This is a genomic window from Metabacillus indicus (assembly GCF_046603695.1).
GTDB classification, from domain to species: domain Bacteria; phylum Bacillota; class Bacilli; order Bacillales; family Bacillaceae; genus Bacillus_P; species Bacillus_P indicus.
In genome coordinates, this window is sequence record NZ_CP176757.1 from 803,448 (window position 1) to 859,644 (window position 56,197).

Here is a 56,197-nt window from a genome sequence, read left to right on the forward strand (position 1 = left end):
TTTATAAACGGGAAGATTATTTTGAGCCGGGTGAGGAAAAAGGGGAAGAAGTGCACATTCTTCAAGTGCAGCGGGATTATTATTTTATCCCCGGCGAGCTCCATTTTGACGGAGAACGCAGAGCTGAAGGAAATACAGTCACCATTTCAAAGGGAGAGCAGTCCGAGTCCTATCAGGGAACGAAGCTGTCTTCTAAAGAGCTGTTTGCTTTTTATGAACCGGAAATCGGGGGGCTGCTGACGTTAATTTTTGTCTATTTCGGCCTGCTTGTTTTTGCCTCATTCTTTCATTACGGACAGCGTTATTTTCTGCAGGTTACATCCAATAGGATTATCCAGAAAATGCGCCAGGATGTTTTTGCCCATATTCAGAGACTGCCGGTCGTCTATTTTGACAACCTTCCTGCAGGAAAAGTCGTCGCAAGGATCACAAATGATACTGAGGCGATCAGAGAGCTGTTCGTGGCGGTTCTGTCGACGTTCTTTACAAGTGCGATTTATATTACAGGAATCTTTGTTGCGTTGTTCCTCCTTGATGTGAAACTTGCTTTGATCTGTATGGTCATCCTTCCGATTCTTGCTGTCTGGAGCGTGGTATACAGAAAATATGCATCAGACTACAACCATAAAATCCGGTCGCTTGTCAGTGATATTAATGGAATGATTAACGAATCCATCCAGGGGATGACGATCATCCAGGCGTTCCGGAGACAGGAAGAAACAAAAGCTGAATTTGAAGAGATGAATGATTCGCACTTTCATTATCAGAATAAGCTTTTGAGCCTGAACTCCCTGCTCTCCCATAACATGGTGGGATTTATGCGGAACTGTGCGTTTGTTGCGCTGATTTGGTATTTTGGGGGCGCCTCAATCGGTGTCGGCTCCATGGTATCAATCGGAGTTCTTTACGCATTTGTTGATTATCTGAACCGGCTTTTTCAGCCGATTACAGGCATTGTCAATCAGTTTGCCCAGCTTGAAACAGCACGTGTCTCAGCAGAAAGAGTTTTTACGCTGCTTGATGAAAAAGGGATTGATGTCAGCGAAAAGAAAGAGCCGCGTTACAAGGGTGATGTTACATTTGAGCATGTTTCGTTCGGCTATAAGGAAGGCGAATATGTCCTGAAGAATATTGACTTCCAGGCAAAACAGGGCGATACGGTTGCGCTTGTCGGCCATACTGGTTCTGGAAAAAGTTCGATCATGAATCTTCTCTTCCGCTTTTACGACTGCAAGGAAGGGAAAATCATGATAGACGGAAAAGACATCATGTCGATGCCGCGCCAGACTGTGCGGGAGCATATGGGGATTGTGCTTCAGGATCCGTTCCTGTTTACCGGAACCATTGCCGCAAACGTCAGTCTGAACAACCCTGCGATTTCCCGTGAGCAAGTTGAAAAGGCACTCACTGATGTAGGTGCTGACAAACTCCTGAAACATTTGCCGCTTGGCTTCGATGAACCGGTTATTGAAAAGGGAAGCACGCTTTCATCAGGACAGAGACAGCTCATTTCATTTGCCAGAGCACTTGCATTTGATCCTGCGATCCTGATTCTCGACGAAGCAACGGCGAGCATAGATACCGAAACAGAAGCGGTCATCCAGGAAGCGCTTGAGGTGCTGAAAAAAGGAAGAACAACCTTTATCATCGCCCACAGACTTTCAACGATTAAGAATGCAGACCAGATTCTTGTGCTCGACCGCGGCGAAATTGCCGAGCGGGGCAGCCATGACGAGCTGATGAAACAAAAAGGCAAGTATTATCAAATGTATGAACTGCAGCAGGGAAAACAAAATTCTCTTGCAGGTTAAAAAAGAGCGTCCTTTGCGGGCGCTCTTTTTTGTGTCGATTAAGTTTCAGTAAGCAATTCCAACGCGTTTTTTCACATAAAGATCTTCCGCAAGCACTTTATAGGCAAAATACCCCGTATCTTCCGCAGAAATTTGTTTTCCGTCTTCAGGAAGAAAATCTTCCGCCACTCTGAATTCTTTTGTCAATTGGCCATCCGGCAAATAGGTCGGACACACGACAGTCCATTCCAGTCCTGATTCTTTCAGGGACAAATAGGCATTTAAATGTTCGTTAGCTGCGCGGGTCAGCGTTCTGCGGGACTCGCCGGATTGAAATCTATACAGATCAGGTGACGTTCTTGCCTGCAAAATCCCTGCTGTTCCGATTGTAATAATTCTTTTGATGCCTTCTTTTTTCATAGCTGAAATGATCAGAGGCACAGCAACTGTCAGTGTATCATTGCCGTCAGTGCCAAGGCAGCTTACGACTGCCCCGCAGCCGGTCAGCGTTTTTTCGATGCTTGCAAGCTCTCTTGCATTTCCCTCAATAATTTGAGCATGAGCCTCAACTTGCTGAGGATCACGGGCCAGTATCCTCACATGGCGGTTTTCCTCTAAAGCTGTTTTTAAGAAAGCTCTGCCGACTCTTCCGGTTCCTCCGAATAATGCAATGTTCATCGTATCAGTCTCCAGTTCTTTTCTTTTAGTGTACTTTAAAATCCCCTCAGAATAAAACATACACAGCCAAGAACTGGTTACACTAAAAAGGCGAAAACAAATAGATTGACAGCCATATGCAATCCGAGTAATATTCTAACGTAATGATTATAAAATCCGATAAGGTTACTGGGGGTTTAAAAATGAAGAGATTTTTTAGTTTACTTGCACTTTTATCAGTTTCAGCACTGATTTTAACTGCCTGCGGAACAGGCGGCGATAAAAAGAACGGGGGAGAGCAGGCTGGTGACGCCGGACTTTACGATAAAGTAAAAGAAGAAGGCGTGCTTGTGATTGGTACAGAGGGTACATACCCGCCGTTTACGTTTCATGACGAGAGCAACAAACTGACAGGATTTGATGTGGAAATTGCACAAGAGGTTGCTAAACGCCTTGGCGTGAAAGCTGAGTTTAAAGAAACACAGTGGGATGCAATGTTTGCAGGCCTTGATGCCAAGCGTTTTGACATGATCGCAAACCAGGTCGGCATTAAGCCTGAACGCGAAGAGAAGTATGCATTCTCTGATCCGTACATTTCATCTGCAGCTGTACTTGTCACACACAAAGACAACAAAGACATTAAGTCATTTAAAGATCTTGAAGGCAAAAAAGCGGCACAGTCACTTACAAGCAACTACGGCGAAATTGCGAAAGAAAACGGAGCTGAGCTTGTAGGTGTTGAAGGGTTCACACAGGCAATCGATTTAATCAATTCTAAACGTGTTGATGCAACCATCAATGATAAGCTTTCTGTTCTTGATTTCCAGAACCAGCGCAAAAACGCACCGATTCAAATCGTGGATGAAAGCAAGGATGCTGCACAAAGCGGTCTGATGTTCCGCAAAGACAGCGGAAAATTAGTGGAAGAAGTCAATAAAGCACTTGCTGAAATGAAAGAAGATGGCACGTACAAGAAGATTTCAGAGAAATGGTTTGGCGAAGATGTATCTGAATAACATTTTTGCAGATCCTGAACGTTTAGAACGTTTGGCCAATATTGCACAAAGTTCCCTTCTCCCTTTGGTGAAGGGAGCTTTGTATTATACCCTGCCGCTTACGCTTATTACGTTTACAATCGGTCTGATTTTAGCCGTCCTGACAGCTCTTGCAAGAATTTCAACGGTTAAGCCGCTTCAGTGGATCGCACGGTTTTATGTTTCCATTATCAGAGGCACGCCGCTGCTCGTCCAGCTGTTCATTATCTTTTACGGCCTGCCGAGTATCGGGGTGACGATCAGCCCGTTTATCTCGGCCATTATCGGCTTCTCTCTGAATGTAGGGGCCTATGCTTCTGAAATTATGAGGGCGGCGATTCTGTCAACACCGAAAGGCCAGTGGGAGGCGGGATACTCGATTGGAATGAGCTATTCCCAGACACTGAAGCGCATCATTCTGCCGCAGGCGTCGAGGGTTTCAATACCGCCGCTTTCCAATACGTTCATCAGTCTGGTGAAAGACACGTCGCTTGCCTCATTAATCCTTGTAACAGAGATGTTCAGAAAGGCTCAGGAAATTGCTTCAACGAATTATGAATTTCTGCTGATGTATTCGATGGCAGGACTCTTGTACTGGATCATCTGTTTTATCCTTTCTGTCGTTCAGCAGCAGATTGAAGGAAAGCTGGACCGCTATGTTGCAAAATAAGAAAGGAGAATACGCATGATTTCAATGAAAGAGCTGCATAAAAGTTTTGGTGAACTGGACGTTCTAAAAGGGATCGATCTTGATATTCCAAAAGGGAAAGTAGTCGTTGTCATCGGTCCTTCAGGTTCAGGCAAAACGACGCTGCTGCGGTGTTTGAACGTGCTTGAGGTGCCGAATAAAGGCAGGATTACACTTGATCAGCAAACACTTGATTTTACGAAGCCTGTCCCTAAGAAAACCATTACACAATTCAGAAGCAATACAGGGATGGTTTTTCAAAACTATAATCTTTTTCCTCATAAAACAGCCCTGGAAAATGTCATTGAAGGGCCAGTAATTGTTAAGAAAACAGACAAAGAAACAGCGAGAAAAAAAGCGAAGGTCCTGCTCGAAAAAGTCGGCCTGGGAGACAAAATGGATTTTTATCCGTTCCAGCTCTCAGGCGGCCAGCAGCAGCGTGTAGGCATTGCAAGAGCTCTTGCGATGGAGCCTAAGGTTATGCTGTTTGATGAACCAACCTCAGCACTTGATCCTGAGTTAGTGGGCGAAGTACTGAAAGTAATGAAGGATCTCGCAAATGATGGAATGACGATGGTTGTCGTAACGCATGAAATGAGATTTGCAAAAGAAGCAGCTGATGAAGTGATCTTCATGGACGGGGGAGTCATAGTCGAACAGGGCACACCGGAAGCCTTGTTCAACTCGCCAAAAGAAGAACGGACCAAAAAATTCCTCAGAAAGCTTGAAGAGTAGGCGGAAAGCCTGCTCTTTTTATTTTGCCGCCAAACGCTCAAGCAGCTCTTTTTTTTCCTGTTCAAAATAATACACTCGGGGCATGTTAAGATGGACAACCATCTCATGCGCAAGACTTACACAAACGAAAGTGACCGCTTTCCAATCAATCGCTTCAAGCATGGAGCATTCTCCTCATGGACGTTTTCTCTATATATATGGAAACAGGAACTTGTTTGATACTAGCGTGAGGAAACTACTTTGGATCATAGGCAGAATGATGATGAACAGTTCTGCTTTTAACAAGTACAATCAGAAATTTAGTGGACCAGTTAGAAAAGAGTATATCGGAAATGGATGAACTGTATCTAACTTAAAACACCAGTGGACTGAAGCGGAAGGCACTTGACTCCTTGTCCAGCTGCAGCGCCCAACTCCTCTGTCAGAACAAAATCCCCCAAAAAGTCAAAACCGGACTTTTCGGGTGATTTCTTATCTGACTGCCGGAGCAAAACGGGCGCTTCCGCTTTTCTAAGGGGATGAAGAGGGCACTGAAGATCCCGCAAGCGCAGCGAGGAAGCTTCAGGCACTCCCCGCGGAAAGCAAGTGACTGGAGCGCAAGGGAACGGGTATGATTTGGAATCTACATGATCATAAAACAGCCTGCCAATAAGAAGAGAGGAGAAGTTCACGTCTTCTTTAGCTTAAAAAGTATCTAGGAATGGATAAACTTCAAAGTAAATAAAGAAGACCCCGGCAGAATGCCGGGGGTCCTTTAAGCCATGTTATGCAGTTGTGTTATTAGAATTTTCCGCCCATGTTAGATTGAGCGTAAGAAACTAAACGCTTAGTGATTTCGCCGCCAACTGAACCGTTAGCACGAGCTGTTGTTTCTGGTCCAAGGTTTACTCCGAACTCAGAAGCGATTTCGTACTTCATTTGATCGATTGCTTGTTGTGCACCAGGTACAACTAGTTGGTTTGAAGAATTGCTGCGTGATTGTGCCATGTAATAACACTCCTTGATGTAGTTTAGTTTTTTTGGGTTCTCTGGAGTTGCACCAGTGCATGAGGTTCATGGCCGTCTCGGCTAACCCACTATGTTAGCTGGCAGCGGGTTGTTCGTTGCTGTTACTAGGTATTATGGATAGAATGGGCGGTATTATGCACGAACCTGAAATGGTAAATATTATGGAAAATTGCATGTTACATAAAGTAGAAGAAAGTAAGGGAAGATAGAAAAAAACTCGTCCGCAGGTGATTAGAATGAATATGTGTCCGCTATGCAATGGATTCAGCGATGAAGCAAGCGCTGCAAGCTGTCCAAACTGCCAGACGCTGATGATCGATCATGGGAAAATGACAGATTACCTTGATGAATACAGTGCGTATATGGAGATTGATACAATGAAGCTGTTTGACGGAGTGCTGGAATCACTTGAAGCACACCGCTGTGTGCATTTGTTTTCCTGCATGAACTGTCTGCATGAAGAGGCTAGGGAGATTCAGGAATAATTCAGCATAAAAAAACTGCCTGAGCTGTCTCAGGCAGTTTTTGCGTTTCCGCTTTTCTTATTTCGCAAAACAATTAAGTTTTGCGCTTCGATGTCTAGCTCCACCGTCCAACTCCTCTGCCAGAACAAAATCCCCCAATAAGTCAAAACCGGACTTTTTGGGGGATTTCTTTTCTGTCTATCGGAGCTTACCGGACGCTTCCGCTTTTCTTATTTTTCGCTCGCAGGACGAATGCGCTGCTCTGAATCTTTATCAAAGAAGTGAGCTTTGTTCATATCAAGCGCAAGCTCAATGATCTGGTCAGGTGCTACATCTGTGCGTGAATCAACGCGTGCGATGAAGTCCTGTCCGTCAATTTTGGAATAAAGCATTGTTTCTGCACCCATAAGCTCAGAAACTTCAATTTTAGCCTGAATTTTTGATCCTGCAGATGAATCGATGAATACCGGCTCATCGTGGATATCCTCAGGACGCACACCCATGATCAGTTCTTTTCCTACATAGCCCTGTTCGCGAAGGTATTTCATTTTTCCTTCTGGAACAACGATTGATTGAGTGCCGATTGCAAACTTTCCGTCAGTCAGTTTGCCTGTAAAGAAGTTCATGGAAGGTGATCCGATGAATCCTCCAACGAAGAGGTTCTCAGGCTTTTCATATACTTCTTTAGGAGCTCCGACCTGCTGGATGATGCCGTCTTTCATAACAACGAGGCGTGTTGCCATTGTCATTGCTTCAGTCTGATCATGCGTTACATAGATAGTAGTCGTTTGCAGACGGTGGTGAAGCTTTGAAATTTCGGCACGCATTTGAACGCGCAGTTTAGCATCAAGGTTTGAAAGCGGCTCATCCATTAAGAATACTTTAGCGTCGCGGACGATTGCGCGTCCAAGTGCAACACGCTGGCGCTGACCGCCTGAAAGTGCTTTTGGTTTGCGGTCTAAGTACTGATCAAGGCCAAGAATGCGGGAAGCATCTTTCACGCGGCGGTCGATCTCGTCTTTAGGGAATTTGCGAAGTTTCAGTCCGAATGCCATGTTGTCGTATACAGACATATGCGGGTATAGCGCGTAGTTCTGGAATACCATCGCGATATCGCGGTCTTTAGGAGCAACATCGTTCATGCGTTTGCCGTCGATTGAGAAATCTCCGTTTGAGATTTCTTCAAGACCTGCAATCATGCGAAGAGTTGTTGATTTACCGCAGCCTGACGGGCCTACGAATACGATAAATTCTTTATCCTGAATATGAAGGTTGAAATCTTCAACCGCTGTTACTTTGTTGTCATATACTTTGTAAATATGGTCTAATTTAAGCTCAGCCATGTGAATCCTCCTCTGAAGTGAAAGCGTTTTATTTATAGATTCAGTGTAAGCCATTTCAGAGGATAAGCCTATGGACAGGTTGCACAAAAAAATGTAAGGGTTTTCGTGCAACGTGTACAGAGAGTCAATCAGCCATCTGCTCGATGTACTTCATCATGAGGGAAACCGCCGCTGCTTCATGAAAATGCTTAACATCAAGCCCTGTTTTTTCAATGAACTTATCAATCCGGTACTGCACGCTGTTTCTGTGCATGTACAGTTTTTTTGCAGTAAGCGAGACATTCAGGTTGCATTCAAAGTACACCTTGAGTGTCTGGACAAGCTCTGTGTCAGTCAGCGATTCAGTCAGGAATTCAGAGAAGAGCTGATCTGTTACGCTTCCATTTAAAAAGAAAACGGGAAGAGCTTCCGAGAAGGTGATGCATTGCTTGATTCTGAAGGACTGGCAAATCACTTCAAAGCCTGCCTGTTCAGATTGTATTCTCTCTTTTACCCCGGCATCCAGTTTGTTCAGCTGTCCGATGCAGACGTAAAGCTCGATGAAAAAGTCACTCGTAAACGAATCAATCCACTGGTCGATGCTTTCTTTATCAATGACGGGCTCTGGATGATCTTCAAAGATGATGCCTTTTTGCTGGCTGATCCAAAGAATTGTAGAAGATGGAATCGATCCCTGCATCGCTTCTTCAAAGCTCTGCCTGTCAGAAACAGGCTGCCTGCTGAAAAAATAATAGCATCTGACTGCATCTGCAGAGGGGGGAAAAGGAGGTCCGCCGTCCCCGTATAAATAGTGAAGCCATTTGAGAGAGCGCTCACTGTGCTCGCCAAGACCAGGATCATAGGGGGTGTAAAGTGTCGTAAGCAGATTTTTTTCTTCCTCCGTTACAGCTTCGCTTAAAATGCCGAAAATCTGGCCTTCATCTGTTTTATACCACTTGTAGCCTTTCTTTTCATGCGAATAGGCAAGAGAAAAGGCATCTTTATAATGGGCTGCTAATTTTTCGATCATAGGCTGTCTTGTCTCCTTTCTCTGCCGGTTGTGTGCTCTCCTTATTATATAAAAAAGAGAGAGCAGGCGATAGCCTAGCTCTCTGTTTTTGCCGGCGGCTCCTCCTGCTCGAGGTCACGGGCTTCTTCAATATTTGCGGAGTGATATCTGCTGTGGACAGAACCGCCTGACAAACCTTCATTAATCATCCGGTCGATATCCAGATAGGCTTTGTCCCGGCCCTCATACTCCGTATCTTTCTGTTCCTCTTTCATGGCTTCGCCTCCTTTTCCCCTATTTTGCGGAGGTGAAGCGTAAATTAACCGTCATAGACATGAAAGAGCATAAGTTCATGAATCTGAGACCTTATCGCCTCTTCATCTTCTGCTGCAGGTGAAGCCTTTTCCCATTCAATTTCCCCGTTTTTATGATAGACCGCATCATAACGGATGCCTTTAAAATAAAAAGAAACCCTCCATCCAGGCAGATTTGCCTGTTTGAAAAGAGGCTTCCATTGGAAGTGTGTAATCATCAGCCATCGCCCCCTTGTACATTTATCTTAATGGAATTCGGGGAGATTGGAAAGCGGTTCCTTTGCTGAGTTCAAAAAAGAGCGAAAGAAGCTGGTCCAGCCGTTTTTTCTGAATAGCAGCTTCATCAAAGGACATCGGTTTGCTGTTCAGTTCGTAGATGACCGGACCTTTCTCTGTCAGACCGATATCAGCAGAAAATTCCCCGATCAGTCCGAAGCTTCTGGAAAGCTCGTTTCCCGCTGTGCTCAAGATGGATAGCAAGAGTTCCAGATCAGCCTTTTCCCTGACAGATTCAAATGGTAGAAGAGTTCCTCCGTATTTCACATGCGTCGTCGGGTGGCTTGGCCCTCCGGATGCACGTACACCAATGCCGGTTATTTCATATTCACCGCGGCTTAAATGAACAAGTGCCCTTAAATCGTATTTTCTGCCCAGGATAGTATCTGAATGAGCTTCTTCCTGGATCAGATACCCTGTTAAAAAGGGATGGCAGGCAGACTTTAAATCTTTATAGCAGCTGTCAGACCCGTCTGCCGACGTGAGCTTATACCCGGATGAATCTTTGCGGATCCGAAATATTCCCTGGCCATGGCTGCTGTCCACCGGCTTTAAATAGGCAGAAGTATAATTGTTCATAAAGGTAAGAATGTCATCAAAAGCTGTTATCTTATAAGTAAGGGGAAGGGATGAAGTAAGTTTCTGCTTCAAAAGACAATAGACATCCCATTTATTGAAGAAAAACGGGTTAAAGACCGGAATCCTTTCAGCTTTCATCCGTGCCATAAACAGACGATATCCAGCCGTCTCCTCTGCTGCACGGTCCGGCAGCCGGTTATAGATGACTCGCGGCAAAGGCAGCTCAACTTTTGCCCACTGCTGGTGCCTGCGGCTGTAGACAAAGCCGCTGACACCCGATTCATGAAAGGAGCTCAATGTCATCACACAGCATAATTCCCCGGCTTTTTGCACTTCATACTGCAGACTTTTAAAGTAGGCACCGTCTCCGTGAAAGACCGCACCGTCTATTCCATCTCCTGCAAGAATACCGACAAGCGGCCGCCGTGCTGTCATGTAAATAAAGTCTCCGGCTCGACAATCGCCTTCCTCGTCAAATACTTCGCGTATTGAAGCGACAGCTCAGTTGAAATCCTGTCTGCTTCTCTGAGGTCAGGATGCGAAAAGATCGATCTTCCGGGCTTCGAATTTGCTTCAAACATCCAGACCGCACCGTCAGTATCAATGCCAAGGTCAAATCCGATTTCCCCTATGTGGCCGGAGGTGCCTTTATCAATCTCCACACTTAAATTGAGTGCCGCGTTCTTAAGTGACCGGAAGGCATAGTTCCGTTCAGCTTCAGTCTGGAAAAGCTCTTGGAGCGTCCTGACTGCCCCTCCGTTTTCAAGATGAGTTGTGGCACTTCCTTTGCCTGCTACTTTCGCGGCGATGGCTGTTACTTGAAAACGGCCGCTGCCGTCTTTGTTGGTGTGGACACGAAAATCCATTTTCTGCTTGCCTGCCTTCAGCAGTTTGATGCGCTGCTGGATGACATACTCGTCAGGATTCCGGTCATCGAAGGAATGGGTAAAAAAGGCATCAAGAGACTGGTACTTCCGCAAAATGTTCCTGTCAGTGCCTGAGCGGTACCTGCTGTAGTACTCCTTTTTTTCGGGGTCATAAATAATCTGAAAGATGCCGCGCCCGAGACTGCCGTTTTTCGGTTTCAAAAAAACACTGCCGCAGCGGGCAAGCATAGTGTGAATGTCCGACATGTCCGCACCCGGTAAAGTTTCAGGCAAATAGGCTGATGCCTCTGGACTTGAAAGAAGGAGCTTGTGAATGGTCCATTTGTCAAAAAAACCGGGATTAAACCAGGGAATCCCATATTCTAAACTCAGGCGTCTTTTGATCTCCTGTATTGCCCGGTGGTCTTCAATCTGCCTGTTCGGGAGCCGGTCATACACCACATTCGGCAGAGGTAGCGTTGTCCTCCTCCATCCATCGTCATCAAAGACACAGGCGCTGACTGTGCCTGAAAGCCAGTCAATGGAGTGGCTGCCAAATACATACGCTGCCACGCCTGCAGCCCTTTGTGCAGTCAGAAATTTCGCAAACAGAAGAGAGCGGCTGCCGACCGGCCTTAGGATGGACTCCGTAAAACCAGCTGTGAAAATACCGATAAGAGGACCGAAATAAACAGATTCACCGTGCACAAAAACCTGTGTTTTCTGAAGGGGAAGATGAAGGTGATCAAACAAATCCTTTGATAGTCTGATTTCATGTTTATCATGAAAATCAACCTTGCAGCCGCTTACGGAAGAACCAAATACGGCCTGCTTGATTTCGTCTGCTGCTTCATGACTGAAAGAAGATGGAAGAGTCAGTATCAAGGAGTCAGTAAAGCTCAGGCTGATCGGGTAACTCATAAAACACCTCCGGATTCATCTTTTTCTCTCCCGGTTTGGCAAAGGAAAAGGGAGTAATCAATAATGGCGCGGGCCGACGGTCTCGGACCGGCTGCCGTCCTGTCATCCTGATGTTTAGAAGGTTTCGTGTTCACTTCAATAATCCAGGGACGTCCTTCCAAATCCACGGCAAGATCAACGCCGAATTCACCGAACAGCCCGCCCGCATACATGCTGAGTGCTTTGGAAATCTCAATGGACAGTTCATTTAACAGCTTGCGGATGTGAAAAGCGTCATCTGCAGCAAATGACTCTTCAAGGATTCGTTTAATCGGGTGCTGCGACCCTCCCCTTGCAAGGTTAGCGACAAACTGATTTTCAGCAGAAACACGGGCGACCGCCGAAGTCACCGCCCACTCCGCCATGTTCAGTTTATGGCAAAGAATCCTGAAATCAAGCGGTCTGTCTTGAAAGGTCAGAAGGCTGATGCCTTCCTGAATGATAAAAGCTTCTTCTTTTATTCTCGGATAAAGGCTTTTGAACAGCTCATCAGCAGATACATAATGCCTGAGCAGGTGGCCTGAAAAGGTTGAATAATCAAGCTCATAGCCGTCATCGGTCTGTGAAATCCGGAAGATCCTTCTGCCCAGGCTTCCGCTTGCAGGCTTTAAAAAAACGACGGGGAAGAGCTTCACCATCATCTCAAAAACCCTCTTTGAAGCAAGCAGTTCTGTTCTTGGGAGATGGGGGGCGAGTTCTCCGGCCTGACTTAGAATCTGATGGACTTCCCATTTGTTTAAAAACCGGTCATTGAAATAAGGAACTCTTTCCCGGATGAAATCGGAAGACATCTCCATAAAAGCTTCTGACTGCTCAAGCGCGCGGGAGTGAAGGCGGTTGTGAACGGCATCGGGGAAAGGGACAGAGCATTCCTGCCATGTATCCTGACAAAGCATATATCCGCGCATTTCGGAATTTTTATATCCTGAAAGATCAAACACATAAAAAAGAACACCTTTCTCAAGGCTGCAGGAAGCAAGCTCCCTGCAAAAGCCATCCATTTTTCCAAGTGATTGAGGGATTCCTGCTCTTTCACATTCTGTCAGCACCGCAATCACCGGTCCAAGGTTGACGGTTTTCACTCTGGGGTCATACGTCATGCTGCTTGCAAATGGGTGCAGAGGCAGGGAAAGTTCATTCAAAAGCTCCGGATGGATGGAGACGAGGGAATGTTCTTTCCTTATACTTACGAACTGTGCAAAAAGACTATTCCTCCCGCACGTCAACCTGACTCTTGCCCCGGAAGGAATGTTCAGCGCTTCGCGTAAAGACCGGCTGATATAGATGCATCTGCCCGGCAGTTCCTTGCGGGCGGGCTTAATCTGAATTTTTTCGGTTACCATGCAGAACCCTCATTTGCTCACTTTTCTAACAAGCTCTATAATATTCCTATAGGCAGAAGCTGATAGAAGCATCTTATGAAAAATTACTCAAACGGTGAGATTTTGGAAGGTAGATGAAGATGACAGTATTTCTAACAATTGCATTAATGATCGTGATCGGAGCGGCAATCGGCGGGGTGACGAATCATCTCGCCATCAAAATGCTTTTTAAGCCGCATGAAGCAAAGTACATCTTTGGGAAAAAGGTTCCATTTACTCCGGGTCTGATTCCTAAACGGCGTGATGAGCTGGCAGATCAAATGGGGAAAATGGTTGTGGGGCACCTTCTCACTCCGGACGGCATCAAGCGGAAGATTGCCAATGAAGAGTTTCACCAGACAGTGACGTCATGGACAGCCAAAGAAGCGGAAAAGCTCATTTCCAGCAGCAAAACCGTGACTGAGCTTGCAGCTGATTTTGGCATAGGGGAGTTGGATGACAAGGCGGAAAGATGGCTTAAGGATATGCTGAGCCAAAAAATAGCAGAAAAAACAGCTCATTATAAAGGTCTTTCCATCAAAGAAGCTCTCCCGGAAACCCTTCTTGAGAAAATTCAGCAGTCTATTCCGCAGGCAGCAGATTTTATTCTGAAAAAAGGCAGTGACTATTTCCAGAGCGAAGAAGGAAAACAGCGCCTGAGACGGATGATTGATGATTTTCTGGCAGAAAGGGGCATGCTCGGCGGCATGGTCCAGATGTTCCTTGGAAACACAAGTGTATTTGACAAAGTGCAGCCGGAAGTCCTGAAATTTCTCCGCAACGGGGAAACAAAGCGGCTGATTACATCTGTCCTTGAAAAAGAATGGGCAAACATACAGAATTTGAATGTTGGCGAAGCTGCAGAAAAATTCAGGCTCGAAGATCTTGCTGAAGCAGCACAGCAGGCCATCCTCAAAGAAATCGGCATTAAAGAGAGGCTGAATGCACCGGTTTCACAATATTTGATGCCTTACTCTGATTGGATACACGAGGACCTGATTCCGAAAATGACGGCAAAAGCCGTTGAGTATCTGCATAACAACCTGGATCACATGCTCGGACAAATGCACCTTCAGGAGATTGTCAGGGAGCAGGTTCAATCCTTTTCAGTTTCAAGGCTTGAAGAAATGGTGCTTGGCATTTCAAGACGCGAATTTACGATGATCACCTATCTTGGCGCACTGCTCGGCGGTCTGATCGGAGCACTTCAGGGAATAATCGTCATGCTGATAAACTAGCGCAATGGGCACGAAATGAAATTCCGGGAATAGTCTGTTATAGTGGTAGGAGCCTGCGTAAAAGGCGAAAAGATGTTAGGAGGACTTTTTATGTCTGCAAATGTATATGATTTAGGCTACAGCCTTGAGAAAGCACTTCGCGAAAGCGATGACTTTAAAACATTAAAAAACCTTTATGATGAAGTGAACTCAGACAGCTCGGCACGCACGCTGTTTGAAAGCTTCAGAGACGTTCAGCTGAACCTTCAGCAAAAGCAAATGTCCGGCCAGGAAATCACACAGGATGAAATCGAACAGGCGCAAAAATCAGTCGCCCTCGTTCAGCAGCACGACAAGATCTCGAAGCTCATGGAAGCAGAGCAGCGCATGAGCATGACGATTGCAGAACTAAACAAAATCATCATGAAGCCGCTTGAAGAGCTTTATGGGAGTCTTGAGCAGTAACAAAAAGAAGATGTGACATACTTATTTAAGTCATTGAAAAAGTCCGAACTGGAGTATAAATAGTTCGGACTTTTTTATGTTAAAGAACTGATATAGCTGGGGGAAAATTATGGCGTCATTCCTCGCAGTGCTGCCACTTTTGCCGGAGAAGGGTTCTCGATTGTGGCGTCATTCCGCGTAGTGCTGCCACTTTTGCCAGAGAAGGGTTCATGTTTGAGGCGTCATTCCTCGCAGTGCTGCCACTTTTGCCGGAGAAGGGATCTCGATTGTGGCGTCATTCCGCGTAGTGCTGCCACTTTTGCCGGAGAAGGGTTCTTGTTTGTGGCGTCATTCCGCGTAGTGCTGCCACTTTTGCCGGAGAAGGGATCTTCTTTGTGGCGTCATTCTGTGGCCCAGCCCCATACACGCTTTAAAATTCGACTTTTCGAAATAAAAGAACTATTTAACCGCTTACATTTTTTCTCGAAAAGCTCTTGTCAAAACGGAAAAAACTTGTAATAATAAATGTAAGCGTTTTTATTATACCTATTCTTTGGTCTGCGGTTATGGGGATGACCAGCAGTGCCGTTTTGCGTTCAGATCCTGCGGGTAACAGGACCTGAAACAATGGGAGAAAATCAAATATCGGGGTTTTACTTATAGAACAGCTCTGAGGCACATGTCTCAGAGCTGTTTGCGTTTGGGCGACTACGTGGCTCTTTCCTTTTCTGTTATGGCCTATCTGCTTTTCTATCGTTCTATTTCAGCTCAAAAGGACATATTCCTATATTAGAAATCAGACATCAGCTGAAGGGGGATTCACTGTGATCTACCGACTACTGGCATTAAATATTGACGGAACCCTGCTCCGTTCAAACGGCCGTCTTGAACCTTCAACAAGGGAAGCGGTCCAATATGTGCAAAACAAGGGAGTGTATGTGACTCTCGTGACAAGCCGCCATTTTCAGATGGCAAAAAAACTTGCAAAGGCACTGAAGATAAATAACCTGCTGGTCACTCACAGCGGTGCGTTTGTTTCTGATAAAGTGGACAGATCGCTGTATGAAAACAGGATTTCAGAGGAAAAGACATTTAACCTCGTCCAGGTGCTGGAAACGTTCGACTGCAATGTGCGCATCGTGCACGAACGTTTTTCGCTCGGCAACCGGAAAAAGGTATCTTCTTCTATTTTAGGAAAAACGCTGCTTAGTCCGAAAGATCCGCTTTTTTATCCTGTTCAATTCGTCGAATCGCTTGGGGAAAATTTAAGGGATGAACCGCTCGCCGCACCTAAGCTTGACGTTTATTTTTCTGAGGCAGAGTCATGCCTTGAGGCAGAGAAGGTTCTCGCCAATGCGTTTGAAGGTATTACAGTAAGAGTGAAGAACCCTTCCATGCTTGAGATAACAGCAAAAGGAGTCTCAAAGGAAAAAGGTTTAAGGCTGCTCGGCCAGCATCTCGGCATTGCACAGGAGGAAATGGTTGCAATTGGTGATGCAGAGGACGATATGAACATGATTGAGCTTGCAGGTTTGGGTGTGGCAATGGGAAATGCCCCTCATGCCGTTAAAAAAGCAGCGGACTGGATCACAAGGAGCAACGATGACCAGGGAGTTGCCTATATGGTCAAAGAGCATTTCAGAAAACAGCACCGCATTGAATTTTTGGATAAACTGAAGGTGGACCGCTAAGAAACCGCAGCCGGGAGCTGCGGTTTTTCATATTGCCTCCAAAAGCATTTGTAAATTCTATGTTAATCTGTATCCCTTTTAAAAGGATTTTTATAGATTAATAAGAAATACGTAAGAATGCTGAAAAAGGAGGCTCATCATGATAAACAAAGCAGCAGTCCGCAAACCGTTTCTGATGAAAATGTGGGAGCATTACCCGAAGCTCTGGAAAGGGCTGATTGATGCAGGAATCCTGCTGAAATACAAAACGCTTGATATCAGGAAGCTTCCTGATAAAGTGGTCATGCCTTCGTCGACCGTCCTGTACGTGGATGCAAAGGAAAACCGCGGGAGGGCCCTGCTGATCAGCGGCGGCGTTACGCAAAAAAGACTTCTGTCTTTCTGGGAAGATGCCGTAACAAACCTGCAGCCGGATACCGTCATAGACATTGGCGTCAATTACGGAGAATGCATCTTTTCCGTTCCTTATCCAAAGCATGCCAAGATTTACGGGATAGAAGCAAACCGGAATTTGCTTACATATATCCACAAGTCGCGGGATGCTCACCCCAATTCATCGCAGATCAGGATCATTCATGCATTTGCTTCTGATAAAGACGGAGAAGAAAAGGAATTTTTCGTTGACAACCATTGGTCAGGCACTTCTTCCGCGTCCTATAAACCATCGCATAGTATGATTGACCAGGTGTCAGTAAAGGCCATGACAGTCGATTCGCTGTTTAAAAATGACTTAAAAGACAAGACGGTTCTCTTTAAAATTGACGTAGAAGGGTACGAAGCGTTTGTTCTGAAAGGCATGAAGCACCTTTTTGAAGAAAGCCGGTGTGTTCTCGGGTTTATCGAGTTCAACAGTGAATACTTCGGGAAATCAGGCGTGGACGTGAAGGAGTTTTTCGCCTATTTGAACCGGTATTTTACAATCTACGTCTATCAGGATAATGATACTTTAGTAAAAATGAAGAATCTCACAATCGATGACTTGTACAGCATGTTTGATTCCCGGTATGTTCATACAGATCTATTGCTTGCAACCAATGAAGAGCTGGCAGATTCCCTTGTTTAAAAGAGGGGGCTGCATACAGCTCTTTTCATTTTTTGAGAAGGGATTTCGGGTTATGTTTAGAAATAATAAAGAACCATTATTTTTATTTTTATAAGCAGGCGTCTCTAGGTCAATTACATCGTTTTGAATGACTAACTAAAGAAAGAAGGGAAAGAGATGAAAGGGGATTTCTTTTCAAACTATGAAAAATTCATTATCGTGCCGCTGGAAGAACAAAATGCAAAGCAGGAATTCACTCCTTCCGACTATCCGTCTCATTATATTCTAACCCTGTCGCTCTATGATGCGCTTATTGAAAACTGGAATGAAGCTGCCAAATTTGAAATAGAAATTAAAGCCGGTCTTGAGAAGGTATTGGAAGAGTTCAACCGGAAGCATGGAGATCATTATCATCTGCAGGTGCTTGAGCTCGATACTGATAAACCATACTTTGTTCTCGCTTTTTCAAGCAAAATGAAAATCGAGAGCGAAGAAGCAGACAGCAGAATTGCCTATGTGCTTGAAATTCTATTATCCAATCATCTTTATGTGGGCCAAAGCTGGTACAGGCTGATCGGCGACAAAGGAAGAATCAAGCGCCAGCTGTTCAGCTACTCGTTTAAAGAATACTATGTCATGGAATCAGCAGGCGTATAGGACCATTCTTTTGGTGAATCCTCATGGACATGATATTATGTAGTGAGCTGAAAAGGTATAGGAGGATTCACAAAATGGATATTAAATTAATCGCACTGGACATGGACGGCACCCTTCTGAATGAGAAAAAAGAGATTTCAGAAGCAAACCGCAGTGCTATAAAAGCAGCAGAAGAAAAAGGGCTGCACGTCGTGATCAGCACCGGAAGAAGCATGGCGACACTAAGAGACCTTGCTAAATCTCTAAGTCTGAAATCATACCTTGTTACTGTAAACGGAAGCGAAATCTGGGATGAGCACGGTGAACTTGTTCACAGAAGCATTGTGGAAAACGATGCGATCACATGGATGTATGATCTTTCCAAAACACACAAAACCGGATACTGGGCAACAAGCACAGAGCGGGTTTTCTTTAATGAGATGCCAGAAGATCTGACTGCCTACCAGTGGCTGAAGTTCGGCTTTGAGATTGAAGACGACAAAGCCCGCGAGACCATCCTGAAAGAACTTCAGAACAGAGGAGAGTTTGAAATCACAAATTCAAGCCTGACAAATCTCGAAGTCAACACGATGGGCGTGAACAAAGCGCGCGGCATTGAAAAAGTGTGCGGCCTTCTCGGCATCACAATGGAAAATGTCATGGCATGCGGAGACAGCATGAATGACATGGCCATGATTAAAGAGGCGGGACTTGGCATCGCCATGGGCAATGCACAGGATACCGTCAAAGAGGCTGCCGACTGGGTAACACTGTCGAATGATGAAGACGGAGTCGCTGAAGCGATTAAAAAATATGTGCTTTAAAAATGGACAGACGGTTTAGCGGCCGTCTGTTTTTCTTTGTTAAGAATCTGATCAAGGCGCTTGCGCTTTTGTTAATAAAATTGACCGCACGCGTCATGTTTTGTACACTAAAAGGAGTTTTGAATCCAATAAAGATAAGGTGAGAGTCTTGCGTTTTTATATAAATGGCATAGAAGATGAACGTCTTCACCGGCCGCTGCAGTTAATATCAAACTTGTTTTACGAAGAAACCGAGCTGTTTTTTAAAGAGGAAGAAGCCGATATCCGTATTGGCTACGAAGTGGAACAGAAAAACGGAAGCGTTTCTGTAAAAGGCGTGCTTTCAGGCCAGGACGGATACAACGGGGAAGCCCGGCATGAAAAAGAACTGTCCGGACAGCTGACGGAAAAAGAGATTTTCAAACAAATCAAGCATACCCTCGTATACGTGCATCTGAATCTTCTTCAGGATTACACAGGAATCATTCAGCAATGGGGAATTCTGACTGGAATCAGGCCGACGAAGCTGCTTCACAAAAAGCTGCGCGAAGGCATGTCCAAAGAAGAAGCACACCGCATGCTGAAAGAAGAATATTTAATTTCGGATGAAAAGATCGCGCTCATGCAGAGGATTGTCGACAGACAGCTGAGTGTTGTTCCCGATCTCTACGACTTATCCAGGGAAGTCAGCATCTACATCGGCATTCCGTTCTGCCCGACGAAATGTGCCTACTGTACTTTTCCAGCCTACGCGATCAACGGAAGACAGGGTTCTGTTGATTCCTTCCTTGGCGGACTGCACTATGAAATCCGCGAAATGGGCAGATGGCTGAAGGAAAAGGGTATTAAAATCACGACCGTCTATTACGGAGGCGGCACTCCGACAAGCATTACGGCAGAAGAAATGGACATGCTCTATGAAGAAATGTACGCGGCATTCCCCGGTGTCGAAAACATTCGGGAGCTGACCGTTGAAGCAGGCCGTCCGGATACGATAACAGAAGAAAAGCTGGATGTGCTCAACAAATGGAACATCAGCCGCATCAGCATCAATCCCCAGTCCTACATTGATGAAACGCTGAAAGCGATCGGGCGCCATCATACCGTTCAGGAAACGATTGATAAGTTCCATTTGGCAAGAAAAATGGGCATGGACAATATCAACATGGATCTGATTATCGGACTTCCTGGTGAAGGAGTGAAGGAATTTGATTACACTCTTTCAGAAACCGAAAAGCTTATGCCCGAATCACTGACGGTTCACACGCTTTCTTTTAAACGGGCCTCAGAAATGACGCGCAACAAACAAAGGTACAAAGTGGCTGACCGCGAAGAAATCGAAGAAATGATGAACCGCGCTGTGCAGTGGACAGATGCTCACGGCTATACGCCATATTACTTGTACCGCCAGAAAAATATCCTGGGCAACCTCGAAAACGTCGGATATTCGCTCGAAGGCCAGGACAGCATCTACAACATCATGATTATGGAAGAACAGCAGACCATTATCGGAATCGGCTGCGGTGCTGCGAGCAAATTCATCCACCCTGAAACAGGTAAAATCACGCAATTTGCAAATCCGAAAGATCCGAAGTCCTACAATGACAGCTTCAAGCATTACACAGAAGAAAAAATCAGGCTTCTTGAAGAAATGTTTCAGGCGTAAAGCTTTCCCTTTTTGGGGGAGCTTTTTTTATTTTGATGATAGGGTAGCTGTTTTATGATGCTTCAAGTACGTTCAAAAAAGTGGAGTGGAGCGGAGAAAACTTGACCCCTTGTCCAGCTGCAGCGCTCAGGCTCCCCGCCCTCCCCGAGGTAATCTTGTTTTCCGAGCGGAAGGAAACGGTCATCAGCATCAAAATACCATAACAAAAACCGCTTTTCCGAATAAAAAAGGTACAAGTATCCCAAAAATTTTCTGCTCATCCTCCTAACATTAGACATCTCCTGCTTGAATAGCTTTAAGGAGTGAGAGGAGGCAGGAGATGATTAAACGATTGGGCGGATGTCTGCTGTTGTTTGCGTTTATGCTTGCCGGCTGTTCAGCTGATCCTGTTCAGGAAGAATTGCTTGCATATGTAAATGATGTGCTTCCTGAGGTGACCGAAAAAGAAGTGGCTGCCATAACAGCGTATGACGGGGTCTCAGGAGACAACTACACAAGTGATGAAGTCATGTACTCCGTGATGGTGGAAGAAGTATCACCTGTTTACAATTCCTTCATCGCCGACTTGGAAGCGGTAGAAATTGAATCAAAAGAGCTGAAAAAGCTTCATGAACACTATATCGAAGCAGCCAATATTCAGCACGCAGGATTTATCCTGATCATCGCGGGCCTTGAACAGCAGGATCGCGGCAAAATCATTGAAGCAAACGAAAAACTTGCAGCTGCACGGAAAATGCTCAGAGAATACACCGCAGACCTCGAGGCACTTGCTGAAAAACATGATGTTACGCTTGAAGAAGAGTATTAAAGAAAGCCCCGTGTGTTTTTAACGGGTTCGGTCCAGAGATGCTAAACAGAAAATCGCAATGTAATCCGCACACCATTTAACAGTTCAAATGGTGTGCTTTTTCACTTATATAATTAAAACAGGATATTGGACAATTGTGATAAAATGGAAATATCAGTTATTCCGTTAAAGGGCAGTTTAACGGAATAAGGAATTTTCAAAAATGTAATTATCTGAATAGTGAAACTTAAAGCTTGAGTCTTCGTATATACATCAATGATGTTCCATTTAGGGAGGAAGGGCAGGAAAACAAATGAAAATTATTTCTGGAGTATTTTTGATACTGTTGGGAGCAATTTTAGTAAGTATAAAGTTCGATGTTCTGGGATTCACCACAAATATATTCATAAATTTTCTTGGTTTCGTAAGTATGTTGTTTGGTGTAAATAAAATCGTAAAAAAAGAAACCGCCTTATGAGTTTAAATATGAAAAAGCAAATTTTAATTTACATTATTTTATCTATTTGTATATGGGCATCTAGAGTATTAATTGATTACCAAGAAAATCAAACTTGGCTTTGGAAAGAAAACTTAGCAGAATCTTTTATATTAGCTCTAATTATTACAATAATACAAAGGCTATTTTTTTCAAAAGTTAAATAATGTTTTTGGGGAATTTTTGTATTATTCAAGAATTGGGGGCGATTGCAGAAAATTGCTTTCTATTTTTAAGTTGGAGCTTAGAGGAAATACAGAGCAAGGAGTACTAATATGAGTAACTGGTTCGAGTTATCGAGTAAGGAAGACAAAGAATTATATAAAAAGATATACAAAAAACTCAAATTTAAACCCAGTACGGTTGAGTTCCCTTCCTTTGTGGTTCCGAGCCCATTCATCAGCTATGATCTATCGCATTGTCTTGTAGATATGAGTCAATTTGAATCTCTGAATAGTGATCTTAAAAATAAAACACTTCATAATCTCAAAGAAGTAACAAAAAAAGATGAATTCATTTATGGATTTGATTGGAACCACGCTAGTTATTGGGTAAATCCACATTTAGATTTTCCGAAGACTGAATGTAATGAGTGGTTAGTGCCTGTATTTCCTGATGGGGATTACTACTTCTTTCTGCAAGAAAATTTAGATTGGGGAATTCTAGGTCATCCCTGGGAAAAATCTATAACTATCTTTGGCACAGACCTCCTAAAAGCATTTAAAAATGTTAGTCCATCTTTGTTTTGGAAGGTATTAAGGAAAGGGTAGCCGGTGGTATACTTTTATTCAGCAATCGGGGGCAATTGCTAAATAACGAATTGTAAAGGTTCAAAAGGATTAAATCCTTAAGGAGGCTTAAAGTTGAAAAAAGAATATTTTGTGCAATATTCAGACCAAAGTATTATTAATAGTTTTGACTTTCCAAAAGATATCTTTGTATCTATCTCTATAGGGATTAGAGACATCACAAATGATTTTATCATTTCCTTAGTTCAAAAAATGTTCAGTTTACCTGTTTTTTTTGTTTTAGAATCAATGATCTTTGGATATGAAAAAGAGACTTTAATTGAAAATAATATTCCTTTTTATGAGTTTTCGTCAGATGGGGCTATTATCAATGTTGATTCTGGAGAGAAATTGGATCTTGTAAGTAAATTAACAGAAGAATTAGTTAGTAATGGGCTAAGTGTATTTATTTTTCACGGGAAAGGTATTGTGGAGCAGGATTTAATTCCCTCAAGAAAATGGCAATGGAATAAACCTACAGTATTCTTTAAAAATGTTGATATATATAAAGTCGAAACATTTGTCGATGTGGAAGAGGTTGGATTTACATTATTCAGTAAGAATAGTCTTTTTAACTCGCCTGGAAAAATCCCAAACTATATATCCAGTGATTACTCACTTGATATTAATAGCAGCGATATCTAACGTTCTCTAAGTTGAGAACGTTATTCAACAATCGGGGGCAATACATCATTATTATTGCTAACTGGGAGTTGTACAAGAAAGAGATATAATACTGGCATAGAACGAGAACAAGAATAGGCTTTGGAGGATTGATCTTATGAACTACATAGTAAATCAGGTTACATATGATAAGGATGCAGAGATGGGCTATATTTACTTTAGTGAACCGTCTAAACATACAATTACTTATACGGAAGAACTTCCAGAAAACGATGATATAATGATAGATTTTGGAGAAGAAGTTCCGATTGTCGGAATAGAGTTAGAAGGAGAAACTGCAAGGAAAATTGGACTTATTGCTGATAAAGCACACATTTTTAAAAAGGAAGTTTCTCCTGATGGAAAGACTTATTATTCTTTTAGACTGAATGATGAAATAACAAGAAAGTCTATTTCTCATCCTGATGTTAAATCAATAGTGTTTCACTTTTCGGATACTAACTGTGAAGATTTTATAGGCATAGACATTTTTGATTTAATGTCTTATTCGGAACAGTACCTTATTGGTAAATAAATTGTTCTTCTTAAACTAACTGGTGCGTTAGTTTGAGAAGAACTGTGAGTTGAGCAACTTTAGGAATGAGGCCATATTGCAGTTATTCTATTTAAGGGGGCGATTGCAGCAAAGCGGATTGCTTTTTTGGGAAGCAATGGGCAGCTTAATGGAATAACTGATTAGAATAAGTTTATGATTTTATAGGAAGTCAGCTTTGACTAAATATAATTCTCATATGGTGGTGTAAAGGGTTGAGTACAATAATTCAAGCAATTATAGGTTCTGTAATTGTTCATTTGATATATTTTCTAATCACGTTTGTAATAGGATATATAAAGACTAAAAGATATGTCCCAGATATAGATAGTGCGTGGGAGAGTGTTAATGAACTTGCAAACGAAGTAGAGTTTGGAAGAACAGTCTCACCGGTATTTGTTTTGGGGTCTTTCGTGGGGGTATCGGTAATTTGTGGCTTAATAATTTTTGTATTGAAACAAGCTCTTATCTAACTGAACTAAAATGAACCACTCTGTTCGATTATAGGGGGCGTTAATCCAAGAAGGATTGACGCTTTTTTTGGCGAAATTTAGTGGAATAGCTTACTGAAGGAGCAATGAATAAATAATGAAAAAACAATTAGTCGCGACACTACTATTACTAGGTTGTTTAGTGTATTTGATTTTTGCCCTATTCCAAAGTGAACTATACCTTCCCCACTTCTCTATAGAGGCAGTGAACCCCATTAGTTTGGACTGGAATAGCATCAACATTGATACTAAGTTTCAAGATGGAGAGCCTGGATCAGTCTATCGTATTTGGTTAACGCCCATATACGGAATTGTATGTTTGTCTTTAGTATTAATTGCTTTATCATTTAGAAGGAAAAATACATAGTTATCAATCTTCCGCAATAGGGGGAGATTTCAGCAAAGTGGATCGCCTTTTCTTATCGAGAAAATGTACGGGTCTGTGAAATACAAATTTTCTTTTATTAATTGTTTAATGACAATAAGTAAATTATCGGGGTGATGATACAGTGGACTTGTTGTGGGCTGAAGAGTTTGATGAATTCTATAAAGGTGACATAAAAAAAGAAATGATTGAAAAAGTACAAAAAGTGTTAAAAATTGAATTGCCAAGTTCGTACATTAAGCTTATGACAAAAAGAAATGGCTTTATTCTAAAAAAGAAATATTTCCACACTTCAATTCCAAATGGAGGTGCTAATAATTATGTTCATATTAATTACATATACGGAGTCGGTGAGGAACCGGGTCTATTAGATAACATTTACTTGAAAAAGGAATGGGGGATTTCTAGTAAAGGTCTAATTATTTTATCTGCTGATCCTCCAATGTTTATTTGTTTAGATTATAGAAATAAAAATAATCCATCCGTTATTTTCATAGATATTGATATCAACCAGGAGATAAATCTAGCTAGCACTTTTGAGGAATTCATATGTGGATTAGAAGAATATATTGAAGAAGAGCAACTGATATACACTGAAGAATTCTCCAAACAGCAAATACAGGATTACTATCTTAAAATCGATCAACTATTATCAAAAGGCAAGCCGAGAGAAATTGATCATTTACTAACTGAAATACTCTCAACTAATAATGATTTAATTAGACATCTTGTTGAAAAAATGAGACAACATCCTGACGGTAAAGTACATAAAGTTTTGCTGTTGTTTTTACTATCCTGTGCTCAAGGTGACAACAAAGGGATATTAAAAGACGAATATTTATATGAAATATTAGTAGAACTTAAAAATAGTAAGAACAGAGAAGCTAAGGAGTTGGCCTTATTTAGCTTGCAGGAATTAAACAAGAGAATTAGTTTTAATTAATATGCAGCGTATCAAGGTACTTGAAGTATAATGTTCCCTTACGAGATCCATACACAGTTCGGTTTATGCGAATAGACATTTATAACCTTTAAGGTTTTAGGAGTACATTTAAATAGAAACGATTTTAAAAAGGGATAATATATTCTTATTCCGTTATCGGGGGCGATTGCAGCACAAGGTAATCGCCTTTTCTTATTGAGGAATTGGGCAGGATTGTTGAATAAGAAGTTAACCCTCTGATTATTGAATAAATAGAGGATAATAACCGAAAGTTTCTGAGCATGTTAATCCTATATAGAAAATTATATTGCTACTAAAATATAGTTAAATTGGAAACACAAATATTTCTTATAATATTATCATTGAGGAGAAGAGATGAAGAAAGTAATAAACATGATTAATCCAAGTTCAAAAGTGGCTGGAGTGTCATTAGTTGAATTAAAAAAAACAGAAAAAGCACTTGGTGCTATTTTTCCAAATGAATACAAGGAACTTTTTTTAGAAACAAATGGAGCAAAATTTGGCGATTGGACGTTGTTCCCTATTCAAACTAATGAACAAACGGCATTAACAATTGATATAGTTAGACAAAATAAGAACAGACCCCAAAATCTACCGAGTGATATGGTTTGTATTGGTGAAAAAATGAGTGGTGACAAACTTTGCTATCGAATTAGGAAAAGATTTATGCAGGAACTAATATATACTTGGAATGACAAAACTGGGCTAGGCAAATATGCGTCTTTGACATTAAGTGAATTTATTGATATGCATGTGCCGAAAGTGAATACAAATAAGCCTAATAAACTTGGCACTTTTATGGTTGAAAGTGGAAAGCTAATTGTTACTGACCCCTACTATAAAGTGGATGAAGAAACTGAGTTGCAAATCGTACTATTAAATGTGAAAAATGGTAAATGGACAGCTTCGATTTCTTATACTCATGATGAAGTTGTTAAACACTTATTTGTATTTTATGGGGAAAAGAAACCAAGTGGAAAATGGCATGTTTGCGATAAACAAATTGGAGTTGACTCAGCACAAGCAGGAATTTTTGATTTTGAAACATTTGGTAAGGACGAAGCCATTCAATTTGATAAGGTTGTTGCATCAGATGCATTAGGGGGAGTTGTCTCAGATGGTGCGGTTTCAATGTCTGGTTATGGTGACGGAATGTACGAAGTGAAATTAAAATATAACGTTTCTAAAGAGGTTGTTGGAGTGATGATTGACTTTAGTGAAGAGGGATAGTTACTCAACAATCGGGGGCGATTGCTAAAAAAGTGCCACCTCTTCTTATTTAAAGAGCAGGATTTTGGAATAAGGGTTCATCTGAAATTGGAGTGAGAATAGTGAAGTTTCGAGGGAAAAAACGTTATTTTCGTGAATTAGAAATTAGAGGATCTGGAGATCAGTATAACTTGGATTTTAGTAACGATGGGTGGTTTGACTTGTGGCATACTCACCTTGATTTTTTTGGAGTAGGAAATATTAGACCAAAGTTTAGAAAACAGCACGTAAATGCACATTTAGCTTTATATAATAATTTAATAAAAGAACTGGACACTTTAGAAAAACCATACCAATCTTGGATTGAGTTTGATGAAAAAGACGCTTCTTTAGATGCAGTCTATATTCACACTCCAAATCCCAATGAAGATAACTTTCCATTAGAAATTACAGACTTTACACTAGACTCTTCTATTCCTGATTATTTAAGTGACTTAATAAATCCGGAAGAATTTAATGTGGGATATTATAAGGGCAGTTCTGACGGCAGCTACATTGTGCAGTATAAAAATAAAGGTATTCTTTTTAAATAGTTCTTTATTAAAGGGGGCGATTGCACATATTGTGATTGCCCCCTTTATCAAAGATTATGACAGGATGTTAAATAAACTTATAGTCAAATATACAAATAAAGGGGTTCTTAAATGGGTTGGAATTGTAATGAGACGAGCATAAACATTCCATATACAGTTGGAAACTTAAAGACATTATTGGATACCCTTTGTAATAAAGAAAACAGCTTTTCGCACTATGATTTTGTTAATTGGTGCGATAACTTAACAATGGTATTTGATAACGACGAAGGTATTGAGTTAGATGAGAATGTTTCAATGGCTATTGAAATAGCAAGAGATATAGAATGTCAATGGGATTTGTTTTTAGTAAATACATATTCATTAGAAGAATTGCAAAAATTAGACCTTTCAAAAGTAAAGCTACCTTACCAGTGGTTTAAAGATTGGTTAAAGCAGTTAAACGAAAAGCAAAAGTGAAATCCTTATTAAGCTATCGGGGGCATTTGCTGAATAAGGTATTAGGTTTTTAAAACGAGCAGAATAGTTAAAAAGCATTTTCTAATGCTAACCAATCTAGGGAGGGTAAATATGGGAGGCTCTTGGGAAGGTTTTTTAAATGTAATCGGTTTGAATAAGGATATTAGACAAAAAGCTGATTTAAGGGTATTGATAAAATTCCCATTAGCAGAGCCGAAAACAGACTTGTTACTATCCTTAATTGACTACATAACAGGTATTTATGGATCGGAAAAATGCACTATTCTTTGGTGGTACGAACCAAGCTGCATTAATGGTAAAAACATAAGTAATCCTTATACAAGAATCATTAGCAAATATGATTTGAAATATTTACAGGGTTTATGGGAAAGAACTGCTGGAGATTATATATTATTTTTGCCTGAAGAATTCAATAGTAAAATCGATACTAATGATGAAGAGGATTTTATTGGAGTATGTTTAACCAAATACTCTAATTTGCTATTAAAAACTCCTGATGCAAACGAAGTATTGTATTTACGTCTAAATGAATAATTCAGCTAAAGGGGGCCATTGCAGCAAAGTGGATCGCCTCTTCTTATTGAGGAATTGGTCAGTATAGTGAAAAAAAAGAATTGTTGAGTAAAGCATCGATTAGATGGAATAGAAAGTGATCGTAATTGGGGGGGATATTAATTATGGAACAAATAAAGGTTGGTTCTTGGTTAATTGAAATTGATTTTATAAAGACAAAAGAATTCTATCAAAAGTTTCATTTAATCACTGAAGACTGTGGCTGTGATTATTGTTCTAATTACGTATTAGCTTGTGATTCCTTCCCGAAAAATATTATGAACACCTTTAATTTGCTTGGTATTGATCCACGTAAAGAGGGCGAGATCTATGAACTTATTGATAACGATGATGGAACACATCTGTATGCAGGCTTTTATCATATTGTTGGCAGAATAATCGATGGTCCAGATTTATTGAAACCATCTGAGGAGACTGAAGATTTCCCAACTCTAGGTCGTTATGATATGGAGATAGGGTTCAACAAAGATTTAGCATTAGTCCCAAGTTCGTTTCCCAAGCCAGTAATTCAGTTTCAATTTGAAATGAATGTTCCGTGGTTGTTAAGCTAACGGGGCAGGTTAGTTTAGGACATCTAACATAAAAAAGGCAATCACTATCATACTATAACCGGGATAATTAACTAAGTAGGAGATTTTATATGGGGATTGCTAAATTGAAGAAAAATTTCAGGGTATATGTAATGCTCTTTTATGTATCTGTAATGGGGACACTTTATTTATACAGTAGAGACTATGGTAATGATTTTTTGCTTCAACCAAGGGTTATTATATCAATACTTTCTTATTTAATTATTTATTATTTCGGCATTCTAAAGGAAAAGAAATGGGCAAAAAATTTAGTTAAGATTTCTGTCTGGCTTCACATCATTGCACTAATTGTTTTTCTATTGGTAAATATAATTATTATGCTAACGGGGGCGTTTATCTAAGAAGGATTGACGCTTTTTGTGGCGAAATTTAGTGGATTAGCTTATTAAAGGAGCAATGAATAAATAATGAAAAAACAATTAGTCGCGGCACTACTATTACTAGGTTGTTTAGTGTATTTGATTTTTACCCTATTCCAAAGTGAACTATACCTTCCCCACTTCTCTATAGAGGCAGTGAACCCCATTAGCTTGGACTGGAATAGCATCAACATTGATACTAAGTTTCAAGATGGAGAGCCTGAATCAGTCTACCGTATTTGGTTAACGCCCATATACGGAGTTGTATGTTTGTCTTTAGTATTAATTGCTTTTTCATTTAGAAGGAAGAACACATAGTTATCAATCTTCCGCAATCGCGGACAATTGTTGCACAAGTTAATGGTCTCTCTAATAGAAATTTTGTAGGTATTTTAACAAAGGTAGATAGAAGGTGATGAATTTGAACCTCTTAAAAGAGTACTTAGATGAATTTTGGGCGAATGTTATTGATGAGATGAAAATAAATATTTTTGACCGCACGATTGTATTTACAACCAGAGCAATCGATGGTGGTATGGTTACAAATCACAAGATAATCTTCGAACAAGTATCATCGTTTTACTTTCTTGAAAACACCGGTGATGATAGATACAAACTTTTTGAACGAGGTGAGGAAAGTTATTTAGAATTAACATCTATTGATTTTCACCCGAAAGGCATAGGGCTAATTTCAATTGATTCAAAAACAGACGATTGGGTAAAACAATATATTTCGAATGCTAACTTTACCATAGAAATTTGGAACTCAATGTTATTTGTTGAAACTAAGAGAGTAGTAATAAACAACAGATCTTTTGATGTAGGCTTTCCACAATAGGATTACAATCCTTATTCAACAATCGGGGGCGTTAATTCAAAAAGAATAAACTCATTTTTCAATGAATTTATTAAAAAATGGAGCAGGTTCGTGGAAGAAAGACGGTTTGATTATAAAGAATTTGACACTATTTTTATTATATATAAAGTAGTCCATTAAAAAATCTCAGACTGGCAAAAGCCTGAGATTTTTAATAATGGCCTCTTGCGGCATTGAATCCGTTATGATTGGCATCTAATTACTTTGCGGATCATGAATCAAGGAAACTGTCTCTTTAGCTTTTCGCCTTCTATATATGCTTAGAATCAGTCCTGCTGATATCATTTCCAGCAATAAATGTGAACCTCCATAACTCATGAATGGGACGGAAACACCGGTGAGTGGAGATAAACCGAGATTCGTCAGCAGGCTTAGTATAAACTGAGCTGAAAAGACTGCTGTTAATCCTGTAATAAGCAATTTTCCATAAGGTGAATTCACACTTTTGGCGGTAATCGATATTCTCCAAATGAAAAATATGACCAGGGTTATAGCGGTAATTGCGGCTAACCACCCGAATGAATAGATGATGTACGCCAAGATAAAATCTGTATGGACCTCAGAAATGAAACTTGGGGTCACCTGAAGGGCACGTCCTATAAAATAAGCCTCACCTATTTTAAGATCTGAATAGGAGCTTACCATTGGGGATATCTGAGACAGAGACAGCAGATTCCAGATGGGCCAAATAGAAGCAACAACTGCGAATGTTATCGTTTGCTTAAGGCTGGACCTTGACGTAAGCATGATTGCAGCGCATACAATGATGCTTATAATAGTAGCTGCGAAGGCTCCTGTAGTCGCCATAAATGAGAGTGGTATTGACATAATACCTATTCCAAGCCAAGTCTTTCGATTGTCATTCCAATCCCAGGAATGAAAGATTCCAGCAAAGGCAATGACCAAAAGGAATGGAGTTATTTCGGTGAAATTTATAGTGGCAAAGCCTACATTTAAAAATGGCACATTATCAACTCTAACACCAATGAGAACGGTCAATAAAAGTATGAGGATTGTTGCCGCATAGAAGTGCTTGGTGTATTTCATCAATCTTCTGTAATCAAACATAAAGATGCTTAGCATGAGCACGACACCAAACAAGTAGAAGCCAAGACTTTTATTGAAAACTTTCAGTTCTTGAAGCTCTGTAAAAGCCGAATGGAATTGCAAATAATACATAACCAGCAGCCCAAATAGAGAAACTGTCAGCACTGGCAGCAAGATTTTCACATCCATTGGGGCTTTATGTGTTTTGTTAAGCTGCTTTCCCAAAACTTCTGCATCTCCCATACGTTCCAATGCTTGGTCTATAGCCTCCTCTTCTGAAAGTCCTGTACTCATGGCCTCCTCTTTAAGCGTATGAAGGTGATCGTTAATTTCTAGTTTTATATGTGCATGTACATCCTTATTTTTTATCCTTTTACACAGCTCTCTAATATACATTTCAAACTTAGTATCTAGTCCCATGCGATTTTCTCCCCACCTAAAACTTCGTCAACAGCATTCTTGAAAACGGACCACTCTTCTTTTTTTTCTTGAATCAATTCTTTGCCCTGGTTATTAATCTTGTAATATTTCCTCTTTCTTTTTCCGGTCCCTTCGCCCCAGTAAGATACAATTAACTCTTTTTCCTCAAGGCTGTGAAGGATGGGATAAATCGTGCCTTCCTTAAAACTAAAAATCCCATTAGACTTCGATTCCAGTTCTTTAATAATTTCATAGCCGTACATAGGTTTAGAATTAAGCAAACTTAAAATAAGAGTAGTGGTACTACCTTTTAACAATTCTTTGCTTATCTTCATAAACAGTCCTCCTTCTAAATACATAGTAAATCTATGTATAGTTATTCTATGTATAACTTATGGTATAAATGAATTCCTGTCAATATACCTTTAAAGAAAAACGTCATGATTTATATAACAAAGATTTCTTAAATAATTGCGCTCAGGCTCCTCTTGCAGAACAAAATCCCTCAAAAAGTCAAACCCGGACTTTTCGAGTGATTTCTTATCTGACTGCCGGAGCAAAACGGGCGCTTCCGCTTTTCTAGGGGATGAAGAGGGCACTGAAGATATCCCGCAAGCGAAGCGAGGAAGCTTCAGGCACTCCCCGCGGAAAGCAAGTTCCTGGAGCGAAAGGGAACGGGTACGAATTGCATTTTCAAATAGTAAGGAAAAATGACAATCAAAAAAAACCGCATTTCAGAAGATGAGTTTCCCAAAACTTACGAATCCATTGAAGGAATTTTCAGAAAAGAGAGGAATGTTATTAAAGGGCATACATAGAAGTCACACTTATTTTGAAAACGCTTTCTATTATAAGGAGGAGTTTCCATGTATTCAACGATCGGCCGAGTGTTTGATTTAACTGCTGAAAAATACCCTGCAAAGGAAGCCATTTACGATGTCCGCAGAGGCATCAGATGGAGCTATTCGGAATGGCAGAAGGAAGTAAACAAGCTTGCCAATGCATTCCTTGATGCCGGCGTAAAAAAAGGAGACAGAATTTCAACCTATCTTTTCAATACAATCGAGCTTGCCACGGCTTATTTTGCCAGCGCGAAAATCGGCGCTGTCATCAATCCGATCAACTTCAGGCTGAAGTCACAGGAAGTCGCCTATATTCTGAATGATGCCAAGCCTGCTATTGTCCTGTTTGAGCGTGCGCTGCAGTCGCAGATTGATGAGATTCATTCGCAGTTCAGCGAAATCTCCTTCTGGTTTACCGACAATGAAGCACCAACCTACGCAGTAAGTTATCACGAACGAGTGAAACACGGAGACAGCCTGCTTGAAGACATGCAGATTACTGAAAATGATCTGTATGCGATCATGTATACAAGCGGGACGACTGGCCGTCCAAAAGGCGTGCTTCACAGACATCGGGATATGATCGAGCAGAACCACGTGTGCATTGCCGCCAAAAGACTGACAAAGGACGACAGAGGCCTTGTCGCAGCCCCGATGTTTCACTGTGCTGAGCTGCATTGCTGTTTTCTTCCGAGGGTCCAGGTTGGAGGAAGCAACGTGATTCTGCACCATTTTGAACCGGAGCTTGTGCTGCAGCTGATGGAAGAGGAGAAAATCACCGTTTTCTTCGGTGCTCCGACAATGTGGAATATGATGCTGCAGGAGAAAATTGAAAACTACGACTTGTCTTCACTGAGACTTGGGCTGTACGGTGCAGCCCCGATGGCTCCCGCTCTTGTTAAACTCTGCAAGGAGAAGCTTGGAACAGATCTCATTCAGGCTTACGGCATGACGGAAATGGGACCTGCTGTCACCTTCCTTTCAGAGGATGAGCAGCTGACAAAGGTCGGGTCCGCGGGAAAAGTGTGCTTTGGCCATGAGCTGCGGATTGTAAAGCCAAATGAAAACGGCCCGTCAGAACCCGATGACATTCTGCCTCCAGGCGAGGTCGGCGAAATTATCGTCAAAGGACCGTGCGTGATGGCGGGGTATTTTAATATGCCTGAGGCGACCGAAAAGGCTCTTTATAAAGGCTGGTATCATTCTGGGGATCTCGGATTCCTCGATGGGGACGGTTTTCTTTTTGTAGCCGACAGGGTGGATGACATGATCATCAGCGGCGGTGAAAATGTGTATCCGCGGGAAGTCGAGGATGTTCTGTTCGAACATAAAGGAGTGCTCGATGCAGCTGTTTTAGGTGAACCGCACGAAAAATGGGGCGAGTGCGTGACGGCCTTCATTGTGAGAAAAGAAGCCGGATTAACAGAAGAAGAGCTTGATGAGTTCTGCAGAACAAGTGATAAGCTCGCTCCGTATAAACGGCCGCGAAAGTATCATTTTGTGGATGCATTGCCGAGAAACGCAAGCGGAAAAATCCAGAAATTTTTATTAAGGGAAAAACTTGCTGAACAGCCAAGCGCATAAAACAGGGGGATGAACGAAATGGCAGCTTCGTATTTGCAGAAAGAACACCATATTTTCAGGGAATCGCTGAGGAAATTTTTACAGAAAGAAGCGGTCCCGTACTATGATGAGTGGGAAAAAGCCGGGATGATCCCAAGAGAATTATGGATCAAAATGGGAGAGCAGGGATTCCTGTGTCCATGGGCAGACGAAAAATACGGCGGGTCAGGCGTTGATTTTTCCTATTCCGTCATTATTAACGAAGAGCTTGAAAAAGTGGGGTCAAGCTTTATCGGAGTGAGTCTTCACAATGACATTACCGTGCCATACTTTGAATCGTACGGCTCGGAAGAACTTAAAGACAGGTTCATGCCGACGTGCGTGACTGGAGAGACAATCACAGCCATCGCCATGACAGAGCCGGGGGCGGGCTCGGATCTGTCTGCTGTAAAAACAACCGCTATTAAACACGGAGACTATTATCTTTTAAACGGCGAAAAGACCTTTATTACCAACGGCATTTCATCTGACCTTGTGATTGTCGTCTGCAAGACAGATCCAAAGGCAGTGCCTGCGCATAAAGGAATCAGCCTGATTGTAGTGGAGAGGGACACTCCCGGCTTTAAAAGAGGGAGAAAGCTTGAAAAAGTCGGGCTTCATGCCCAGGACACAGCTGAACTTATTTTTGAAGACTGCAAAGTGCCTGCTGCAAATCTGTTGGGTGAGGAAGGAATGGGCTTTTACTACTTAATGGAAAAGCTGCAGCAGGAACGCTTGCTTGTGGCAATCGGTGCGCAGACTTCAGCAGAAAGAATGCTCAGCATCGCAAAAGACTACACAAAGCAAAGAAAAGCGTTCGGCAAATCAATCAGCGACTTTCAGACCGTTCAGTTCAGGCTCGCTGAAATGGCAACTGAAATTGAAATCGGCCGGACATTTCTTGATTCGGTTATTGAAGATCATCTTGCAGGCAAAAATGCGGTCACGCGCGTTTCCATGGCCAAGTACTGGATTACCGACATGGCCAAAAAGACAGCCGCTGAAGTGATGCAGCTGCACGGGGGCTACGGCTACATGGAAGAGTACGAGATTGCAAGAAGGTTCAGGGACATACCTGTTTCTGCGATTTATGCAGGAACAAATGAAATTATGAAAACCATCATCGTTAAAAATATGGATCTTGCTTAAAAGGCAGAGGAGGAAGCTTCTATGAGCATACAAAAAATTGCCGTCATCGGCTCCGGTCTGATGGGAAGCGGGATTGCCCAGGCATTTGCAGCAGCAGGTAAAACCGTTTATTTGTACGATCTTTCAGAGCAAGTGCTTGGAAAAGCACTTGCCGGCATTGAAAAGAGTCTCTCCCGTTTTGTGAAAGCAGGACACCTGACGGATGATGGGAAATCGCAGGCTCTGGCAAACATTGAAACGTATACGGTGCTTGCAGATGCCGTTAAACAGGCAGAGCTTGTTGTAGAAGCTGTTCCTGAAAATCTGGAGCTTAAAAAGAACATTTTTACCGAGCTTGATGGATGTACCGCTCCAAATGTCATTCTGGCAACAAATACGTCTGAGCTCAGCGTCACAGCAATCGCTGCCGCAACAAAGAGGCCGGACAAAGTCATTGGCATGCACTGGTTCAATCCTGCTCCTGTTATGAAACTGATAGAGATTGTAAGAGGCGTTGATACGTCTGATGAGACAATTGAAGTCATCAGGGAGCTTTCTGCTGAAACGGGGAAAGAAACGGTGCTTGTCAAAGACGCTCAAGGGTTTGTCACGACAAGGGCTCTCTCTGCCCATATGCTCGAGTGCATCCGCATTTATGAGGAAGGAATTGCAAGTGCTGAGGACATTGACAAAGCGGTCAGACTCGGGCTGAATTATCCGATGGGACCGCTTGAGCTTGCCGATCTAGTAGGACTTGATACGATGCTGTTTGTCAGCAACGGCATGGCAGATGCCTACGGTGACCGGTTTCTTCCGCCGCAGCTGCTCAGAAAGCTCGTTGAAGCAGGGCATTACGGACGAAAAACCGGAAAAGGATTCTACACATACGGAGGGGAGAAAAAATGACCAGGGACGTCGTCATCGTTGAAGCCGTAAGAACCGCAGTGGGAAAAAGAAAAGGGGCTCTGCGCGAGACTCACCCTGTTCATCTTGCCGCAGCCGTGCTTGATGAAGTGGTGAAAAGAGCCGGCGTTTCAAAAGATCTGATTGAGGATGTCGTCATGGGGTGTGTATCCCCAATTGCTGAACAGGGGTTCAACATCGGCAGGCTCGCTCTCCTTGATGCAGGATTCCCGGTCAGTGTGCCGGCCGTTCAAATTAACCGGATGTGCGGCTCCGGCCAGCAGGCCATCCATTTTGCATGTCAGGAAATCCGTTCTGGCGATATGGACATCGTCATTGCAGGAGGTGTGGAAAGCATGACAAAGGTGCCGATCTTAAGCGATGGAAATGAGCAGACCATTCCTGAGAGCCTCCATACTAAATATCATTTTGTCCATCAGGGAATTTCCGCTGAAATGATCGCAGAGAAACATGGGATTTCCCGGAGGGAGCTTGATGAATACGCATTAAGAAGTCATCAGCGGGCGCTCGCCGCGATAGAAAAGGGACTCTTCCAATCTGAAATCGTCCCTATGAAAGGCCTGAATAAGGAAGGGGAAGAGATTGACTTCCATCAGGATGAAGGACCGCGGGCGGACACATCTCTTGAAGCACTTGCCGGATTGAAAACAGTGTTTAAAGAGGATGGTGCGGTGACGGCCGGAAACGCAAGCCAGATGAGTGACGGGGCAGCTGCTGTTTTGCTTATGGAGGCAGAAAAAGCGAAAGAGCTTGGCCTGAAAGCAAAAGCAAGGATTGTCGCTCAGGCAGTTGTCGGATCTGATCCGACCTACATGCTTGAAGGAGTGATCCCTGCTACGCAAAAAGTGCTTCAGAAAAGCGGATTAACTGTGAACGATATCGACCTTTTTGAAATCAATGAAGCGTTCGCACCTGTTGTACTTGCATGGCAAAAGGAAATTGGAGCGGATCTTGATAAAGTGAACGTAAACGGCGGCGCCATCGCACTCGGACACCCTCTTGGCGCAACGGGCGCCAAACTGATGACGTCTCTGATTCAGGAGCTTCACAGAAGAGAAGCAAGGTACGGGCTGCTGACGATCTGCATCGGTCACGGAATGGCAACGGCAACGATTATAGAACGGGTGTAAAGTTATCTGAAAATAATATCAATTCAGTCTGAAACGAGCTATAATAAAATAGATGGGTTTATAAATCAGCAAGGGGGATGAACATGGAAACAGTTACATACGGGGTGCACGGAAGATATGCAACAATTGAAATGAACAGACCGGAAGTCTTGAACGCGATGAACGGGCAAATGCTTGAAGAATTGCTGCAGGCCTTTAAACAGGCGGCAGAAAGTGAAGCAGATGTCGTCATACTCTCCGGAAGCGGAAGAGGATTTTCTGCCGGCGGAGACATTAAAACGATGCTGAATTCAATGGATAACGAAGGATTTTCACAGGTCATGGATCTGATTTCAGAGGTAGTCACCACATTTCATACCATGCCAAAAGTAACAATCAGCGCCATTCATGGGCCTGCAGCAGGACTCGGCTTCAGCCTTGCCCTTGCAGCTGATTACGTCGTTGCCCATTCAAGCGCGGTCCTTGCCATGAATTTCATCGGCATCGGACTTGTTCCTGACGGCGGCGGACATTACTTTATGAAAAAACGGCTTGGAGAAACAAAAGCCAAACACTTAATCTGGAGCGGCGAAAAGCTGACGGCAGACGCTGCCCTCAATCTCGACCTTGTTGACCAAGTCACAGATGCAGACCTGCTTGACACAGTAAAGACGCTTGTCGGCGGCATGCTCCAAAGACCGGTCAAAGCAATGGTCGCTTCTAAAAACATTTATTCAGCTGTCGGCAAAGAGGAGCTGCAGCAGATTCTTACACTTGAAAAAGAAACGCAGTACAACATGCGTCAGTCTGAAGATCACAAAGAAGGCATCAAAGCCTTTCTTGAAAAAAGAAAACCCCAGTTTACGGGGAAATAAAAGGCTTCAGCTGAATGTCGGACACAAGTAAAAAATCGCTCATCATTTGAGCGATTTTTTATATTATCTTTCAAAAAGGATTAATTGTCCGCTTGCGGTTGTGCAGCGGTGTGTTTTTTTCAGTGCATCCTTTTCTTCAAGCTTCTGTGTGCCAATTTGCTTTGCTTCATGATCAGTGGCTGCTTCAAAGCTTTCATCCAATAGTTTTTCCCCGTCTTTGCCAAATGCCGTTAAGTAATACAAGCCCATATGATGGCCCCCTTTGCTTGTGATTGATCAGGCTTCTCTTAAGGTATTCTCACTTTTTTCTTTTTTTCCTGCAATAGATGAAACATTTGTATGACACGATACGTACATAAACGGACAGGAGGAATCAGGATGACGTTAAAACTCGAAGGCATTACAAAAAAGTTCGGGACTCATACAGCTGTAAACGACTTGTCGCTTGCCATTCCGGAAAGTGAAATGTTCGGGCTCCTAGGAGCAAACGGCGCAGGCAAAACGACGACTTTCAGGATGATACTTGGCCTTTTAAATCCATCAGAGGGGCAGATTTCATGGGACGGAAAACCAATAGGCTATCATGCGAGCGATTCGATCGGATATCTGCCTGAAGAACGGGGATTGTATCCAAAAGTGAAAGTGCGGGATCAGCTTATTTACCTTGGACGGTTAAAAGGGATGAAAAAGCAGGAAGCTCTTTCCGAAATGGAAAAATGGCTTGAACGATTCAGGATTCCTGAATATGCAGGCAAAAAGGTAGAAGACCTGTCAAAAGGCAACCAGCAGAAAATTCAATTTATAACGGCTGTTCTTCACAGGCCAAAGCTATTGATCCTCGATGAACCGTTCAGCGGTCTGGATCCTGTTAATGTGGAGCTGCTGAAAGAAGCTGTTCTTGATCTGAAAAAACAGGGAACCTCCATCGTTTTCTCAAGCCACAGAATGGAGCATGTAGAGGAACTGTGCCAGCATCTGTGCATCCTTCACAGAGGAAAGCCCGTTGTTCACGGCAACCTGAAGGAAATCAAGCGGTCATTCGGCAAAAAGAATGTCATCATTCACGGTGATTTTGAGATGGATGACCTGCAGCATATGAAAGGCGTGACGAAGTTCAAACAGACGTCAGCAGGTGCAGAGCTTCAAATCACAGGAGAGGAAATATCGCAGGAAATCTTCGCATCCTTATCAGGAAGAGGTTTTGTCCGGAAATTTGAACTGGCAGAACCGTCCCTGAATGATATTTTCATTGAAAAGGCGGGTGCCGTCTATGAATAAGTTCTGGATCATTCTTTTTCATACGTATGTCAGCAAGTTAAAGACAAAATCCTTTTTAATCACAACAGGGATTATCCTCCTGCTGATTGTCGGACTCTCAAACGTGCAATCAGTCATTGAGTTTTTTGACAAGGAAGATCAAGAGGTTGATAAGGTAGCTGTGATTGATCAGACTGAGAGCGATCAGTTATATGGCATTTTTGAACAGAATACGGCTGTCCTTGATAAAAATCTGGAACTTGAAAAATCGGATCAGCCCGAGGAAGAGCTGAAAAAAGCCGTCCTTGATGAAAAGATGGAAGGCTACTACATTCTGACTCTTGATGGAAACGGTTTTCCGCAAGGTTCCTATTTTGCCAGAAGCATAGCGGATTCAAGCATTGCGGGAACTTTTGAACAGGCCCTGCAGCAGACGAAGCTTGCAGCGGGCACGGCAAACCTTGGCCTGAAGCAGGAGGACCTGAACCAGTTATTTTCACCTGTAGAGGTAAAAAGCACAGCGCTTCTTGATAATGCGAAATCAGAGGAAGAATTAAATCAGGCAAGAGGACTTGTCTATGTTCTTCTCTTCATTATCTATTTCGCTGTCATCCTGTATGCAAGCATGATTGCCATGGAGGTTGCGGTTGAAAAATCATCGAGAGTCATGGAAATTCTGATCAGCAGCGTTTCTCCGGTCAAGCAGATGTTTGCAAAGCTGTTTGGAATCGGGCTGCTCAGCCTGACTCAGTTTGGATTGATCATTCTGGTCGGCTATTTTTCGATGCGGGAAAGTCTTGAAAGCGGCGGACTTGCAGGCGGAGGTTTCTTGAGCTTCTCGGATATACCGGCTGGAACACTTGTATACGCAGTGATTTTCTTCCTGCTCGGCTATTTTCTTTTTGCCACCCTTGCTGCGTTTCTCGGATCACTCGTTACGAGGATTGAAGATGTTCAGCAAATGATTTCTCCGCTGACGTTCATCATTATGGCAGCCTTTTTCATCGCCATGTTCGGACTTGGCAATCCGGAGGCTGCATTTATCACCGTTACTTCATTTATCCCGATTTTCTCGCCGATGATCATGTTCCTCAGAGTCGGCATGCTCTCGGTTCCTGTCTGGGAAGTGGCGCTGTCAATCGGACTGCTGATTGCCACAATCGCCGCTCTTGCCGTCATTGGTGCCAGAGTGTATAAAGGCGGAGTACTGATGTACGGAAAATCATCCTCCTTTAAGGATATTAAAAAAGCGATGGAAATTGCGAAGGATTAATAAGGAAGGGAAACCAGAGCCTGATTGGCTCTGGTTTTTTTGTGGGCAGATCGAAAAACTCAGAGGTTGGTAAAACCTACCGAGCTTATAAGAACCATCAATTCAAAAAAACTTAGAGCTTGGTGGCACTTATCAGGCTTATAAGAACCATCAATCCAAAAAACACGGAGGTTGGTGGCACTTATCGAGTTTATAAGAACCATTAAATCAGGGTACCCAGAGGTTGATGGCACTTATCGGGCTTATAAGAACCATCAATCCAAAAAACTCAGAGCTTGGTGGCGCTTATCAGGCTTATAAGAACCATCAATCCAAAAAACTCAGAGCTTGGTGGCACTTATCGGGCTGATAAGAACAATCAAGTAAAGACTGACTCCCGGAGCAAAACGGCTGATTCCGCATTTCTATCCAGAACGTGCATTCGCTTTTTCTTGATGGTACAATATAGAATAAGAGAAAAGTAAAGGAAGGTTCGAGATGAAGGGGATTCGATTTATTCATGCGGCTGATCTGCATGTGGACAGTCCTTTTTTGGGGATGCAGCAGATTGCAGGTCCGATTTTTGAGAGGCTTAAAGAGAGCACGTTTGCTGCTTTGGACCGTTTAATAAAAGTAGCGATTGAAGAAAATGTGGATTTTATGCTGATTGCCGGTGATTTGTACGACGGGGAGGACCGCAGCCTGAAAGCGCAGCTTAGGCTGAAAAAGGCATTTGAAAAGCTGGATGAATACGACATTCCCGTTTACGTCATTCACGGAAATCATGATCATTTAAGCGGAAAATGGCTTGATTTAAGCTGGCCTGGAAATGTACATGTCTTTTCGGAAAAACAGGCTGAATGCAAGGTGTTTGAAAAGAATGGAACGATTGTTCATTTGTACGGGCGCAGCTATCCGGAGAGAGCTGTCTATGAAAACATGACTGCAGCTTTTGAAAAGCGGAATGGCGCAGATTTTCATATTGGCCTGCTGCATGGCTCTGTCAGCGGAAATACGGAGCATGATGCGTATGCGCCGTTTACAGCAGGAGATCTGCTCCAGAAAGAATTCGATTACTGGGCGCTCGGGCATATACACAAGCGCATGTCTCTCCGGGAACAGAATCCTCCCATTCTTTATTCAGGCAATGTACAGGGCAGGAACCGAAAGGAGACAGGCGAAAAGGGCTGTTATCTCGTTTCCATGACGGAAGCGGAAACCTCCTATTCGTTTATGCCGCTTCACGATGTGAGGTGGGAGGAGCTTCAGTTTTCAGCAGACGGCAGCTTTCAGGAGATGCTGAACCGCCTGCATCAGGGCCTGGATGACATGAGAAGCAGCAGGGAACCGGTTGTTGTTACCGTACGGTTAACCGGTACAACTGATTTCTATCATGCCCTTCAAGACGAACCGGTCCTCTCTGACATGCTTGAACAGTGGAACGAAGAAGAAAGCGACAGAGAAAATTTTGTATGGATTTCGTCTGTTATCAATGAAACGATGCCAGTTTCAAGCGCAGATACTCTGCAGCTTGATTCTCATTTTCTGAAAGACCTGACAGAGATGATCCGGGAATTTGATCAATTTGATGAGGCCCTGCAGCCGCTCAGACATCATCCGGTTTATAGAAAACACGTGCAGGATTTCGGGGAAGAGGAAAAAGAGCAGATCAAAAAAGAAGCAGAAACCCTGATTTTTCAGGAGCTTTTTAAACATAGAAGATTGTGAGGCGGAGGAGCACTTGAAAATCATCCAACTGAACATATACGGATACGGACAGTTTCACCACACTGAAATCATGCTTGATTCTCCGTCTTTTCAAGTCATCTACGGTGAAAATGAAGCGGGGAAATCAACCATCATGTCCTTTATACAGAGCATACTATTTGGCTTTCCCCAAAAAGTGCAGCAGGAAAAGAGATATGAGCCTAAGCATGTTAATGCATATGGGGGATCGCTTGTGGCAGAGACGGTCCAGCACGGGCGGGTGAAAATTGAGAGGCTGCCGGGAAAAGCAGGCAGCGGTGTCACGGTTTATTTTGAAAATGGCGAAACGGGAGGCGCAGATGTTCTTCAACAGCTGCTGTCCTATTTTGATAAAACTGTGTATCAGTCCATTTACTCCTTTGATATTCATGGTATTCAGCAGGTAAGCAAAGTTGGTGCCGAAGACTTGGGCAAATTTTTATTATCATCAGGACTGCTTGGTACGGACGCTGTTTTGCAGACAGAACTGAGCCTTTCAAAAAAACAGGAGCAGCTGTTTAAGCCAAATGGCAAAAAACCTGAAATCAATGCAGCGCTTGCTGCCCTTAAAGACATCCACACCGAAGTGATGAAGGCAAAACAGCACCTTGAGCCCTACAGTGATCTGTTAAATGAAAAAGAAGCAGCAGAACATTCATTAAGGGAAATCACAGAGAGAAAAAGAGAGCTTGAAGCAGATGCGAAAAGATTTGGCGAAATCGTTGAAGCCCTTCCGCTTTTTCATGAAGAAGCTGCCCTTAAAGTTGAACTCGACAAAGCGCGGAGTCATTTTCCGTCCAATGGCCTGAAGCGCATGGAAGAGCTTGAAGGAAGAGAATCTCCCCTCAGGTCTGAATATATGGCACTGAAAACCATCATCCGCGAACAAACAGAGGCTATCGAACAAGTGCCGGATGATGAGCGTATTCTTGAGTATAAAGAAGAAATCGAACGGCTGCGCGGAGAGTATTCTGCCTGGGAAATGAAGCGTGCTCAGTATGGCCAGATCAGGACGAAACTAGAAGAAACTGAGAGCAGAATACATGAGGAGAAAAAACGGCTGTTTTCCCATGAAATCGACAACCGCACCATTCTTGATTTAAACACAGGTGCAGCAGTGAAAGAAGAAATCAGAGAAATTGTAGGCAAACATCAGCACCTGCAGCAGAAGAAACAACTTCTTGATCAGCAGTTTGAACGGGTGAAGGAAAACCTTGAAGAAAGTGAAAGCAGATTGTCTGACTATGCCGAAGGAATGCTTGAGGAAGAAGAAAGAAGGCAGCTTGAGGAACGGGTCCGGGACCTTGAAGACGTGCAGCGGGCAAGTCTTGACAAAAAAATACTAAGAGAAGAGCACCGCGCGGTACAAACGGACATTCAAAAGCAAAACGAGGCTGTGAAAAAAAAGAACAGCCGGCTGAAAGGGCTGGGCGCGTTTTTTGCTCTTATCATCCTTCTTTGCACGGGCTGGCTGCTCTCTGAAGAACTTTGGCTGATTGCGGCTGTGCTCTTAAGCCTTGGCCTTGCAGGTTTCTTCATTTTAATGAAAAACAGCAAATCCGATACGTCTTTCTTAGAGCATCTAGAGAAAAAAGAGAAGGAATTAAAAGAGCAGCTAGATGCGGCGGACCATGACTCTGATAGCACCGCAGATATGGAAACGGCAAAGGGAATGCTGTGGAAGGATGAACAAATCAGGCGCTCATACGAACTTGAAGAAGTGGTTTTTAAGCAGAGTGAGCGCGCTTATGACCGTACGGTGTCCAGTTTTGATGACTGGGAAAAGGAATACTATACTGCTGATCAGCAGGCACGGCTCGCGTTTGAAGCCCTTCATATGAACAGCTCCTTTTCGCCTCTCGCCCTCCCTGACCTCCTGCAGTCTGCTGCAAATCTGCAGAAAGATATTCTGGCATTCAGACAGGCAGAAAAGAAAGCAGCAGAGCTTTCAGCTGATCTCACGGCTTATGAAAAAAAGGTCGCTTCCTTGGCACAGTCCTTTGAGATCGAGGGTACTGCTTGCAGCAGCCTTCTTGACGGCCTTTTAAAAGCATTGAAGGATTCTGAAGAAAATAAGCGGCTCCGGGAAACGGCTGCTGCAAAAAGAGCAGAAGCGGAAGATAAGCTTAAGAAGATTGAGGCCGAGATCAGTCTGCTCGAGGAGAAAAAGAAAGAACTTTTATCACTTGCCGACGCCGGTGATACAGAAGAGTTTTGGAAAAGAGCGAAAGAGGCAGAGCATTTGGCTGCTGTTAAACAGAAAGCATCCTGGATTCAGCAGCAGCTGAAGACAAAGCAGCACCTGCTGGCACATGAACCTCTCGATTTTTCAAAGGACTATACAGCAGAAAAGGCCAGGTGTGAGCAGGAGCTTATTGCTGCAGCAGACACAGAGAACCAGCTTAAAAAGAAGCTTGCTGAGCTGACAGTACACATTAAAAGCATGGAAGAATCAGGAGTGTATTCGGATTTAAAACAAAAGGCCGCGCTTCAAAAAGAAGAAGTGAAGCAGCTTGCCCGTCAATGGGCGGTTCTTGCTGCTGCCAGACATATGCTGAACCAGACGGTAGAGTACAGCCGGTCTGTCAGGATGCCAAGCTTACTCCAGCAGGCCGAATCTTTCTTCAGCAGGCTGACGAATGAACGGTATGTGAAAGTTTTTCTCCCTGAAAATGAACAAACCATCACAGTCGAACGAAAAGATGGAACCCGATTTGCAGCGCACGAACTTTCCCAGGCAACAGCAGAGCAGCTCTATATTGGGATCCGGCTGGCGCTCTCATGCCATATCAGTACTTCAGAAGCGATGCCGCTGCTGATTGATGATGGGTTTGTGAATTTTGACAGGGAACGGACAGGCAGGGTGATGGACCTGCTCAGAGAGCTGTCTGAACACCATCAAATTCTATTTTTCACCTGTCAGGAACATTTGTTAAAGCTGTTTCATGAAAGCGAAATTCTGGACCTGGAAAAGAAGAAGAGGGCTGCGGGCCTGTCTCCTCATTCCTGACGCACGGTTTACAGCAGATAAAACAGACTGATTATGCTATACTCAGAATACTGAGTCACTATGGGAGGGACCGCATTATGACGCCAAAAGGCATTAATCATTACGGGGTAGGAGAGCAGGCTGACGTATTCTTGCTTGTTAAAACATCCACTAAAGGCATTGCAAGCAACGGGAAACCGTTTTTAACGCTTATTCTGCAGGATCAATCCGGAGAGATCGAAGCAAAGCTCTGGGATGCAGGTCCTGAGGATGAAGCATCATACAGTTCTCAAAGCATTGTTAAAATATATGGAGACATTCATCATTACCGCGGGCGCAATCAGTTGAAGATCCGCAACATCCGCACAGCATCCGCTGCTGATAACGTGAAAATATCGGATTTTCTTGAAACCGCTCCAGTCGGACAGGAAGAAATGATGGAAAAAGTCACACAGTACATCTTTGAAATGAAAAATCCGAATATCCAGCGCATCACAAGATATCTCATGAAAAAGCATCAGAACGAATTTCTTGAATATCCGGCTGCAACGAAAAACCATCATGAATTTGTATCAGGTCTTGCCTACCATGTCGTGTCCATGCTGGATTTGGCAAAGTCAATCGCAGACCTTTATCCGACCCTGGACAAAGATCTGCTTTATTCAGGTGTCATCCTTCATGACCTAGGAAAAGTTACAGAGCTTTCCGGCCCGATCGGTACGACCTATACGGTAGAAGGAAACCTTATCGGACATATTTCCATCATGGTAAATGAAATCGCAAAAGCAGCAGAGCATCTTGGCATTGAAGGGGAAGAGGTTGTCATCCTTCAGCATCTGGTTCTCAGCCATCACGGAAAAGCGGAGTGGGGAAGCCCTAAACCGCCGCTGATCAAAGAAGCTGAAATTCTTCATTACATCGATAACCTCGATGCAAAAATGAACATGCTTGACCGCGCGCTTGAACGCGTAAAACCAGGCGAATACACGGAGCGCGTTTTTGCTCTTGATAACCGGTCGTTTTATAAACCTGCTTTTCATAAATGATGACAAAGCCCTTTCTCTTTTTAAAGAGGAGGGCTTTTAATTTTTTCAGATAAAGGGATAATCGGCCAGGCTCTCACATATAGTGCAGTAAGAGGCTTGTCAAAGAAAAGGGGGAAATAGGGCATGATTTTGCTGCCATGGTGGGTTTACCTCTGCGTACTTGGGATTTTATACAGCGGCTACATGGCTTTTTCAACAACGAGAAAAGAAAGAATCGTTGAAGAAGCCTATATAGAAAAAGAGGGCAATGTGTACATCGAACGGATGATGAAAGAACGCGAATCGCGGAAAAAGAATGAGGATGAAGAGAACTGAAGATGGTGAAAAAGCAGCCGGGAGTATGTTCCCGGCTGTTTTTTGTGTGTGATGAAATATAGATTTGTGCCCTTCGTGAAGTGTTCCAAGGTGTGAAGGTCACAAAACAGGAAGGAATGTGCCCTTCGTGAGGTGCTCCGTGGTGTGAAGGTCACAAAGCAGGAAGGAATGTGCCCTTCGTGAAGTTTTCCAAGATGCGAAGGTCACAAAACGGGAAGGAATCTGCCCTTCGTTAAGTGTTCCAAGGTGTGAAGGTCACAAAACAGGAAGGAATGTGCCCTTGGTGAAGTGTTCCAAGATGCGAAGGTCACAAAACGGGAAGGAATGTGCCCTTCGTGAAGTGTGCCAAAATGTGAAGGTCACAAAACGGGAAGGAATGTGCCCTTCGTTAAGTGTTCCAAGGTGTGAAGGTCACAAAACAGGAAGGAATGTGCCCTTCGTGAAGTGTTCCGAGGTGTGAAGGTCACAAAACAGGAAGGAATGTGCAGTTTCAGGATATATAAGAACGTGCTTTTAACGACTATACAACCATACGAACTAAAAAAGCCCCGAAGCTTTCACTTCAGGGCATGTACAATTCTTTATTATTGTCCTTCAGCCGGAGCGGCTTCAGGAGCTTTGAATGTATCTTCGAGGTCTTTGTCTTTCACTTTTACATCAGCTTCTTTCAGGGCTTTGTCAAGGGCTCCCTGAACAGCATCTGGCTGGCCTACTTTTTGTTTCTTCACGTCAGCTTCAAGCTGCTTTTTCATTTCTTCGTAAGGTTTTACTGTTTCAGTTACTTTGATGATGTGGTAGCCAAATTCAGATTTGACCGGCGCGCTTACTTCTCCTTCTTTAAGAGCGAAAGCTGCTTTTTCGAACTCAGGAACCATTTGTCCTTCGCCAAACCAGCCTAAGTCGCCGCCGTTTTGTCCTGAAGGATCTTTAGATGCTTCTTTTGCAAGATCTTCAAACTTTTCGCCTTTATCAAGACGTGATTTGATTTCTTTTGCCGTTTTTTCGTCTTCAACAAGGATGTGGCTTGCTTTTACTTTGCCTTTAAGTGTTTCGTAGTATTGCTTTGTGTCTTCGTCTGTTACTTTTACTTCTTTTTCAGCTGCTTTTTTGCGGAGCAGGTCCACTTTTACCATATCTTTAACAGTCTTTTCGCCTTGCTGCTGAATGACTGCTTCAAATTGAGGGCCATATTGCTGAGTTAAGTTATCGATTTCCTGATCTACTTCTTTGTCCGTTACTTTGTAGTCTTCGCTTAGTACTTTTTCATGGACAAGCTCTGTCAGAACATCTTTTCCAAAGCGGTCTTTCATAGCTTCGTAAAATTCGTCCTTCGTTACGTTGCCTGCTTTTGTTTCAGCGATGACTTCTGAACCGCCATCATTGTTACTGCATGCGCCAAGTGCTAAAACACTGGATGCTGCTGCTAGTGCGAGAGCAAATCTTTTCATCTGATACAACTCCTGATTCTGTTTTTAGTAAGGGGATTTCGCCTTTTCTGCGGGTTAATGTTTGAAAACAAGTATGTACATGCAAAAAAGCAGGGGCGGAATATCCTTAAGGCAGCGGACTGCCTAATTATTGGAACACTATACCACATTGTGCCATGAACTAAAAAGTTTTGCAATAGGACCAGGGTAATCAGGGCATTCGTCTAGGTCAAATCGGCAAAACGTCCATATGATGTATGGAACACCGATAAGGGAGGTTTTCATTATGGGATACGGATATTCAAACGGTTTTGCATTGCTGGTGGTTCTGTTCATTTTATTAATCATTATTGGTGCTTCTTATCTTTACTAGGAAGCGAAGGGCTAAAAATTTTCAAACAAAAGACAGTAGCCTATTCGCTGTAAAGTGATCATGCATAGTATAACTTACCGATGTATAAAGGAGGTGTCATTATGGGAGGATACGCTGGAGGCTTCGCGTTAATCGTAGTTTTGTTCATCTTATTGATCATTGTTGGTGCTGCTTGGCTGTAAGCCAAAACTAAAATAGCTGACAGATAATCTGTCAGCTATCATTGTATAAGCTGTATGCGTCAGTTTGCATACAGCTTTTTAAGTGTTAAGGATGTACATAATTTTGCACTGTGTTGTCTAGCTTCACCGCCCAACTCCTCTGCCAGAACAAAATCCCCCAAAAAGTCATAAACCGGACTTTTCGTGTGATTTCTTATCTGCCTTTCGGAGCTAAACCGGGCGCTTACGCTTTTCTGATTGAAATCTAAGTAAACAAGATTTCTATGTAAGATGAAACCAATAAGATGGTGATCAGGACATTGATTGTCCGGAATACTTTTGTTTGTCGGTCTTCAGGAATCTCTCTTACCAGGCAGAGTGCGCTGGTTAATTTATTGATATAGAATAAGATGAACACTGCAAACAAAATGAAAAAAGCTATCATATGAGATTCCCCCTCTCCTCACTGATACATATAAGATTACCAAAAATCGAGTGAAAAAGATAGCAATGACTCCTAATAAATAGCAAAAGAAAAGCATCTCAGTATTGAGCTGCTTTTCTTAACCGGGGTCAAGCCTATCCTATTCGGCAATGCTCCCTGTTATGCTCTTATTTTTGGAAGAGGATTTCAAAGCTCTCGTCCGCTTCTTCAATGTAGCAGGCCTTTGGAGCCTTTAGCAGATGATTCATGTAAATAAAGTCTGTTATGCAAATGCCGGTGTGAAAGGCGATTCCCAGACTGAAATAATGCAGGTAAGAAGGGAATGCTATCAAGCCTGCAGCAAGAGCTGAGTTCACAAGCACAATTGGCGCTGCAAGAGACAGCAGCATCATCGTTTTTGATACATTGCAGTTTGTTTTTAAATAGATAACCGGCAGTATATAGGATTGAACCCTGCATTTCAGTGATACGCGGTATCCGGCCATCCAAAGCGGCAGGGCATGCAGCAGCTTGTGGCATGGTACAACGCAAAAAGCAAACAAAAGAAGCAGGAGAAAGTGATCTGCTTTAAGATGGATGTATGGGAAAACGACCATTAATGGCAGATAGATGCCGATAAACGTAGTCATCATGATGAATGCAGCTAATATAGACAATCTATGGAATCCATAATCTTTTGAAAGATTAATGGTTTTCCAGCAGTTCATTAAAATCACCGTCCGAAAATCATGTCTGAGACATAATTGGTATTGAAAAAAAGGAGCTCAGTCCGGCTCCGATACATACTTTACGATGCCTGAACAGAAATTGCAATATGAAATTTCGGATGAAAACGGTTAAAATGAAAAATAGGAATCTTTTACAAAAGATGAGCCTACCTAAATGAGGCGGAATGATTTAAAATATAGGAACGAATCAGAAGGAAAGAAGTGAACGGGAGTGGAATCGTTTGAAAAACGCATGGCCAATTTGGAGTATTATCAAAAGATGCTGATTAAGATGGCTGATGCTGAAAAATATCCCTTTTATGTATCGGTTATGAAGGCGGGACTTTCAGCAGAGGAAATTGAAGAGATCCACCGTATATGCAGAGAACTCGAAGATATGCTTGCAGAACAAAAAGAGCAAGGGCTTCTGAATTACGAAAGCCTTCTTACTCTTTTTGCGGGTCAGCTGAATTATAAGCTTTCTGTCGATGACACCATTATTCACCTGCATAAACAGGGGCTTTATGAGCCGCTGATGGGTGAATTCAGAAACATTATTCGGAAATAGCCGGAACAGTTTCAGCTTCTGGGTCTGCAAGCTTTTTCAGCTTCCGGTTTTCCTCAACAAATTCCTTTTCGATGTTCGTAAAGGAATGCTCGAAGATCTCCATAAAATCGTCCCCGTAAATGTTTCGAATGATGCACATCATTTCCATAATCTCAGGGAATTTTCCGTATAAGTTTTGAAGGGGCAGGGCTCCTTTAAAAACGGCATTTCTGCTTGGATCATAATCTTCAAGCAGCTTCAGAAGAATTTCTTCTCCCTGCTCTGTCAGCTGAATGTACGTATTCCGTTTGTCATTCTGCTTTTTGGAAAACTCAAGATAGCCTCTTTCTTCAAGCTTTTTTGAAAAGTTAAAGGCTGTTGAAACATGCATGACCCCGAATTTGGCAATTTCAGAGATTGAAGCGCCCTTTAAATGATAGGCAATCCATAAAATATGGTGCTCATTTATATTTAAGTCATAGGGCTTTATCCATTGCTGCCAGTCTTTTTCGATGGATTTCCACAAAGCTTTGCTCAGCTGAGCGATTCTCTGGCTGAATAACAAGGCTTCTTTAATGGAATAATCCTGTTCGTTTCGTTTCATCCCCAGTCACCTACTTTTTCTCTTTTACTCTTATATTCTATTATGCCAATAAAATAAAGATTAATAAAGATTAAATTTACAAAATTTTTAAATAAATTGTTAAAAAGCCGGAAAAGCGTTGTTTTACTCACATAAAAAAAAGAGCGGCCTGTGAGAAAATCTGCCGCTCTTATTTCATAATTGGTTTGTCTACAAAAACAATCTATTTGTTCAGTGTTTGCTCAAGCTCTTTTATTTTTTCTTCAATCTGGCTGATTTCTTTCTGAAGCTCTGCTTTATGCGGCTCAATTTCCTCCTGCCAGGTCTGAATCGATTTCTGCAGATCAGCCGTTACATCCTTTAGTACGACAGCGCTTTCTTGAGCGGTCTTTACAACCGATTCTTTCAGGGAGATGCTGTCATCTTTCAGCTGTATGAGAATGGATTCGAGTTTTTGTTTGTTTTGCTTTAATTGAGTCCGCAGGTCCCTGCCGGAAGAAGGTGCTGTCAGGATGGTCGCAAGTCCTCCGATTACGCCTCCTACAAGCAGGCCTGTCATTAAAGATTTTCCATTTGCCATAGGTATCACTCCAGTTTTTTTGTTATGTACATATAGACTCTAAGGAAGTCATTCCTTATTAAATACCCTCTGTTAAGGGAGATAAACGCTTGTTTTACTCATAGCATATGCCGTTTTTGCATAGGTATGAGTAGGGACATGAAAGGGGAGGGGGAAGAGTGGCAGGAGTTATTTTTCTGTTTTTTGCCGTCAGTTTGCTTCTGTTTACCGGATCGTTTCACTATCTGAAATTGGCTCAGCAGTCCGCTTCCTATCCGCCTAAGCATATTGTTCATCAAAAAGCAGCAGTCCTTGCAGGCGGAGGAGCCATTGCGCTTTTAATTGGGATCTTATTTTATACCGTATAAGTTTTAAAAAAACCCGACCGTTTAGGATCGGGTTTTCGTTTAGTTAAGTGCAATTTTTGAACGTTTAAGGATTGTCTGCACAATCGGGTATATAAAGACCATGGCCACAGTGTTCATCGCAACAGCAGGAAGAACAACTGCGAGAAATAATGCTGTAAATCCAGCTCCGCCAGGCAGACCTACAATAAAAAAGGCTGCTGTCAGGAAAACCGTTCCGGATACGAGTGTGCCGACAGCTGTCAAGACGCCCGCTCCTGCTACAGTTGAAGCATATTTCTTAATCATCAGTACAAGCAAGTAGAAAACAAAGGCTGTTACAATCTTGTCAATCACATTCGGAAGCAATCCCCCGGGGAAGCTGGTTGTCAGGCCCGAAAGGACACCTGTTACTGCTCCAAGCAGGAAAACGTTGCGGATGTGCGGGAAAAGCAGAATGCCTAAAAACATCATCGTCAGCATCATATCAGGCTTCATGCCTCCGAAGATCGGCGGAATAATACCGTGAAGCGCCAAACCCATTGCGACAAATAAAGATAACACCACTAAAACTCTTGTATTCATTTCTCAACTCTCCTCAGTCTAAGCTCTTTTTTTTGGCCTCCCCAATAATGACCTCTGTCTTATTGCGGGAGAACTTAAAAACAGTATAACAGGTATTTCTTCCCTTGTAAAAAAGATTATCTGTGTTTTTTCTGGAATTCCGTCATGAATTCTGCAAGCGCTTCGCAGGCTTCAAGCGGTACGGCGTTATAAGCGGAAGCACGGCATCCTCCAATGGAGCGGTGGCCGTTTAAACCGGAAAATCCTCTTTCTTTTGATTCCTTAAGAAACGCTTTTGTTAATTCTTCATTTTCCAAAGTAAACGTAATGTTCATGTTCGAGCGGCTTTCTTTTTTCGCATGGCCCCTATAAAATCCTCCGCTTTTGTCAATGCATGAATAGATAATTTGCGCTTTACGCTCGTTCAGCTCTTCAATGGCTGCAAGGCCGCCTTGTTCTTTCATCCACTCAAGCACTAATGAAAGCATGTAAATGGCAAAAGTGGGAGGTGTATTATAAAGCGAATTCTGCTTCGAGTGAGTCGCATATTTCAAAATGGAAGGGATCTCCTGATTGGCATTCTCAAGCATCTCTTTTTTCACGATCACAACTGTGACGCCTGAAGGACCGAGGTTTTTCTGCGCTCCTGCATAGATAAGGGAAAATTGGCTGACATCGATTTTCCTGCTCATAATGTCGCTTGACATATCAGCTACTAAAGGAAGTTTTGTTTTAGGAAAGCTCTTCCATTGTGTGCCGTAAATCGTATTATTGGATGTAAGGTGGACATAGCTTCCTTCAGAAGGATCTTCAAATTCTTCAGGCACAAAGGTATAACGGTCGTCTTTTGAAGAGCCGATAACAGCTGTTTCTCCCAGCTTTTCCGCTTCTGCCAGGGCCTTTTCAGACCAGACGCCGCTCATCACAAAGTGAGCAGGTGAACCGCTTTTTAAAAAATTCATCGGAATCATCGCAAATTGAAGGCTCGCTCCGCCCTGCAGAAACAGAACTTCGTATTCTTCAGGAATGTCCATTAGCTCCCGCATCAGTTGGGAAGCTTTGTTATGTACATCTTCATACGGTTTGCTCCTGTGGCTGAGTTCCATGACCGACATGCCTGTACCTTTAAAATCAATAAGTTCGCTTTGGGCTTTTTCCAGAACTGCAAGCGGGATGGCAGCAGGTCCGGCATTAAAATTGTGCGTTCGTTTCATGAAAAATGTCACTCCTCACTTTGTCGCGGTGCATGATTAAAAAATCTATTTTTATATCCTAACATGAAATGAGAAAACGGAGTCGGAATTTTTAAAAAATATTTCAGGGCATGAAAAAACCCGCTTCGTAAGCGGGTATTATAGAAGACCTTCCTGAATAGTAGAAGCAATTTGCTTCAAGTCATCAGGCGTATAATCTTCCGTATGGGTTTTCCAGACCGCTCCAAAACCGTCGCCTTTTCCGTAGCGCGGAATCAGATGAATGTGATAGTGAAAAACGGACTGTCCGGCTTTTTCGCCGTTGTTGTTCAGGATGTTCATGCCAACAGGCTGAAACTGCTCTTTAATGGCATTTGCAATTTTAGGAACGGTTTCAAAAACATTGCGGGCAATATCAGGTGTTAATTCATAAATGTTTTCCTTATGTACTTTCGGAATGACCAAAGTATGGCCTTTTGTGACCTGGCTGATGTCGAGGAACGCAACAACATGTTCATTTTCAAATACTTTTGCACTTGGAATTTCCCCGTTTACGATCTTGCAGAAAATACATCCGCTCATTCCATTCATCCTTTCGTGGGTACGGTTTGCTTATCCATATAGTACCATAGCTGGCTGTGGGGATTCAAAAGATGAGAGGGAGGATTCTAAATTGTTTTTGCCGCACAAACTCTGGTGGGAGAAGAGAGGAAAGTGTTCTAAAAAGGGTTTAGCAACATTAACCCTGGTTGGAGAAGAGGGGAAAGTGTTCTATAGAGTGTTTAGCTGCACAAACTCAGGCTGAAGAATGGAGGAAAGTGTTCTAAAAAAAGTTAAGCCGCACAAACCCTGGCTGGAGAAGAGAGGAAAGTGTTCTAAAAAGGGTTTAGAAACATTAACCCTGGCTGGAGAAGAGAGGAAAGTGTTCTAAAAAGGGTTTAGAAACATTAACCCTGGCTGGAGAAGAGAGGAAAGTGTTCTAAAAAGGGTTTAGCAACATTAACCCTGGTTGGAGAAGGGAGGAAAGTGTTCTAAAAAAATTAAGCCGCACAAACCCTGGCTGGAGAAGAGAGGAAAGTGTTCTAAAAAAGGTTAAGCCGCACAAACCCTGGCTGGAGAAGAGAGGAAAGTGTTCTAAAGGTGGCAATGAAGCAAAAACCTCCAAAAAAAGAAACAGGATGATCGCAATGATCACCCTGCTCTGCAGAGGAGGAAGAGCCGGCGCAGCTTAATGGCAAGACTCGCAGATCTCTTTGTCATCTCCCTCATTTGCTTGGAAATGAAGGAAAAAAAGAGTGAATTTGTTAAACATGGTTCAAAGCAACCATCTCCCAGTTAAGAGTATCAGTAATGAGTCTTAACTAATCAATAACTGTCTTTGACGAACACCTCATTCGGAAAATGAATTTATACAGAGCATCTATTACTGAAAGTAACGGCCCGCAAACACCTCATCTCGAAATGGAAATATTCATGATGTTAACTAGCTCATGGATTCCTTCACTAAACTGTCTTTAACAAACACCTCATTTGAATGAATGTCTGTGACAGCTCCTCACCTCTACATCCATTATGATGTCCAGGTAAATCACAATTATGCATGCGAAATTAGCAAAATGTCCGGCGGATTTGGTAAGATAAAAGAAAACGGCGAAGGGACGAAACGATGAGCTTATTACAAGTAAACCAGCTAACGGGAGGCTACACGCGAAACCCCGTTTTAAAAGATATATCGTTTGAAATTGACAAGCATTCCATTGTCGGCCTGATTGGATTAAACGGTGCCGGAAAAAGCACGACGATCCGTCATGTGATCGGCCTGATGGAACCTCATAAAGGGGAGATCTCCATCAATGGCATTTCGTTTCAGGATGAGCCTGAGGCTTACCGCAGCCAGTTTTCCTTTATTCCTGAAACCCCGATTCTATATGAAGAATTAACCCTTTACGAACATCTTGAACTGACGGCCATGGCATATGGATTAAGCCGCGAGACATTCAAAGAACGTCTTGATCCGCTGCTAAAGGAATTCAGAATGGAAAAAAGGCTGAAATGGTTTCCAAGCCACTTTTCTAAAGGGATGAAGCAAAAAGTCATGATTATGTGTGCTTTTTTAGTCGAGCCTGAACTGTACATCATTGACGAACCGTTTGTAGGCTTAGATCCTCTTGCCATCAATGCGCTTCTTGAAATGATGAACAAGGCTAAACAGGAAGGAGCCGGCATTCTGATGTCAACGCACATCCTGGCTACTGCAGAAAGATACTGTGATTCCTTCATCATTTTACATAACGGCAAAATCCGTGCAAAAGGCACCCTTTCAGAGCTTCAGGATGAATTCGGGATGAAGGGTGCATCGCTTGATGACTTAT

General features: G+C 42.8%; 62 protein-coding genes (2 of these 62 only partly in view). 41 read left to right on the forward strand and 21 right to left on the reverse strand.

The window, feature by feature from the left end; translation table 11 throughout:
* On the forward strand, positions 1-1,811 hold the 3' portion of the coding sequence (locus ACK1LH_RS04095) for an ABC transporter ATP-binding protein (protein ID WP_411334568.1). The gene continues 208 nt to the left of window position 1, outside the view; only the last 1,811 of its 2,019 coding nucleotides appear in the window; the start codon falls outside the window, past its left edge; its stop codon occupies positions 1,809-1,811.
* A 45-nt stretch (positions 1,812-1,856) separates the two neighbouring features.
* Here the strand turns inward: ACK1LH_RS04095 and ACK1LH_RS04100 are convergent, their stop codons facing one another.
* On the reverse strand, positions 1,857-2,468 hold the full coding sequence (locus ACK1LH_RS04100) for an NAD(P)-dependent oxidoreductase (protein ID WP_411334569.1): 612 nt from the start codon (positions 2,466-2,468) through the stop codon (positions 1,857-1,859).
* A 182-nt stretch (positions 2,469-2,650) separates the two neighbouring features.
* On the opposite strand from ACK1LH_RS04100, the gene ACK1LH_RS04105 reads away from it, so the two are divergent.
* The 3 genes from ACK1LH_RS04105 to ACK1LH_RS04115 are packed head-to-tail and all read left to right on the forward strand — an operon-like array spanning position 2,651 to position 4,904.
* Positions 2,651-3,463 carry an amino acid ABC transporter substrate-binding protein gene (locus ACK1LH_RS04105; RefSeq protein ID WP_320155131.1) on the forward strand — a complete coding sequence of 271 codons (813 nt, stop codon included), beginning with the start codon at positions 2,651-2,653 and terminating at the stop codon, positions 3,461-3,463.
* Positions 3,450-4,151 carry an amino acid ABC transporter permease gene (locus ACK1LH_RS04110; protein ID WP_029283603.1) on the forward strand — a complete coding sequence of 234 codons (702 nt, stop codon included), beginning with the start codon at positions 3,450-3,452 and terminating at the stop codon, positions 4,149-4,151. The genes ACK1LH_RS04105 and ACK1LH_RS04110 overlap by 14 nt, the downstream gene beginning before the upstream one ends.
* 15 nt (positions 4,152-4,166) lie before the next feature.
* The gene (locus tag ACK1LH_RS04115; RefSeq protein WP_029283605.1) at positions 4,167-4,904 is read left to right on the forward strand and encodes an amino acid ABC transporter ATP-binding protein; all 738 of its coding nucleotides are present in this window, start codon (positions 4,167-4,169) and stop codon (positions 4,902-4,904) included.
* 18 nt (positions 4,905-4,922) lie between these two features.
* Here ACK1LH_RS04115 and ACK1LH_RS04120 read toward each other — a convergent pair whose 3' ends face one another.
* Positions 4,923-5,066 carry a hypothetical protein gene (locus tag ACK1LH_RS04120; protein WP_282035340.1) on the reverse strand — a complete coding sequence of 48 codons (144 nt, stop codon included), beginning with the start codon at positions 5,064-5,066 and terminating at the stop codon, positions 4,923-4,925.
* Between the two features lie 618 nt (positions 5,067-5,684).
* Positions 5,685-5,891 carry an alpha/beta-type small acid-soluble spore protein gene (locus tag ACK1LH_RS04125; RefSeq protein ID WP_029283608.1) on the reverse strand — a complete coding sequence of 69 codons (207 nt, stop codon included), beginning with the start codon at positions 5,889-5,891 and terminating at the stop codon, positions 5,685-5,687.
* A gap of 257 nt (positions 5,892-6,148) precedes the next feature.
* Here ACK1LH_RS04125 and ACK1LH_RS04130 point away from each other — a divergent pair, with 257 nt between their 5' ends.
* Positions 6,149-6,397: a hypothetical protein gene (locus tag ACK1LH_RS04130; protein WP_282035355.1), complete on the forward strand. Its 249-nt coding sequence runs from the start codon at positions 6,149-6,151 to the stop codon at positions 6,395-6,397.
* A 209-nt stretch (positions 6,398-6,606) separates the two neighbouring features.
* On the opposite strand, the gene ACK1LH_RS04135 is transcribed toward ACK1LH_RS04130, so the two are convergent.
* The 7 genes from ACK1LH_RS04135 to ACK1LH_RS04165 form a co-directional block, all read right to left on the reverse strand.
* A complete protein-coding gene (locus ACK1LH_RS04135; protein WP_029283612.1) occupies positions 6,607-7,719 on the reverse strand; it encodes an ABC transporter ATP-binding protein in 1,113 nt (370 codons plus the stop codon).
* Between the two features lie 124 nt (positions 7,720-7,843).
* A complete protein-coding gene (locus tag ACK1LH_RS04140) occupies positions 7,844-8,728 on the reverse strand; it encodes a PucR family transcriptional regulator (RefSeq protein WP_029283614.1) in 885 nt (294 codons plus the stop codon).
* A 74-nt stretch (positions 8,729-8,802) separates the two neighbouring features.
* Positions 8,803-8,982, reverse strand: coding sequence for a hypothetical protein (locus ACK1LH_RS04145; RefSeq protein WP_282035356.1), 180 nt, complete (start codon positions 8,980-8,982; stop codon positions 8,803-8,805).
* 44 nt (positions 8,983-9,026) lie between these two features.
* Positions 9,027-9,239 (reverse strand): YheE family protein, encoded by a 213-nt coding sequence (locus tag ACK1LH_RS04150; protein ID WP_029283618.1) that lies wholly within the window; start codon positions 9,237-9,239, stop codon positions 9,027-9,029.
* 22 nt (positions 9,240-9,261) lie between these two features.
* Positions 9,262-10,311: a YheC/YheD family protein gene (locus tag ACK1LH_RS04155; RefSeq protein WP_411334570.1), complete on the reverse strand. Its 1,050-nt coding sequence runs from the start codon at positions 10,309-10,311 to the stop codon at positions 9,262-9,264.
* Positions 10,308-11,663 carry a YheC/YheD family protein gene (locus tag ACK1LH_RS04160; protein ID WP_411334571.1) on the reverse strand — a complete coding sequence of 452 codons (1,356 nt, stop codon included), beginning with the start codon at positions 11,661-11,663 and terminating at the stop codon, positions 10,308-10,310. The genes ACK1LH_RS04155 and ACK1LH_RS04160 overlap by 4 nt, the downstream gene beginning before the upstream one ends.
* Positions 11,660-13,045 carry a YheC/YheD family protein gene (locus ACK1LH_RS04165; protein WP_411334572.1) on the reverse strand — a complete coding sequence of 462 codons (1,386 nt, stop codon included), beginning with the start codon at positions 13,043-13,045 and terminating at the stop codon, positions 11,660-11,662. The genes ACK1LH_RS04160 and ACK1LH_RS04165 overlap by 4 nt, the downstream gene beginning before the upstream one ends.
* A 119-nt stretch (positions 13,046-13,164) precedes the next feature.
* Between ACK1LH_RS04165 and ACK1LH_RS04170 the strand changes: the two genes are divergently transcribed.
* The 20 genes from ACK1LH_RS04170 (at position 13,165) to ACK1LH_RS04265 (ending at position 30,331) form a co-directional block, all read left to right on the forward strand.
* On the forward strand, positions 13,165-14,301 hold the full coding sequence (locus ACK1LH_RS04170) for a DUF445 domain-containing protein (RefSeq protein WP_411334573.1): 1,137 nt from the start codon (positions 13,165-13,167) through the stop codon (positions 14,299-14,301).
* A gap of 90 nt (positions 14,302-14,391) precedes the next feature.
* The gene (locus ACK1LH_RS04175; RefSeq protein WP_029283627.1) at positions 14,392-14,745 is read left to right on the forward strand and encodes a YlbF family regulator; all 354 of its coding nucleotides are present in this window, start codon (positions 14,392-14,394) and stop codon (positions 14,743-14,745) included.
* 803 nt (positions 14,746-15,548) lie between these two features.
* Entirely contained in the window at positions 15,549-16,415 is an 867-nt protein-coding gene (locus tag ACK1LH_RS04180) for a Cof-type HAD-IIB family hydrolase (protein WP_203289665.1), read from the forward strand.
* A 139-nt stretch (positions 16,416-16,554) separates the two neighbouring features.
* Positions 16,555-17,478 (forward strand): FkbM family methyltransferase, encoded by a 924-nt coding sequence (locus ACK1LH_RS04185; RefSeq protein WP_411334574.1) that lies wholly within the window; start codon positions 16,555-16,557, stop codon positions 17,476-17,478.
* Between the two features lie 156 nt (positions 17,479-17,634).
* The gene (locus ACK1LH_RS04190) at positions 17,635-18,114 is read left to right on the forward strand and encodes a hypothetical protein (RefSeq protein WP_411334575.1); all 480 of its coding nucleotides are present in this window, start codon (positions 17,635-17,637) and stop codon (positions 18,112-18,114) included.
* A 74-nt stretch (positions 18,115-18,188) separates the two neighbouring features.
* On the forward strand, positions 18,189-18,917 hold the full coding sequence (locus tag ACK1LH_RS04195) for a Cof-type HAD-IIB family hydrolase (RefSeq protein WP_029283635.1): 729 nt from the start codon (positions 18,189-18,191) through the stop codon (positions 18,915-18,917).
* Between the two features lie 148 nt (positions 18,918-19,065).
* Complete coding sequence (locus ACK1LH_RS04200; RefSeq protein ID WP_411334576.1) at positions 19,066-20,562, forward strand: coproporphyrinogen III oxidase; 1,497 nt, start codon at positions 19,066-19,068, stop codon at positions 20,560-20,562.
* Between the two features lie 319 nt (positions 20,563-20,881).
* Entirely contained in the window at positions 20,882-21,370 is a 489-nt protein-coding gene (locus tag ACK1LH_RS04205) for a hypothetical protein (protein ID WP_411334577.1), read from the forward strand.
* A gap of 750 nt (positions 21,371-22,120) precedes the next feature.
* A complete protein-coding gene (locus ACK1LH_RS04210; protein WP_411334578.1) occupies positions 22,121-22,615 on the forward strand; it encodes a DUF2716 domain-containing protein in 495 nt (164 codons plus the stop codon).
* Positions 22,616-22,708: 93 nt separating this feature from the next.
* Positions 22,709-23,278: a hypothetical protein gene (locus ACK1LH_RS04215; RefSeq protein ID WP_411334579.1), complete on the forward strand. Its 570-nt coding sequence runs from the start codon at positions 22,709-22,711 to the stop codon at positions 23,276-23,278.
* A 136-nt stretch (positions 23,279-23,414) separates the two neighbouring features.
* A complete protein-coding gene (locus tag ACK1LH_RS04220; protein ID WP_411334580.1) occupies positions 23,415-23,831 on the forward strand; it encodes a DUF2283 domain-containing protein in 417 nt (138 codons plus the stop codon).
* A 233-nt stretch (positions 23,832-24,064) separates the two neighbouring features.
* A complete protein-coding gene (locus ACK1LH_RS04225; RefSeq protein WP_411334581.1) occupies positions 24,065-24,322 on the forward strand; it encodes a hypothetical protein in 258 nt (85 codons plus the stop codon).
* Between the two features lie 527 nt (positions 24,323-24,849).
* Positions 24,850-25,668: an SMI1/KNR4 family protein gene (locus ACK1LH_RS04230; protein WP_411334582.1), complete on the forward strand. Its 819-nt coding sequence runs from the start codon at positions 24,850-24,852 to the stop codon at positions 25,666-25,668.
* 375 nt (positions 25,669-26,043) lie between these two features.
* The gene (locus ACK1LH_RS04235; protein ID WP_411334583.1) at positions 26,044-26,919 is read left to right on the forward strand and encodes an SMI1/KNR4 family protein; all 876 of its coding nucleotides are present in this window, start codon (positions 26,044-26,046) and stop codon (positions 26,917-26,919) included.
* Positions 26,920-27,020: 101 nt separating this feature from the next.
* Complete coding sequence (locus ACK1LH_RS04240; protein WP_411334584.1) at positions 27,021-27,491, forward strand: hypothetical protein; 471 nt, start codon at positions 27,021-27,023, stop codon at positions 27,489-27,491.
* A 111-nt stretch (positions 27,492-27,602) separates the two neighbouring features.
* Positions 27,603-27,950, forward strand: a complete 348-nt coding sequence (locus tag ACK1LH_RS04245) for a hypothetical protein (protein ID WP_411334585.1) — start codon at positions 27,603-27,605, stop codon at positions 27,948-27,950.
* Between the two features lie 111 nt (positions 27,951-28,061).
* Positions 28,062-28,505 (forward strand): hypothetical protein, encoded by a 444-nt coding sequence (locus tag ACK1LH_RS04250; RefSeq protein WP_411334586.1) that lies wholly within the window; start codon positions 28,062-28,064, stop codon positions 28,503-28,505.
* Between the two features lie 143 nt (positions 28,506-28,648).
* A complete protein-coding gene (locus ACK1LH_RS04255) occupies positions 28,649-29,095 on the forward strand; it encodes a hypothetical protein (protein WP_411334587.1) in 447 nt (148 codons plus the stop codon).
* An 89-nt stretch (positions 29,096-29,184) separates the two neighbouring features.
* The gene (locus ACK1LH_RS04260; protein WP_411334588.1) at positions 29,185-29,475 is read left to right on the forward strand and encodes a hypothetical protein; all 291 of its coding nucleotides are present in this window, start codon (positions 29,185-29,187) and stop codon (positions 29,473-29,475) included.
* Positions 29,476-29,914: 439 nt separating this feature from the next.
* Positions 29,915-30,331 (forward strand): hypothetical protein, encoded by a 417-nt coding sequence (locus tag ACK1LH_RS04265; RefSeq protein ID WP_051865195.1) that lies wholly within the window; start codon positions 29,915-29,917, stop codon positions 30,329-30,331.
* A 234-nt stretch (positions 30,332-30,565) separates the two neighbouring features.
* On the opposite strand, the gene ACK1LH_RS04270 is transcribed toward ACK1LH_RS04265, so the two are convergent.
* Together ACK1LH_RS04270 and ACK1LH_RS04275 are read right to left on the reverse strand one after the other, a co-directional pair.
* Complete coding sequence (locus tag ACK1LH_RS04270) at positions 30,566-31,837, reverse strand: FtsW/RodA/SpoVE family cell cycle protein (RefSeq protein WP_411334589.1); 1,272 nt, start codon at positions 31,835-31,837, stop codon at positions 30,566-30,568.
* Positions 31,828-32,172, reverse strand: coding sequence for a PadR family transcriptional regulator (locus ACK1LH_RS04275; protein WP_282035372.1), 345 nt, complete (start codon positions 32,170-32,172; stop codon positions 31,828-31,830). The genes ACK1LH_RS04270 and ACK1LH_RS04275 overlap by 10 nt, the downstream gene beginning before the upstream one ends.
* Positions 32,173-32,703: 531 nt before the next feature.
* On the opposite strand from ACK1LH_RS04275, the gene ACK1LH_RS04280 reads away from it, so the two are divergent.
* The 5 genes from ACK1LH_RS04280 (at position 32,704) to ACK1LH_RS04300 (ending at position 38,317) form a co-directional block, all read left to right on the forward strand.
* A complete protein-coding gene (locus ACK1LH_RS04280) occupies positions 32,704-34,263 on the forward strand; it encodes a fatty acid--CoA ligase (protein ID WP_411334590.1) in 1,560 nt (519 codons plus the stop codon).
* A gap of 18 nt (positions 34,264-34,281) precedes the next feature.
* Complete coding sequence (locus ACK1LH_RS04285; protein ID WP_029567304.1) at positions 34,282-35,430, forward strand: acyl-CoA dehydrogenase family protein; 1,149 nt, start codon at positions 34,282-34,284, stop codon at positions 35,428-35,430.
* Positions 35,431-35,451: 21 nt separating this feature from the next.
* Positions 35,452-36,315 (forward strand): 3-hydroxyacyl-CoA dehydrogenase family protein, encoded by an 864-nt coding sequence (locus ACK1LH_RS04290; RefSeq protein WP_029567305.1) that lies wholly within the window; start codon positions 35,452-35,454, stop codon positions 36,313-36,315.
* A complete protein-coding gene (locus ACK1LH_RS04295) occupies positions 36,312-37,463 on the forward strand; it encodes a thiolase family protein (protein WP_411334591.1) in 1,152 nt (383 codons plus the stop codon). The genes ACK1LH_RS04290 and ACK1LH_RS04295 overlap by 4 nt, the downstream gene beginning before the upstream one ends.
* Before the next feature lie 77 nt (positions 37,464-37,540).
* Complete coding sequence (locus tag ACK1LH_RS04300) at positions 37,541-38,317, forward strand: enoyl-CoA hydratase (protein ID WP_406817999.1); 777 nt, start codon at positions 37,541-37,543, stop codon at positions 38,315-38,317.
* 63 nt (positions 38,318-38,380) lie between these two features.
* Here the strand turns inward: ACK1LH_RS04300 and ACK1LH_RS04305 are convergent, their stop codons facing one another.
* Positions 38,381-38,566, reverse strand: coding sequence for a YhzD family protein (locus ACK1LH_RS04305; protein WP_029283667.1), 186 nt, complete (start codon positions 38,564-38,566; stop codon positions 38,381-38,383).
* A 129-nt stretch (positions 38,567-38,695) separates the two neighbouring features.
* Here ACK1LH_RS04305 and ACK1LH_RS04310 point away from each other — a divergent pair, with 129 nt between their 5' ends.
* From ACK1LH_RS04310 to ACK1LH_RS04335, 6 genes are all read left to right on the forward strand, one after another.
* Positions 38,696-39,595 (forward strand): ABC transporter ATP-binding protein, encoded by a 900-nt coding sequence (locus tag ACK1LH_RS04310; RefSeq protein WP_029283669.1) that lies wholly within the window; start codon positions 38,696-38,698, stop codon positions 39,593-39,595.
* Positions 39,588-40,847: an ABC transporter permease gene (locus ACK1LH_RS04315; RefSeq protein ID WP_411334592.1), complete on the forward strand. Its 1,260-nt coding sequence runs from the start codon at positions 39,588-39,590 to the stop codon at positions 40,845-40,847. Before ACK1LH_RS04310 ends, ACK1LH_RS04315 begins: the two co-directional genes overlap by 8 nt.
* Before the next feature lie 477 nt (positions 40,848-41,324).
* Positions 41,325-42,554 (forward strand): metallophosphoesterase family protein, encoded by a 1,230-nt coding sequence (locus ACK1LH_RS04320; RefSeq protein ID WP_411334593.1) that lies wholly within the window; start codon positions 41,325-41,327, stop codon positions 42,552-42,554.
* A gap of 13 nt (positions 42,555-42,567) precedes the next feature.
* Complete coding sequence (locus ACK1LH_RS04325) at positions 42,568-45,582, forward strand: AAA family ATPase (protein ID WP_411334594.1); 3,015 nt, start codon at positions 42,568-42,570, stop codon at positions 45,580-45,582.
* Between the two features lie 77 nt (positions 45,583-45,659).
* Positions 45,660-46,607, forward strand: a complete 948-nt coding sequence (gene yhaM / locus ACK1LH_RS04330; RefSeq protein ID WP_029283677.1) for a 3'-5' exoribonuclease YhaM — start codon at positions 45,660-45,662, stop codon at positions 46,605-46,607.
* 123 nt (positions 46,608-46,730) lie between these two features.
* Complete coding sequence (locus tag ACK1LH_RS04335) at positions 46,731-46,922, forward strand: sporulation YhaL family protein (protein ID WP_029283679.1); 192 nt, start codon at positions 46,731-46,733, stop codon at positions 46,920-46,922.
* A gap of 584 nt (positions 46,923-47,506) precedes the next feature.
* Here ACK1LH_RS04335 and ACK1LH_RS04340 read toward each other — a convergent pair.
* Complete coding sequence (locus tag ACK1LH_RS04340) at positions 47,507-48,370, reverse strand: peptidylprolyl isomerase (protein ID WP_029567310.1); 864 nt, start codon at positions 48,368-48,370, stop codon at positions 47,507-47,509.
* Positions 48,371-48,635: 265 nt separating this feature from the next.
* Here ACK1LH_RS04340 and ACK1LH_RS04345 point away from each other — a divergent pair, with 265 nt between their 5' ends.
* Both ACK1LH_RS04345 and ACK1LH_RS04350 read left to right on the forward strand, forming a co-directional pair.
* A complete protein-coding gene (locus ACK1LH_RS04345; protein WP_035207754.1) occupies positions 48,636-48,722 on the forward strand; it encodes a YjcZ family sporulation protein in 87 nt (28 codons plus the stop codon).
* A gap of 101 nt (positions 48,723-48,823) precedes the next feature.
* Positions 48,824-48,904, forward strand: coding sequence for a YjcZ family sporulation protein (locus ACK1LH_RS04350; protein WP_101567585.1), 81 nt, complete (start codon positions 48,824-48,826; stop codon positions 48,902-48,904).
* A gap of 244 nt (positions 48,905-49,148) precedes the next feature.
* On the opposite strand, the gene ACK1LH_RS04355 is transcribed toward ACK1LH_RS04350, so the two are convergent.
* Together ACK1LH_RS04355 and ACK1LH_RS04360 are read right to left on the reverse strand one after the other, a co-directional pair.
* Positions 49,149-49,328, reverse strand: a complete 180-nt coding sequence (locus tag ACK1LH_RS04355) for a hypothetical protein (RefSeq protein ID WP_029283683.1) — start codon at positions 49,326-49,328, stop codon at positions 49,149-49,151.
* Positions 49,329-49,495: 167 nt separating this feature from the next.
* Positions 49,496-50,035: a DUF3267 domain-containing protein gene (locus ACK1LH_RS04360; protein WP_029283684.1), complete on the reverse strand. Its 540-nt coding sequence runs from the start codon at positions 50,033-50,035 to the stop codon at positions 49,496-49,498.
* A gap of 232 nt (positions 50,036-50,267) precedes the next feature.
* Here ACK1LH_RS04360 and ACK1LH_RS04365 point away from each other — a divergent pair, with 232 nt between their 5' ends.
* Positions 50,268-50,603 (forward strand): DUF1878 family protein, encoded by a 336-nt coding sequence (locus tag ACK1LH_RS04365; protein ID WP_029283687.1) that lies wholly within the window; start codon positions 50,268-50,270, stop codon positions 50,601-50,603.
* Here ACK1LH_RS04365 and ACK1LH_RS04370 read toward each other — a convergent pair.
* Both ACK1LH_RS04370 and ACK1LH_RS04375 read right to left on the reverse strand, forming a co-directional pair.
* Positions 50,590-51,186, reverse strand: a complete 597-nt coding sequence (locus ACK1LH_RS04370; protein WP_029283689.1) for an HTH-type transcriptional regulator Hpr — start codon at positions 51,184-51,186, stop codon at positions 50,590-50,592. The genes ACK1LH_RS04365 and ACK1LH_RS04370 overlap by 14 nt on opposite strands.
* 202 nt (positions 51,187-51,388) lie before the next feature.
* Entirely contained in the window at positions 51,389-51,745 is a 357-nt protein-coding gene (locus ACK1LH_RS04375; protein WP_029283691.1) for a YtxH domain-containing protein, read from the reverse strand.
* Positions 51,746-51,903: 158 nt separating this feature from the next.
* Here ACK1LH_RS04375 and ACK1LH_RS04380 point away from each other — a divergent pair, with 158 nt between their 5' ends.
* A complete protein-coding gene (locus tag ACK1LH_RS04380) occupies positions 51,904-52,092 on the forward strand; it encodes a hypothetical protein (RefSeq protein WP_029283693.1) in 189 nt (62 codons plus the stop codon).
* Between the two features lie 39 nt (positions 52,093-52,131).
* Here ACK1LH_RS04380 and ACK1LH_RS04385 read toward each other — a convergent pair whose 3' ends face one another.
* From ACK1LH_RS04385 to ACK1LH_RS04395, 3 genes are all read right to left on the reverse strand, one after another.
* A complete protein-coding gene (locus ACK1LH_RS04385; protein WP_029283695.1) occupies positions 52,132-52,653 on the reverse strand; it encodes a tryptophan transporter in 522 nt (173 codons plus the stop codon).
* 116 nt (positions 52,654-52,769) lie between these two features.
* A complete protein-coding gene (gene serC, locus ACK1LH_RS04390) occupies positions 52,770-53,846 on the reverse strand; it encodes a 3-phosphoserine/phosphohydroxythreonine transaminase (protein WP_029283696.1) in 1,077 nt (358 codons plus the stop codon).
* Positions 53,847-53,984: 138 nt separating this feature from the next.
* Entirely contained in the window at positions 53,985-54,407 is a 423-nt protein-coding gene (locus ACK1LH_RS04395; RefSeq protein WP_029283698.1) for an HIT family protein, read from the reverse strand.
* 1,084 nt (positions 54,408-55,491) lie between these two features.
* Between ACK1LH_RS04395 and ACK1LH_RS04400 the strand changes: the two genes are divergently transcribed.
* Positions 55,492-56,197: the 5' portion of an ABC transporter ATP-binding protein gene (locus ACK1LH_RS04400; protein WP_411334595.1), read on the forward strand. 32 nt of this gene lie beyond the right edge of the window; 706 of the gene's 738 nt are visible here — the first part of the coding sequence; it begins with the start codon at positions 55,492-55,494; its stop codon lies off the right edge, out of view.

Excerpts from the sequence above, each read along its gene's own strand:
- ACK1LH_RS04100 (WP_411334569.1), bottom strand. The coding sequence starts at position 2,468 with ATGAACATTGCATTATTCGGAGGAACCGGAAGAGTCGGCAGAGCTTTC.
- ACK1LH_RS04105 (WP_320155131.1), top strand. The coding sequence starts at position 2,651 with ATGAAGAGATTTTTTAGTTTACTTGCACTTTTATCAGTTTCAGCACTG.
- ACK1LH_RS04110 (WP_029283603.1), top strand. The coding sequence starts at position 3,450 with ATGTATCTGAATAACATTTTTGCAGATCCTGAACGTTTAGAACGTTTG.
- ACK1LH_RS04115 (WP_029283605.1), top strand. The coding sequence starts at position 4,167 with ATGATTTCAATGAAAGAGCTGCATAAAAGTTTTGGTGAACTGGACGTT.
- ACK1LH_RS04120 (WP_282035340.1), bottom strand. The coding sequence starts at position 5,066 with ATGCTTGAAGCGATTGATTGGAAAGCGGTCACTTTCGTTTGTGTAAGT.
- ACK1LH_RS04125 (WP_029283608.1), bottom strand. The coding sequence starts at position 5,891 with ATGGCACAATCACGCAGCAATTCTTCAAACCAACTAGTTGTACCTGGT.
- ACK1LH_RS04130 (WP_282035355.1), top strand. The coding sequence starts at position 6,149 with ATGAATATGTGTCCGCTATGCAATGGATTCAGCGATGAAGCAAGCGCT.
- ACK1LH_RS04135 (WP_029283612.1), bottom strand. The coding sequence starts at position 7,719 with ATGGCTGAGCTTAAATTAGACCATATTTACAAAGTATATGACAACAAA.
- ACK1LH_RS04140 (WP_029283614.1), bottom strand. The coding sequence starts at position 8,728 with ATGATCGAAAAATTAGCAGCCCATTATAAAGATGCCTTTTCTCTTGCC.
- ACK1LH_RS04145 (WP_282035356.1), bottom strand. The coding sequence starts at position 8,982 with ATGAAAGAGGAACAGAAAGATACGGAGTATGAGGGCCGGGACAAAGCC.
- ACK1LH_RS04150 (WP_029283618.1), bottom strand. The coding sequence starts at position 9,239 with ATGATTACACACTTCCAATGGAAGCCTCTTTTCAAACAGGCAAATCTG.
- ACK1LH_RS04155 (WP_411334570.1), bottom strand. The coding sequence starts at position 10,311 with ATGACAGCACGGCGGCCGCTTGTCGGTATTCTTGCAGGAGATGGAATA.
- ACK1LH_RS04160 (WP_411334571.1), bottom strand. The coding sequence starts at position 11,663 with ATGAGTTACCCGATCAGCCTGAGCTTTACTGACTCCTTGATACTGACT.
- ACK1LH_RS04165 (WP_411334572.1), bottom strand. The coding sequence starts at position 13,045 with ATGGTAACCGAAAAAATTCAGATTAAGCCCGCCCGCAAGGAACTGCCG.
- ACK1LH_RS04170 (WP_411334573.1), top strand. The coding sequence starts at position 13,165 with ATGACAGTATTTCTAACAATTGCATTAATGATCGTGATCGGAGCGGCA.
- ACK1LH_RS04175 (WP_029283627.1), top strand. The coding sequence starts at position 14,392 with ATGTCTGCAAATGTATATGATTTAGGCTACAGCCTTGAGAAAGCACTT.
- ACK1LH_RS04185 (WP_411334574.1), top strand. The coding sequence starts at position 16,555 with ATGATAAACAAAGCAGCAGTCCGCAAACCGTTTCTGATGAAAATGTGG.
- ACK1LH_RS04190 (WP_411334575.1), top strand. The coding sequence starts at position 17,635 with ATGAAAGGGGATTTCTTTTCAAACTATGAAAAATTCATTATCGTGCCG.
- ACK1LH_RS04195 (WP_029283635.1), top strand. The coding sequence starts at position 18,189 with ATGGATATTAAATTAATCGCACTGGACATGGACGGCACCCTTCTGAAT.
- ACK1LH_RS04205 (WP_411334577.1), top strand. The coding sequence starts at position 20,882 with ATGATTAAACGATTGGGCGGATGTCTGCTGTTGTTTGCGTTTATGCTT.
- ACK1LH_RS04210 (WP_411334578.1), top strand. The coding sequence starts at position 22,121 with ATGAGTAACTGGTTCGAGTTATCGAGTAAGGAAGACAAAGAATTATAT.
- ACK1LH_RS04220 (WP_411334580.1), top strand. The coding sequence starts at position 23,415 with ATGAACTACATAGTAAATCAGGTTACATATGATAAGGATGCAGAGATG.
- ACK1LH_RS04235 (WP_411334583.1), top strand. The coding sequence starts at position 26,044 with ATGAAGAAAGTAATAAACATGATTAATCCAAGTTCAAAAGTGGCTGGA.
- ACK1LH_RS04245 (WP_411334585.1), top strand. The coding sequence starts at position 27,603 with ATGGGTTGGAATTGTAATGAGACGAGCATAAACATTCCATATACAGTT.
- ACK1LH_RS04250 (WP_411334586.1), top strand. The coding sequence starts at position 28,062 with ATGGGAGGCTCTTGGGAAGGTTTTTTAAATGTAATCGGTTTGAATAAG.
- ACK1LH_RS04255 (WP_411334587.1), top strand. The coding sequence starts at position 28,649 with ATGGAACAAATAAAGGTTGGTTCTTGGTTAATTGAAATTGATTTTATA.
- ACK1LH_RS04260 (WP_411334588.1), top strand. The coding sequence starts at position 29,185 with ATGGGGATTGCTAAATTGAAGAAAAATTTCAGGGTATATGTAATGCTC.
- ACK1LH_RS04270 (WP_411334589.1), bottom strand. The coding sequence starts at position 31,837 with ATGGGACTAGATACTAAGTTTGAAATGTATATTAGAGAGCTGTGTAAA.
- ACK1LH_RS04275 (WP_282035372.1), bottom strand. The coding sequence starts at position 32,172 with ATGAAGATAAGCAAAGAATTGTTAAAAGGTAGTACCACTACTCTTATT.
- ACK1LH_RS04280 (WP_411334590.1), top strand. The coding sequence starts at position 32,704 with ATGTATTCAACGATCGGCCGAGTGTTTGATTTAACTGCTGAAAAATAC.
- ACK1LH_RS04285 (WP_029567304.1), top strand. The coding sequence starts at position 34,282 with ATGGCAGCTTCGTATTTGCAGAAAGAACACCATATTTTCAGGGAATCG.
- ACK1LH_RS04290 (WP_029567305.1), top strand. The coding sequence starts at position 35,452 with ATGAGCATACAAAAAATTGCCGTCATCGGCTCCGGTCTGATGGGAAGC.
- ACK1LH_RS04295 (WP_411334591.1), top strand. The coding sequence starts at position 36,312 with ATGACCAGGGACGTCGTCATCGTTGAAGCCGTAAGAACCGCAGTGGGA.
- ACK1LH_RS04300 (WP_406817999.1), top strand. The coding sequence starts at position 37,541 with ATGAACATGGAAACAGTTACATACGGGGTGCACGGAAGATATGCAACA.
- ACK1LH_RS04305 (WP_029283667.1), bottom strand. The coding sequence starts at position 38,566 with ATGGGCTTGTATTACTTAACGGCATTTGGCAAAGACGGGGAAAAACTA.
- ACK1LH_RS04310 (WP_029283669.1), top strand. The coding sequence starts at position 38,696 with ATGACGTTAAAACTCGAAGGCATTACAAAAAAGTTCGGGACTCATACA.
- ACK1LH_RS04315 (WP_411334592.1), top strand. The coding sequence starts at position 39,588 with ATGAATAAGTTCTGGATCATTCTTTTTCATACGTATGTCAGCAAGTTA.
- ACK1LH_RS04320 (WP_411334593.1), top strand. The coding sequence starts at position 41,325 with ATGAAGGGGATTCGATTTATTCATGCGGCTGATCTGCATGTGGACAGT.
- yhaM (WP_029283677.1), top strand. The coding sequence starts at position 45,660 with ATGACGCCAAAAGGCATTAATCATTACGGGGTAGGAGAGCAGGCTGAC.
- ACK1LH_RS04335 (WP_029283679.1), top strand. The coding sequence starts at position 46,731 with ATGATTTTGCTGCCATGGTGGGTTTACCTCTGCGTACTTGGGATTTTA.
- ACK1LH_RS04340 (WP_029567310.1), bottom strand. The coding sequence starts at position 48,370 with ATGAAAAGATTTGCTCTCGCACTAGCAGCAGCATCCAGTGTTTTAGCA.
- ACK1LH_RS04345 (WP_035207754.1), top strand. The coding sequence starts at position 48,636 with ATGGGATACGGATATTCAAACGGTTTTGCATTGCTGGTGGTTCTGTTC.
- ACK1LH_RS04350 (WP_101567585.1), top strand. The coding sequence starts at position 48,824 with ATGGGAGGATACGCTGGAGGCTTCGCGTTAATCGTAGTTTTGTTCATC.
- ACK1LH_RS04355 (WP_029283683.1), bottom strand. The coding sequence starts at position 49,328 with ATGATAGCTTTTTTCATTTTGTTTGCAGTGTTCATCTTATTCTATATC.
- ACK1LH_RS04360 (WP_029283684.1), bottom strand. The coding sequence starts at position 50,035 with ATGAACTGCTGGAAAACCATTAATCTTTCAAAAGATTATGGATTCCAT.
- ACK1LH_RS04370 (WP_029283689.1), bottom strand. The coding sequence starts at position 51,186 with ATGAAACGAAACGAACAGGATTATTCCATTAAAGAAGCCTTGTTATTC.
- ACK1LH_RS04375 (WP_029283691.1), bottom strand. The coding sequence starts at position 51,745 with ATGGCAAATGGAAAATCTTTAATGACAGGCCTGCTTGTAGGAGGCGTA.
- ACK1LH_RS04385 (WP_029283695.1), bottom strand. The coding sequence starts at position 52,653 with ATGAATACAAGAGTTTTAGTGGTGTTATCTTTATTTGTCGCAATGGGT.
- serC (WP_029283696.1), bottom strand. The coding sequence starts at position 53,846 with ATGAAACGAACGCACAATTTTAATGCCGGACCTGCTGCCATCCCGCTT.
- ACK1LH_RS04395 (WP_029283698.1), bottom strand. The coding sequence starts at position 54,407 with ATGAGCGGATGTATTTTCTGCAAGATCGTAAACGGGGAAATTCCAAGT.